50 protein-coding genes and 1 pseudogene (1 of these 51 cut by a window edge) are annotated in these 57,547 nt (G+C 61.5%); 15 read left to right on the forward strand and 36 right to left on the reverse strand.

Going from position 1 to position 57,547, the window contains the following annotated elements; translation table 11 throughout:
- Positions 1-503, reverse strand: the 5' portion of a protein-coding gene (locus tag IPK17_RS08070) for a class I SAM-dependent methyltransferase (RefSeq protein WP_343417175.1). Its footprint begins 322 nt before the window's first position; only the first 503 of its 825 coding nucleotides appear in the window; the start codon lies at positions 501-503; its stop codon lies off the left edge, out of view.
- 168 nt (positions 504-671) lie between these two features.
- On the opposite strand from IPK17_RS08070, the gene IPK17_RS08075 reads away from it, so the two are divergent.
- Positions 672-1,256, forward strand: a complete 585-nt coding sequence (locus IPK17_RS08075) for a hypothetical protein (RefSeq protein ID WP_343417176.1) — start codon at positions 672-674, stop codon at positions 1,254-1,256.
- A gap of 198 nt (positions 1,257-1,454) precedes the next feature.
- Here the strand turns inward: IPK17_RS08075 and IPK17_RS08080 are convergent, their stop codons facing one another.
- Positions 1,455-2,270: an NYN domain-containing protein gene (locus IPK17_RS08080; RefSeq protein WP_343417177.1), complete on the reverse strand. Its 816-nt coding sequence runs from the start codon at positions 2,268-2,270 to the stop codon at positions 1,455-1,457.
- 4 nt (positions 2,271-2,274) lie between these two features.
- Positions 2,275-2,628, reverse strand: a complete 354-nt coding sequence (locus IPK17_RS08085; RefSeq protein ID WP_343417178.1) for a hypothetical protein — start codon at positions 2,626-2,628, stop codon at positions 2,275-2,277.
- 281 nt (positions 2,629-2,909) lie between these two features.
- On the opposite strand from IPK17_RS08085, the gene IPK17_RS08090 reads away from it, so the two are divergent.
- Positions 2,910-4,055, forward strand: a complete 1,146-nt coding sequence (locus IPK17_RS08090; RefSeq protein ID WP_343417179.1) for a sensor histidine kinase — start codon at positions 2,910-2,912, stop codon at positions 4,053-4,055.
- Positions 4,056-4,067: 12 nt separating this feature from the next.
- A complete protein-coding gene (locus tag IPK17_RS08095; RefSeq protein WP_343417180.1) occupies positions 4,068-4,457 on the forward strand; it encodes a response regulator in 390 nt (129 codons plus the stop codon).
- Here IPK17_RS08095 and IPK17_RS08100 read toward each other — a convergent pair.
- From IPK17_RS08100 to IPK17_RS08120, 5 genes are all read right to left on the reverse strand, one after another.
- A complete protein-coding gene (locus IPK17_RS08100) occupies positions 4,439-4,852 on the reverse strand; it encodes a GNAT family N-acetyltransferase (protein WP_343417181.1) in 414 nt (137 codons plus the stop codon). The two genes, IPK17_RS08095 and IPK17_RS08100, sit on opposite strands and share 19 nt — an antisense overlap.
- 249 nt (positions 4,853-5,101) lie before the next feature.
- Positions 5,102-6,220, reverse strand: coding sequence for a hypothetical protein (locus IPK17_RS08105; RefSeq protein WP_343417182.1), 1,119 nt, complete (start codon positions 6,218-6,220; stop codon positions 5,102-5,104).
- A gap of 95 nt (positions 6,221-6,315) precedes the next feature.
- Complete coding sequence (locus IPK17_RS08110; RefSeq protein ID WP_343417183.1) at positions 6,316-7,764, reverse strand: CoA-acylating methylmalonate-semialdehyde dehydrogenase; 1,449 nt, start codon at positions 7,762-7,764, stop codon at positions 6,316-6,318.
- Positions 7,765-7,860: 96 nt separating this feature from the next.
- Positions 7,861-7,983, reverse strand: a complete 123-nt coding sequence (locus IPK17_RS08115; RefSeq protein WP_343417184.1) for a hypothetical protein — start codon at positions 7,981-7,983, stop codon at positions 7,861-7,863.
- Positions 7,980-8,273: a hypothetical protein gene (locus IPK17_RS08120; RefSeq protein ID WP_343417185.1), complete on the reverse strand. Its 294-nt coding sequence runs from the start codon at positions 8,271-8,273 to the stop codon at positions 7,980-7,982. The genes IPK17_RS08115 and IPK17_RS08120 overlap by 4 nt, the downstream gene beginning before the upstream one ends.
- A 702-nt stretch (positions 8,274-8,975) precedes the next feature.
- Here IPK17_RS08120 and clpB point away from each other — a divergent pair.
- Positions 8,976-11,585, forward strand: coding sequence for an ATP-dependent chaperone ClpB (gene clpB / locus IPK17_RS08125; protein WP_343417186.1), 2,610 nt, complete (start codon positions 8,976-8,978; stop codon positions 11,583-11,585).
- A 161-nt stretch (positions 11,586-11,746) separates the two neighbouring features.
- Here clpB and IPK17_RS08130 read toward each other — a convergent pair whose 3' ends face one another.
- Positions 11,747-12,637, reverse strand: a complete 891-nt coding sequence (locus IPK17_RS08130; RefSeq protein WP_343417187.1) for a PhzF family phenazine biosynthesis protein — start codon at positions 12,635-12,637, stop codon at positions 11,747-11,749.
- Positions 12,638-12,940: 303 nt separating this feature from the next.
- Here IPK17_RS08130 and cax point away from each other — a divergent pair, with 303 nt between their 5' ends.
- Positions 12,941-14,104: a calcium/proton exchanger gene (gene cax, locus IPK17_RS08135; RefSeq protein WP_502748532.1), complete on the forward strand. Its 1,164-nt coding sequence runs from the start codon at positions 12,941-12,943 to the stop codon at positions 14,102-14,104.
- A gap of 171 nt (positions 14,105-14,275) precedes the next feature.
- Here the strand turns inward: cax and IPK17_RS08140 are convergent, their stop codons facing one another.
- Complete coding sequence (locus tag IPK17_RS08140; protein WP_343417188.1) at positions 14,276-15,886, reverse strand: DUF4153 domain-containing protein; 1,611 nt, start codon at positions 15,884-15,886, stop codon at positions 14,276-14,278.
- A 641-nt stretch (positions 15,887-16,527) separates the two neighbouring features.
- On the opposite strand from IPK17_RS08140, the gene IPK17_RS08145 reads away from it, so the two are divergent.
- The 3 genes from IPK17_RS08145 (at position 16,528) to IPK17_RS08155 (ending at position 18,659) form a co-directional block, all read left to right on the forward strand.
- Entirely contained in the window at positions 16,528-16,884 is a 357-nt protein-coding gene (locus IPK17_RS08145) for a hypothetical protein (protein ID WP_343417189.1), read from the forward strand.
- A 6-nt stretch (positions 16,885-16,890) separates the two neighbouring features.
- Positions 16,891-17,904 carry an SMP-30/gluconolactonase/LRE family protein gene (locus tag IPK17_RS08150; protein ID WP_343417190.1) on the forward strand — a complete coding sequence of 338 codons (1,014 nt, stop codon included), beginning with the start codon at positions 16,891-16,893 and terminating at the stop codon, positions 17,902-17,904.
- 320 nt (positions 17,905-18,224) lie between these two features.
- Complete coding sequence (locus IPK17_RS08155) at positions 18,225-18,659, forward strand: DMT family transporter (RefSeq protein ID WP_343417191.1); 435 nt, start codon at positions 18,225-18,227, stop codon at positions 18,657-18,659.
- A gap of 7 nt (positions 18,660-18,666) precedes the next feature.
- Here the strand turns inward: IPK17_RS08155 and IPK17_RS08160 are convergent, their stop codons facing one another.
- The gene (locus IPK17_RS08160) at positions 18,667-20,046 is read right to left on the reverse strand and encodes a toll/interleukin-1 receptor domain-containing protein (RefSeq protein WP_343417192.1); all 1,380 of its coding nucleotides are present in this window, start codon (positions 20,044-20,046) and stop codon (positions 18,667-18,669) included.
- Between the two features lie 93 nt (positions 20,047-20,139).
- On the opposite strand from IPK17_RS08160, the gene IPK17_RS08165 reads away from it, so the two are divergent.
- Positions 20,140-20,826 carry an SDR family oxidoreductase gene (locus IPK17_RS08165; protein WP_343417193.1) on the forward strand — a complete coding sequence of 229 codons (687 nt, stop codon included), beginning with the start codon at positions 20,140-20,142 and terminating at the stop codon, positions 20,824-20,826.
- Positions 20,827-20,902: 76 nt separating this feature from the next.
- On the opposite strand, the gene IPK17_RS40990 is transcribed toward IPK17_RS08165, so the two are convergent.
- From IPK17_RS40990 to IPK17_RS08180, 4 genes and pseudogenes are all read right to left on the reverse strand, one after another.
- Positions 20,903-21,346: a SufE family protein gene (locus tag IPK17_RS40990; RefSeq protein WP_502748553.1), complete on the reverse strand. Its 444-nt coding sequence runs from the start codon at positions 21,344-21,346 to the stop codon at positions 20,903-20,905.
- Between the two features lie 102 nt (positions 21,347-21,448).
- Positions 21,449-22,312 (reverse strand): annotated as a pseudogene (locus IPK17_RS08170) (sulfurtransferase); the annotation flags it as partial.
- Between the two features lie 110 nt (positions 22,313-22,422).
- On the reverse strand, positions 22,423-22,836 hold the full coding sequence (locus tag IPK17_RS08175; protein WP_343417194.1) for a hypothetical protein: 414 nt from the start codon (positions 22,834-22,836) through the stop codon (positions 22,423-22,425).
- 360 nt (positions 22,837-23,196) lie between these two features.
- Positions 23,197-24,642, reverse strand: a complete 1,446-nt coding sequence (locus IPK17_RS08180; protein WP_343417195.1) for an acyl-CoA dehydrogenase family protein — start codon at positions 24,640-24,642, stop codon at positions 23,197-23,199.
- A gap of 506 nt (positions 24,643-25,148) precedes the next feature.
- Here IPK17_RS08180 and IPK17_RS08185 point away from each other — a divergent pair.
- Positions 25,149-26,009: an NAD-dependent epimerase/dehydratase family protein gene (locus IPK17_RS08185; protein WP_343417196.1), complete on the forward strand. Its 861-nt coding sequence runs from the start codon at positions 25,149-25,151 to the stop codon at positions 26,007-26,009.
- Here IPK17_RS08185 and IPK17_RS08190 read toward each other — a convergent pair.
- The 5 genes from IPK17_RS08190 to IPK17_RS08210 all read right to left on the reverse strand — a co-directional run bounded on the left by IPK17_RS08190 (position 25,999) and on the right by IPK17_RS08210 (position 31,225).
- Positions 25,999-26,448, reverse strand: a complete 450-nt coding sequence (locus IPK17_RS08190; protein WP_343417197.1) for a hypothetical protein — start codon at positions 26,446-26,448, stop codon at positions 25,999-26,001. The genes IPK17_RS08185 and IPK17_RS08190 overlap by 11 nt on opposite strands.
- A gap of 19 nt (positions 26,449-26,467) precedes the next feature.
- Positions 26,468-26,956, reverse strand: a complete 489-nt coding sequence (locus IPK17_RS08195) for an SRPBCC family protein (protein ID WP_343417198.1) — start codon at positions 26,954-26,956, stop codon at positions 26,468-26,470.
- Positions 26,957-27,571: 615 nt separating this feature from the next.
- Positions 27,572-28,759: an MFS transporter gene (locus IPK17_RS08200; RefSeq protein ID WP_343417199.1), complete on the reverse strand. Its 1,188-nt coding sequence runs from the start codon at positions 28,757-28,759 to the stop codon at positions 27,572-27,574.
- Between the two features lie 115 nt (positions 28,760-28,874).
- Complete coding sequence (locus IPK17_RS08205; RefSeq protein WP_343417200.1) at positions 28,875-29,711, reverse strand: methyltransferase domain-containing protein; 837 nt, start codon at positions 29,709-29,711, stop codon at positions 28,875-28,877.
- Complete coding sequence (locus tag IPK17_RS08210) at positions 29,708-31,225, reverse strand: SH3 domain-containing protein (protein ID WP_343417201.1); 1,518 nt, start codon at positions 31,223-31,225, stop codon at positions 29,708-29,710. Before IPK17_RS08210 ends, IPK17_RS08205 begins: the two co-directional genes overlap by 4 nt.
- Positions 31,226-31,841: 616 nt before the next feature.
- Between IPK17_RS08210 and IPK17_RS08215 the strand changes: the two genes are divergently transcribed.
- Together IPK17_RS08215 and IPK17_RS08220 are read left to right on the forward strand one after the other, a co-directional pair.
- Positions 31,842-32,951, forward strand: a complete 1,110-nt coding sequence (locus tag IPK17_RS08215; RefSeq protein WP_343417202.1) for an AI-2E family transporter — start codon at positions 31,842-31,844, stop codon at positions 32,949-32,951.
- 575 nt (positions 32,952-33,526) lie between these two features.
- The gene (locus IPK17_RS08220; protein WP_343417203.1) at positions 33,527-35,047 is read left to right on the forward strand and encodes a protein kinase domain-containing protein; all 1,521 of its coding nucleotides are present in this window, start codon (positions 33,527-33,529) and stop codon (positions 35,045-35,047) included.
- A 179-nt stretch (positions 35,048-35,226) separates the two neighbouring features.
- On the opposite strand, the gene IPK17_RS08225 is transcribed toward IPK17_RS08220, so the two are convergent.
- Complete coding sequence (locus IPK17_RS08225; protein ID WP_343417204.1) at positions 35,227-35,736, reverse strand: hypothetical protein; 510 nt, start codon at positions 35,734-35,736, stop codon at positions 35,227-35,229.
- Positions 35,737-35,946: 210 nt separating this feature from the next.
- Between IPK17_RS08225 and IPK17_RS08230 the strand changes: the two genes are divergently transcribed.
- Positions 35,947-41,739: a DNA translocase FtsK gene (locus tag IPK17_RS08230; RefSeq protein ID WP_343417205.1), complete on the forward strand. Its 5,793-nt coding sequence runs from the start codon at positions 35,947-35,949 to the stop codon at positions 41,737-41,739.
- Between the two features lie 81 nt (positions 41,740-41,820).
- Here the strand turns inward: IPK17_RS08230 and IPK17_RS08235 are convergent, their stop codons facing one another.
- The 13 genes from IPK17_RS08235 to IPK17_RS08295 all read right to left on the reverse strand — a co-directional run bounded on the left by IPK17_RS08235 (position 41,821) and on the right by IPK17_RS08295 (position 53,655).
- Complete coding sequence (locus tag IPK17_RS08235) at positions 41,821-42,222, reverse strand: hypothetical protein (RefSeq protein ID WP_343417206.1); 402 nt, start codon at positions 42,220-42,222, stop codon at positions 41,821-41,823.
- 114 nt (positions 42,223-42,336) lie between these two features.
- Positions 42,337-43,545 carry a glycosyltransferase family 2 protein gene (locus IPK17_RS08240; RefSeq protein WP_343417207.1) on the reverse strand — a complete coding sequence of 403 codons (1,209 nt, stop codon included), beginning with the start codon at positions 43,543-43,545 and terminating at the stop codon, positions 42,337-42,339.
- A gap of 168 nt (positions 43,546-43,713) precedes the next feature.
- Positions 43,714-44,334 carry a glycerol-3-phosphate acyltransferase gene (locus tag IPK17_RS08245; RefSeq protein WP_343417208.1) on the reverse strand — a complete coding sequence of 207 codons (621 nt, stop codon included), beginning with the start codon at positions 44,332-44,334 and terminating at the stop codon, positions 43,714-43,716.
- Complete coding sequence (locus IPK17_RS08250; RefSeq protein ID WP_343417209.1) at positions 44,324-45,136, reverse strand: carotenoid biosynthesis protein; 813 nt, start codon at positions 45,134-45,136, stop codon at positions 44,324-44,326. Before IPK17_RS08250 ends, IPK17_RS08245 begins: the two co-directional genes overlap by 11 nt.
- Positions 45,133-46,122, reverse strand: coding sequence for a tocopherol cyclase family protein (locus tag IPK17_RS08255; protein ID WP_343417210.1), 990 nt, complete (start codon positions 46,120-46,122; stop codon positions 45,133-45,135). The genes IPK17_RS08250 and IPK17_RS08255 overlap by 4 nt, the downstream gene beginning before the upstream one ends.
- Before the next feature lie 109 nt (positions 46,123-46,231).
- Positions 46,232-46,855, reverse strand: coding sequence for an NUDIX domain-containing protein (locus IPK17_RS08260; RefSeq protein ID WP_343417211.1), 624 nt, complete (start codon positions 46,853-46,855; stop codon positions 46,232-46,234).
- 128 nt (positions 46,856-46,983) lie between these two features.
- Positions 46,984-47,412 (reverse strand): DUF6992 family protein, encoded by a 429-nt coding sequence (locus IPK17_RS08265; RefSeq protein WP_343417212.1) that lies wholly within the window; start codon positions 47,410-47,412, stop codon positions 46,984-46,986.
- A 348-nt stretch (positions 47,413-47,760) separates the two neighbouring features.
- Positions 47,761-48,555, reverse strand: coding sequence for a lycopene cyclase domain-containing protein (locus tag IPK17_RS08270; RefSeq protein ID WP_343417213.1), 795 nt, complete (start codon positions 48,553-48,555; stop codon positions 47,761-47,763).
- Between the two features lie 114 nt (positions 48,556-48,669).
- The gene (locus IPK17_RS08275; RefSeq protein ID WP_343417214.1) at positions 48,670-49,047 is read right to left on the reverse strand and encodes a GxxExxY protein; all 378 of its coding nucleotides are present in this window, start codon (positions 49,045-49,047) and stop codon (positions 48,670-48,672) included.
- Positions 49,048-49,127: 80 nt separating this feature from the next.
- The gene (locus IPK17_RS08280) at positions 49,128-50,702 is read right to left on the reverse strand and encodes a phytoene desaturase family protein (RefSeq protein ID WP_343417215.1); all 1,575 of its coding nucleotides are present in this window, start codon (positions 50,700-50,702) and stop codon (positions 49,128-49,130) included.
- A gap of 7 nt (positions 50,703-50,709) precedes the next feature.
- Positions 50,710-51,396, reverse strand: a complete 687-nt coding sequence (locus tag IPK17_RS08285; RefSeq protein WP_343417216.1) for an SDR family oxidoreductase — start codon at positions 51,394-51,396, stop codon at positions 50,710-50,712.
- Positions 51,397-51,525: 129 nt separating this feature from the next.
- Complete coding sequence (locus IPK17_RS08290; protein WP_343417217.1) at positions 51,526-52,470, reverse strand: aldo/keto reductase; 945 nt, start codon at positions 52,468-52,470, stop codon at positions 51,526-51,528.
- 96 nt (positions 52,471-52,566) lie between these two features.
- Positions 52,567-53,655, reverse strand: coding sequence for an L-lactate dehydrogenase (locus tag IPK17_RS08295; protein WP_343417218.1), 1,089 nt, complete (start codon positions 53,653-53,655; stop codon positions 52,567-52,569).
- 241 nt (positions 53,656-53,896) lie between these two features.
- Between IPK17_RS08295 and IPK17_RS08300 the strand changes: the two genes are divergently transcribed.
- Positions 53,897-54,259, forward strand: coding sequence for a hypothetical protein (locus IPK17_RS08300; protein WP_343417219.1), 363 nt, complete (start codon positions 53,897-53,899; stop codon positions 54,257-54,259).
- On the opposite strand, the gene IPK17_RS08305 is transcribed toward IPK17_RS08300, so the two are convergent.
- Together IPK17_RS08305 and IPK17_RS08310 are read right to left on the reverse strand one after the other, a co-directional pair.
- On the reverse strand, positions 54,260-55,225 hold the full coding sequence (locus tag IPK17_RS08305) for a phytoene/squalene synthase family protein (RefSeq protein WP_343417220.1): 966 nt from the start codon (positions 55,223-55,225) through the stop codon (positions 54,260-54,262). It lies immediately after the preceding gene.
- The gene (locus IPK17_RS08310) at positions 55,226-56,749 is read right to left on the reverse strand and encodes a phytoene desaturase (protein WP_343417221.1); all 1,524 of its coding nucleotides are present in this window, start codon (positions 56,747-56,749) and stop codon (positions 55,226-55,228) included.
- A 424-nt stretch (positions 56,750-57,173) separates the two neighbouring features.
- Between IPK17_RS08310 and IPK17_RS08315 the strand changes: the two genes are divergently transcribed.
- Entirely contained in the window at positions 57,174-57,512 is a 339-nt protein-coding gene (locus IPK17_RS08315; protein ID WP_343417222.1) for a hypothetical protein, read from the forward strand.
- Positions 57,513-57,547 lie beyond the last annotated feature (35 nt).

Below are 57,547 nucleotides of genomic sequence, written 5' to 3' on the forward strand. Positions count from 1 at the left end.
AGTTCCAGCGCCCCGGCATTGAGCGCCACGACCGCGTCCCAGAAGTAGCGCATCAACTGCATCTGGTCGGCGTAATCCCACACATACACTGCAACCGTGCCACCGGGACGCACCGCCTGCGTCATTTCCTGCACCATCCGCAGGTGGTCCGGCACAAAATTCAGGCACAAACCGGAGACTGCCGCGTCATAGTGATCGCGCTCGACGGGCAGGCTCACGGCGTCACCAACCTGAAAGGTAACCCGGTCATCGCTCACCTGCTGCCGCGCATATGCGACGAACGCCGCCGATTTGTCGACACCCGAGACGGCAGCAGGCTCAGCCACGCGCAAAATTGACTGGCTGAGCGCGCCCGTTCCGCAGCCGACATCCAGCCAACGCCCACGCGGCGACACGCCGAGCCACGGCACAAATTCGGCGGCGACGAGGCGGCTCCAGCGCCCAACATACGACTCGTAAATCCCGCCCGCATCCCAGTTTTCCAGACGCTTGGGGGTGGTCATCCTGCCCTCTTTTCACACAGCACGGACTGTTGATTGTCAGTATAGTCCGTTTTAGCGGCGCTGAACGGTCAAATAGTAATGTCGGGCGAAATACTTTCGGCAGATGCAAAGTGAAGCTACCATATCTGAAGCTGACAATCACGACTCGGCTGCACGAGGAGAAGCCCGATGAGTTTCAACGACCGCGATGGCGTCTACACGATCCACTTTCAAGACGGCCGCATCAAACTGCTCGACTGCACGGGCGCGCAAGTCCAGCCGGGGACAGCCCGCACCATCGCGCGCATTCTCTTCGACCAGAACCAGATCGAAACGTGTGTCTATGTCGGCAAGACGAGCGACAAGCTCAAGATCGTGCGCGGCGAGGATGCCCTGCGCATGAAACCGGAACGCGACAACCTGACCGGGCAGGAGATCGAACTCCTCGTCAAAATCAAATGCCGGGGGCGCAGCGAAGCGACGCAGTTGGAAACGAGCATCCACAACTTTCTCACGCATCTGGGGCGACAGACCTTCCGGCGTGAATGGTACGTCTTCGTGCCCAGCGACGCCGACGTGCTGATCAACGTGCTGCAAACGCACGATCCCGTACACGCTCACGAATTCTTCGAGTTCGCGCTCAAGGAATACACCGAGCTGTATCAGATGAAGATGACCAGCACCGAACCCAGGCTGGAACTGCTGGAACGCATCACCAACATCAAGAACACGGCGCTGCGGCGGCACGCTTACGCCTACTTCAAGTTCACATAAGCGTCGTCCTAATTTCAAGAGATCAGGCTCTTTAAATAGGTTGCTGTTGGTGATAGCGATCAGCGGACGCGATTTATCGCGTCCCTACGAAAACCGTTTCGGCCTGGCGGATACTTGCTGACTCCCCCCCGAATTCGGGGAGGGGCCGGAGGTGGGTGGTTGACAAAAACGCGAGACAGGTCGTCTCGCGTTTTCGATTCAATCGCCGGAGGTGCCCGACTTTGCGGGTGGAGCGGCGCGGCCTTTCAAGCGCACGTAGATCGCGCTCGCGCCGCCCTTCGCCGGGCGGGACTTGCGCACCTCGAACATGTTCGGGTACGCCTGAATCAGCGACAGGAGCTGCCGGTGACCATACGTGCGCGGGTCGAACGCCGGGTCAAGCTGACGCAGCTTGTTGCCCATCGCGCCCAAGAACGCCCAGCCATCCTCCTGTACGGCGAGATCATACGCCATGCGGAACAGCACGCGCACATCGGCGGGCGGTTCGGCGGCCTCTTCGTCCGGTTTAGCGGGTGTGGCTTTGGTCGGCGTGGGCGGCTTGGTGACGATTTCGGGTGGCGCTTCGCTCTTGGCGAGGTTTTCGGTGTACACAAACAGATCGCAGGCGTTGACGAACGAGCGCGGCGTGAGCAGACGGCCAATCCCCATGACGAACAGATTCTTCTCGCGAATGCGAATGGCCAAGCGCGTGTAATCGCTGTCGCTGGAGACAAGGCAGAAGCCATCAACGCCGGACGTGTACAGGATATCCATCGCGTCAATGATCATGGCGCTGTCGGTCGCGTTCTTGCCGACCGTGTTGCGAAACTGCTGAATCGGCTGGAGGGCGTGGCTTTGCAGCGTCTCCTTCCAGCTCTTCATGTTCGACTCCGTCCAATCGCCGTAAATGCGGCGGATGGTGACGAGGCCGTACTTGCTCGTTTCCGCCAGCATCTCCCCGATGATCGCGGCGCTGGCGTTGTCACCATCGATCAGCATGGCGAGGCGGCGATTGGTATCGTTCGCGGACGCCACAGGACTAAGCCAGTTCTCGGTGCTGCTTCGCTGCGCGCTCGAGAGCCCGCTGCGCTTCACGGACATTGATTTTGGGCGCGACATCGGTGTAAAACTGCGCTGCGATTTCCTCAAGTGCGGTTTGCCCCGTTTCAGAATTATCGGTCAGGTTGAGGGCGTAATCCGCTTCGTGTAAGCCTTCAATCGGCTCTAGCTTGATTTCGGTGATGTTTTCGCGGCGGACGCGCTCGAAGTTCTGGCGACGCTTGTCCGCTTCGGCGGCGCGTCCCGCGTTGCCCGCCGCTTGATAGTAATCGCGCAGCCGGGCTTCCAAATCAATGGCAAAGGCGAGAATCGCCCCAAACGTGTTCAATGACATGCTGTCTTGTCCTGATTGGCAACCATAATTGCGGTCTATGATACTCGAAGAGCGGCGCATTCCCAACAGGCTGGCTGTGGGGGGCCCCGGAACGGATGTTAATAATCAAACAATACCGACCTTTAATATGTGACATTGATCATGGCTCATTACTGTCAAAAGACACTCCATTGACGATTCGTAAATATCTATATGACTCGCCAATTCTCTATTGCAGACTTCCGCCTATCATAGAAATGATGACCAGCGCCAAATATACGTACTCACTGAGGATTTGAGCAATGACCGACCACGAATTCACGCTGTTTGCTCCAGCGGAACGCATTGCGCCTGAACAGATCGCCATCGAAGCGCCCGCCGTGCAGGCCGCGCTCGAACTCCAGCCGCTGCTGGACGCGGTGCCCAATGTGCTGCTCGTCCTCAATCGCTATCGGCAGGTGATCTACTCGAATCAGGCGCTGCTGGATTTGCTGCAAATCGACGACCCAGCGCAGATCTACGGGCTGCGTCCCGGCGAAGTGCTGCAATGCGGTCACGCCTTTGAAAACCCGGGCGGCTGCGGCACGGCGGAAGCGTGCAGCACGTGCGGCGCAGTGCAGGCGATCCTGATCGGCCTGAGCGGCAAGGCGGCGGTCAAGGAATGCCGCATCACCACGCGTTCCGGCTCGGCGCTCGATCTGCGCGTGTGGGCGAAGCCGCTGCAGGTCAACGGCGAAATCTGCACCGTGTTCGCTATCGCCGACATCAGCGACGAGAAACGCCGCGACATTCTGGAACGCATTTTCCTGCACGATATGCACAATACTGCCGCGTTGGTCATGTCCTACACCGACTTGATGCAGGATCTGGAGACTTTCTCGCAGGTCGAACAAGCTCAGTTGAAGCAGCAGCTCCACCAGATTGCCTTCCACATGATCCGCGACATCGACACGCACCGTATCCTCATGGCAGCGGAGGCGAACCGCCTGCAGCTTGCCCCCGTCCTGACCGACGCCGCGGAAGTGCTGCGCGACGCGCAGGCCGAATATCACCAGTATGGACACGATCAGCACATCGAGATCGTGGTCGAGCCGACGCCGACGCCTGTGCGTTTCACGACGGATCGGTCGCTGGTCGATCGCGTGATCGGCAACATGGTCAAGAATGCGCTCGAAGCTTCGACCAGCGGCGATGCGATCACGCTGCGCGTCCTGCCGGATGCAGCGGGCGCCACCTTTGCCGTGCACAATCCGCTGCCCATGCCGCGCAAGGTGCAGTTACAGGTCTTCCAACGCTCGTATTCGACCAAAGGCGCGGGGCGCGGTCTGGGGACGTACAGCATCAAGCTGCTGAGCGAGAACTATCTGCAAGGCAAAGTGTGGTTTGAAAGTTCGGAGGACGCGGGCACGACCTTCTATACGTGGTATCCGCGCCAGATGACGACATAAAGCGAGCTAGGCATGCCTAAGTTGACAATTCTCTATGCGGATGACAACCCGCGCAATCATGATTTCGTGCGGCTGGCGCTGCGCAGCGAAGATGTCCGGTTGCTGGAAGCAGCCGATGGTCAGGCGGCCATCGACATGGCGCTGCGCGAACGCCCCGATCTCATCCTCATGGACATCAACATGCCGGAGGTCAATGGGCTGGAGGCGACGCGGCGGCTCAAAGCCATGCCAGATATGGCGCACATCCCGATCATCGCGCTGACGGCGAATTCCATGCCGGGTGATCGCGAAGAGTGCCTCGCCGCGGGCTGTGACGCCTACCTCATCAAGCCGATCATCCGGCACGAGCTGCTGCACACGATCCACCAGTTCACCACCCCGCCTCATACCTCACCGGATTGACGGTCGTAATTGCGATAGATCATGCCGGAGTAGGGGCGCAGCCCGAGCCGCTCGTAAAACGGCTGGACATCCGGGTCGCAGATCAGGTCAATCATGTACAGGTGGCGCAGTTGATCGAGCAGGTGCTTGACTAACGCGCTGCCGATCCCCTGCCCGCGGTACGCGGGCAGCACTTCCAGATGCGGAATATAGGCCGCGAGCACGCCATCGCTGATCGCCGTGATGTAGCCAACGACCGGGCCAGTTTCACCGTCGCGCGCCAGCACCACATGGCTGCTCCCATGCAGCACCTTGAGATGAGTCTCTGGCGTGGGCGGGTTCGGCCAGCCCGCGTAGAAACCACCGCGGAGATGGTCGGCGGTGATGCCCAAGAGTGAATCGCAGTAAACAATCATCCGTTTCAATCCCACCTTCCGAATAAGAGCGTGTCCAATCGCCTGTAGGGACGAGGCATGCGGGTGTTTATAAACCCCTCACCCCCAACCCCTCTCCCACGCAAGCGGGGAGAGGAGAGGTATTGCGAGCAATGTTGTCTCCCCTCCCTGAATTCGGGGAGGGGCGGGGGTGGGGTCGGAAGCTGACCTTTTTCAACGCCCTCATGCCTCGGCCTAATTTTTTAGACACCGTCTGAAGCCGCGCACGCCCTAATTCTGGAGTGCCGACCAGCGAACTTCCACTTCAATGGTGCTCCGGGTGAACTCCAGCGGGATCTGCACGAACACATAGGCGGCGGTATCCCCGCTGAACAGCACCTCGAGGCTTTGCTCGGACGGCCAGATCACGTCCCGGCCCCCGTTACCCAGCAGCACGCTCTCACCAATGGGATCACTCGCGCGCTGCACGGTCGCGACCGCTCCGCTGCCCGTCACCAGCCGAAAATCGACCTGCGCGGCTTGGGCCGAGTTCAGCGCCAGCGGAATGAGGACGATCGGCTGCTGGTAGGACGGCGCGGCGACCCGAGTTTCGCCCGCCGCCAGCGGCGCACCCGACAGGTAGATCGTGTGCAGTTGGTACGGGCTGGTCGTGTGGACGAGAATCCGGTACGTCTCCGCCCCCAGATAATAGAGCAGCATACGCTGTAGGCCGACGCGGTTGGCGTCCGCCAGCCCAAAGCTCGCCCAATCGATCAGCTCGGGCAGGTGCGCCACCGCGGAGCGCTCAAAGTCGAGCAGGCGGGAGGGCAGATGCGCCGTCCACAGGAAATCGCCGTCGGTCGTCAGGTCTTCGACCTGAACCGAGAACGGCACGAAATCGGCGACGCGCACACTGTAGGTTTGATAGGGCGCAACCAGCTCCTCCGGCGCATACACGCTGTCCAGATCGAGCTCTTGGGGCATTGTCTGATAGGCGGTCAGGCGATAGTCGACGCTCGTTTCGATGGGGCGCGCAAATGTGATGTCCGCCCATTCCTCGCGGTTCGGCGTGCTGGTCGACGAGACGAGATGCAGCAGCGTCACCGGGCCATCACCCGATGCGCCGTGCGGCTGGCACTCGCTCTCCGCCGCGCCATTCGCCGTCTGCCAGCCGCGGCAGATGGTCGCGGTCAACACGCCGGGCGCATTCAATTCAAAAACGACATCTGCGCCCGGCGGCAGCGCCACGCGATAGGTCACGGGCGCATCGTCCGCGCTCAAGCTCCCCGTGATCGGATCACCAGCCCGGAGCAGCGGCGGCTGCGGTGTCACGGATTGGAACGCCGCCACTGGCAGCAGCGCCCCGGTCAGCGCCCAAGCGACCACGAGCAGGAATGTGCTGAACTTCATCAAACGCCTTTCAAGCAAGTGGATAGAAATAACAGGGACGAGGTTAACCTCGTCCCGATGTGCCTTCATTTCAACTGACAACTGTCAACTTTGGGTTACAGCCAGCGTTCGATGACGATCTTGCGATCCATGAAGAAATCGACCGCGTCCGGGCCTTGACCGTGCAGGTCGCCGAAGAACGAGTCCTTCTTGCCGCCGAACGGGAACGAGGCGGTCGCCGCGGCGACGCCCACGTTGATGCCGATATTCCCGGCGTTGACGCGATACTTGAATTCACGGGCGTGCTTGCCGCTGGCGGTGAACAGGCTGGCGGCGTTGCCGTAGCGGCTGCTGTTGACCAGCTTGACCGCGTCGTCGAAGCTGTCGGCGCGCATGATCGCCAGCACCGGCCCAAAGATTTCATCCTTGGCGACGCTCATGTCGGCGGTGACGCCGTCGAGGATGGTCGGGCCGACGAACGAACCTTCAAAGCCTTCGACTTTCTTGTTGCGGCCATCCAGCGCGACCTGCGCGCCATCCGCCACACCCTGCGTGATCATCTTTTCGATGCGTTCGCGCGCCGATGCCGAGATGACCGTGCCCATCTGCGTGGTTTCGTCCAGGCCGTAGCCGACGCGCAGACCAGAGGCGCGGCGCACCAGTTCGTTGCGCAGCGGTTCGTAAGCGTCGCCGACCGCGACCACCACCGACCCGGCGAGGCAGCGCTGACCCGCGCAGCCATAGGCCGAGCCCATGATGTTGGCGACGCTGGCGCCCATATCGGCATCGGGCATGACGACGATGTAGTTCTTCGCGCCGCCCTGCGCCTGCACGCGCTTGCCGTGCTTGGCGCACGTCTCATAGACCAGCTTGGCGACCGGGCTGGAGCCGACGAACGACACGCCGACGATATCCGGATGTTCCATCACCGCCATCGACGCTTCTTTGCCGCCGTGCACGAGGTTGACCACGCCTTCCGGCAGGCCGAGTTCGTCCAGCAGTTCGTAGAGCAACTGCATGCTGATCGGCGTCTGGGGCGACGGCTTGACGATATAAGTGTTGCCGCAAGTGATCGCGGTGGGCAGGAACCACAGCGGCACCATCATCGGGAAGTTGAACGGCGTGATGGCCGCGAACACGCCGAGCGGCTGACGTTCCGCCGTCTCGTCGATGCCCGAGCTGACATCTTCGAGCGTGTAGCCGCGAATCAGCGAGGGGAGCTGGAGCGCGAAGTCCACGCTTTCGATACCACGGCGGACTTCACCGCGCGCTTCGTCGCGGGTCTTGCCGTTTTCTTCGACGACGATCCGGGTCAGGTCTTCGAAACGGTCTTCAAGCAGCGCCTTAAAGCGATACATGTACTGCGCGCGGCTGAGGACGGGCGTGCTGCGCCATTCGTCAAAGGCGGCCTGCGCGGCCTTGACGGCCTTGTCGACGTCTTCACGGGTGCCTTCGGGGACGGTAGCGAGCGTTTCACAGGTGGCCGGATTGATGACGGATGTGGTCGCGGGCGAAGTGGACTCAACCCACTCGCCGCCAATGTAGTGTTTAAGCTGCTGAACCATGTTGATCCCTGCTAAAGATTTTTACAAGCGATAGGTACGCGCAAGTGTACCACACCTAAAGCAGGTTACCGAAAGGGTGGGCGGTGCTGACCGACGTTAGCACATGTGCGAGGGGATCGACTCCAGCCACGCGCGGTATTGATCAAGGTCTACGCCGAGCAAATAGGCGTACCACGCCTGCACGTTGCGCGGCGCGAGTTCATCGTAGGCGGCGATCATCGTGTCGACTTCGATGCCGTCTTCGGTGACGATGGCGAGACGCCGGCTCGGGGGATATCGTCATGCAGCAGCAGCCGCGACAGTTCGTCGATGACGGTTTCCGTCGCCCACTCATGCAAATGCGCGTGGATCTCTTCGCCGTCTGCATCGGGTTCATACATAAAATCGGTGACGTTCTCAATCGCCGCGCGCAGGGCGGGCAGCACCGTCTCGATGATTTCCCGATGCGCTTTCATCAGCAAATCGAGTCGAACACCGGTTTCCGAGGTTTGAGAACTGAGATCGTGCATTGTAGAACCTCACATAGACACAGGGCGTGCGCATCTGCCAGCGGATTTTAGGAACACTGCCCTTAACCTGAGTATACAAAAAAGTTGAGATCTCAAGGCTTGTTTTTTGCGAAGGTATGATTTTTCAATCTATTCTCGAACGGCACCTTCGGGACGAGGCGGCTGCCCATCTTGTTTAACCTCACCCCTAAATCCCCTCTCCTCCTCTCAGGGGTAGGTTTTTCATACTGCCCCATGGAAAACGGATCTCCTGCGCCAAAAAACCTGTAGGGACGAGGCATGCCTCGTCCTATTTTCCCCTCTGGTTTAGCCCAAAAGCCTGTCATCCGTGCAAGCAAACAGAATGTTTTAGCCAAGAGGGTGACGGCTGGTTTGGCACAGGAGGACGAGGCATGCCTCGTCCCTACAATTTAAACCCTCCCTGACTCCCCTCAGGTACACCACAGTCGGAACGGCCGGGAGCTCGTGGGAATAGCTTGCACTTCGCCTGGGGAGAGCGGACGCAATTTATTGCGTCCCTACACAACACCGTCCCTCAAACGAATTCAGTGAGGGGAGACGGGTTGCCAACCATGCACTAGATTCAGGAATTAAGCACACAACTGCGGCGCGTTGACCCGATTCAGGTGTTTCTCCGATGCGATTCCTACGCTTTGCTCATAAACTATCTTTGAAACATTTTACTGTTATGGGGGATTCCGCATGGACTTTAACCAGTACACCAACAAAGCGCGCGAGGCACTGCTGCGCGCGCAGACCAATGCCAACGACCTTGGCCACAGCAGCGTCGAGCCGATTCACATCCTCGGCGCGTTAATCGGGCAGAAGGACGGCGTCGTGCCGCAGGTTGTCGCCAAGATCGGCGCGCGCCCGACGGCGCTCCTGAGCGAGATCGAAACGCTGCTCAAAGATCGCCCACGCGCGTATGGCAGCAACGTCAAGGCGACGCTCAACAAGCCCGCGCTCGACGTGCTCACGCAGGCCGAACGCGAAGCCGAAAAGATGAAAGACGAGTACGTCAGCACGGAGCATTTGCTGATCGCGCTGGCGGACGAACGCAGCGTGAGCGGGATGCTCAAGACGGCAGGCGTCACCCGCGATGCGATCTTCGACGCGCTGACGACCATTCGCGGCGGGCAGCGCATCACCTCGCAAGATCCCGAAAACACGTTCCAGAGTCTCGAAAAGTATGGGCGCGACCTGACCGCCTTAGCGCGGCGCGGCAAGCTCGATCCGGTGATCGGGCGCGAAGACGAAATCCGCCGCGTGATTCAGGTCATCAGCCGCCGCACGAAGAACAACCCGGTGCTGATCGGCGAGGCGGGCGTCGGCAAGACGGCCATCGTCGAAGGGCTGGCGCAGCGCATCGTCAACGGCGATGTGCCGGAAGGCCTACGCGATAAGCAGCTCGTCGCGCTGGATATGGGCGCGCTGGTCGCCGGGGCGAAGTTCCGCGGCGAATTTGAGGAACGCCTCAAGGCCGTGCTCAAAGAGGTGCAGGACAGCGAAGGCCGCGTGATTCTGTTCCTTGACGAACTGCATACGATTGTCGGAGCGGGCGCGGCGGAAGGCGCGATGGACGCCAGCAATATGCTCAAACCGCTGCTGGCGCGCGGCGAACTGCGCTGCGTCGGCGCGACGACGATTGACGAATACCGCGACTACATCGAGAAGGACGCGGCGCTCGAACGGCGCTTCCAGCCCGTCATGGTGGATGAGCCGAGCGTCGAAGACACGATCAGCATTTTGCGCGGGCTGAAGGAACGCTACGAGGTGCATCACGGCGTGCGCATTCAGGACAGCGCGGTGATCGCCGCGGCGACCCTCTCCGCGCGCTACCTGCCGGATCGCCAACTGCCCGACAAGGCCATCGACCTGATCGACGAGGCGGCGGCGCGGCTCAAGATGGAGATCGACTCCAAGCCGAGCGTGCTGGACGCAGTGGATCGCGGCATCATGCAGTTGGAGATCGAGCGCGAGGCGCTCAAGAAGGAGCGCGACAAGGCGTCGCAGGAACGTTTGGCCGCCATCGAGAGCGAGATCGCCAACCTGCGTGAACAGTCGAACGCGCTCAGCGCCCGCTGGCAGATGGAAAAGGGCGCGATTGAGAGCATTCGCGAGACGAAAGCCAAAATCGACGAGGCGAAGGTGCAGCTTGAGCAGGCCGAACGCCGCGCCGATCTCGAAGGGGCGGCGCGCCTGCGCTACGGCACGCTCCCCGAACTGGAGAAACAGTTAGCGGCGCGGGAAGCGCAGTCGACACAGCTCCGGCAGGACGGCGGCACGATGCTGCACGAAGAAGTTGACGCCGACACCATCGCTGATGTGGTTTCCAAGTGGACGGGCATCCCGGTCACGCGGCTGCTGGAAGGCGAAGTCGAAAAGCTGCTGCGCATGGAAGATCGGCTGCACGAACGCGTGATCGGGCAGGAAGATGCGGTGCACGCGGTCGCGGCGGCAGTGCGGCGGTCGCGCGCGGGTCTGCAAGACCCCAACCGTCCGATCGGCACGTTCCTGTTCCTCGGTCCGACGGGCGTCGGTAAAACCGAATTGGCGCGCTCGGTCGCGGATTTCCTGTTTGACGATGAAGACGCCATGATCCGCATCGACATGAGCGAGTACGGCGAACGGCACGCGGTCGCCCGCTTGATCGGCGCGCCGCCCGGCTATGTCGGCTACGAGGAAGGCGGTCAGCTCACCGAATCGGTGCGCCGCCGTCCGTACAGCGTCGTGCTGCTGGATGAAGTCGAAAAGGCGCATCCGGACGTGTTCAACGTGTTCCTGCAGGTGTTCGACGATGGCCGCCTGACCGATGGACAGGGGCGCACGGTCGATTTCACCAACGCGATCATCATCATGACGAGCAACGTGGGCAGCGACATGATCAAGCGGATGGGCGCAGACCCCGACAAGAAGGTGCTGCGCGAGGCGATCACGACGGAACTGGATAACTACTTCCGTCCGGAATTCCTCAACCGTCTGGACGATATCATCATCTTCACCAGCCTGACACAGGCCGACCTGACGCGCATCGTCAGCATTCAGCTCAAGCGGCTGGAACGCCTGCTGCGCGAACGCCGCCTGTCGCTGGAAGTGACCAACGACGCCAAGCTGTACCTCGCCGAGCGCGGCTTTGACCCGGTGTACGGGGCGCGTCCGCTCAAGCGGGCGATTCAGCGCGAACTGCAAGACCCGCTGGCGAACTTCATCCTCGAGGGGCACGTCCACGAAGGCGATCACGTGATTGCGGATATCAACGAATCGGCGGACGGCATGGAATTCACCACCGTGCCGCAAAGCGAAGCGGTGTAGGGCAAACCTCAAACCCCGGGGGGGGGGGGGGACGGGGTTTTGGCCAGCTCCGGGCATGCCTCGTCCCTACAGGTCTTTGAGGAGGGGAGCCTCACATCCTAGCCGCGTTTTTGCCCCTCGCCCTCTGGAGAGGGGCAGTTGAGCGCAGCGGGGGGGTGAGGTTAAACCTGTAACATCCCCGACCCCATGTAGACCGCCGTGCCGCCGACATCCACATCCACAATCTGATCGCCCGCCGTCTCGATACGAATCTGGATGATCGACGGGCGCTTCATCTCGACGCCCTGCTCGCTGACAATCGAGGCGACGCCATCGCGCGGTGTGACCAAGCCGTACTTGACCAGATACGAACCGAGTGCGCCCGACGCGATCCCGGTGGCCGGGTCTTCGACAATGCCGAGTTCCGGCGCGAACATGCGCGAATGCACCGTCGAACGGGGGAGTTCGGTCTCCAGCGTGAAGGCGAACATGCCAAACGGCGCGCCGGGGGCTTGTAAGTCGTCCCAGCGGTCAGCGCGTACGCGGATGCGGCCCATCGCGCTCAGCGTTTTGACCGGGATGAACAGGAACGGCACACCCGTCGCCACGACCTGCACGGGCTTATCCTCCATGAGATCGTCGGCGCTGAGGCCGAGCAGCCCCGCCGCCGCCGCGCGATCCTCGATGACCGCGCCAAACGTCGGGTTAGCCTGCTGCATGCTGATCAGCGTGAAGTCGCCCGTCTGCGAAATGGTCACGGGCACGACGCCGATATTCTCCTCAAGGCGCACGACGCCGGGCTGCACCAGGCCTTCGCGCAGCAGGGCGTAGGCCGTGCCGATGGTCGGATGCCCGGCGGTGGGCATCTCGGTCGTCGGCGTGAAGATGCGCACGCGGTAGTGGTTCTCCGGCTTCTCCGCCGGGGTCACAAACGTGATTTCGGCGAGGTTGAATTCGCGGGCAATGGCCTGCATCGTCTCGGTCGTCAGTTCGCCGGGATTGATGAAGACCGCCAGTTGATTGCCACCGAACGGCTGGTCGGTGAAAACGTCGTAGCGCTGGTAAGCGAGCATACTTTCTCCTTATACTTGGATATATGTGACGCTATCCTATACACACCAAGACAAGTTGTTCTTGCATTACCCCTCACCCCAACCCCTCTCCCACGCAAGCGGGGAGAGGAGAGGAACGACGAGGCTGTTGTCTCCCCTCCCTGAATTCGGGGAGGGGTTGGGGGTGGGGTCGTCGTTCACTTGGTCCGTGTGCTTCGCCTGTGGCGCCTGCGGCTAGTGCCAGTGCGGCGGGAGAGTTTGCAGGCACGATGGCGCGCAATATAATTTGTAGCATTATCCACATTTTCGTCCAGAGGTCGATCTATGCCCAAAATCCCTGTGCTGTACTATTTGGTCATCTTCGCGCCCATCGCGTTTATCGCCGATAACGCTGGCGTGGACCCGATCATCGTGTTCATCTTGTCGGCGCTCGGCCTCATCCCCCTCGCCAAGTTGATCGGCGATGCGACCGAAGAACTGGCGATCTACACGGGGCCGAAGCTCGGCGGTCTGCTCAATGCAACGCTCGGCAACGCCGCCGAACTCATCATCACCATCTTCGCGATTCAAGCGGGCCTGCTGGAACTGGTGCGCGCCTCACTCACCGGGTCAATCCTCGGCAATCTGCTGCTCGTGCTCGGCTTAAGCCTTGTACTGGGTGGCCGAAAGCACGGCACGCAGGTCTTCGATAAGCGCACGGCGGGCTTGAACGCGACGCTCCTGCTGCTGGCGGTTGTCGCGCTGGCGATTCCGTCGCTGTTTGACCGTGCGCTCGTCGAGACGCCCAATTCCGAACTGCTGTTCAGCGAAGGCGTGGCCGTCGTGCTGATCGTGCTGTATGCGCTGAGCGTGATCTACTCGTTCACCGCCAAGCCGGCGCATGATGCCGCGCAGGTCGGCGCGAAGAACGTGCCGCAGGAAGTGCCCGCCCCGGTCGCAGGACCCGCGCTCAGCGCCGTCACCGGTGAACACGCCGCCGCGCACACCGAACCCCACGGGCACCACGCCAAGTGGTCGCTGCGCACATCGATCATCATCCTCGTGCTGGCGACGATTGGGACGGCCGTCGTCAGCGAAACGCTGGTCGGCGCAGTCGAACCGGTCGTGCAGCAGTTGGGGCTGACCGAGTTCTTCCTCGGCATCATCATCATTCCGTTGGTCGGCAACATCGCCGAGCATCTGGTCGCCGTGCAGGTCGCGATGAAGAACAAGATGGAACTCAGCCTCGCCGTGTCGCTCGGCTCCAGCTTGCAGATTTCACTGTTCGTCGCGCCCGTGCTGGTGTTCATCAGCCTGTTGTTCGGTCAGCGCCTATTGCTCGTGTTCAACGACTTCGAGCTGATCGCCCTGTTCGGCGCAACGCTGATCGCCGCGTTCATCGCGCTCGACGGCGAGTCGAACTGGCTGGAAGGCGCAATTCTGCTCGGTATCTACCTGATCGTCGCGCTGGCGTTCTTCTTCCTCCCCGCAACGGTCGCGATTCACTAAATCGAGACTCAGCCTCACCCCAAGAACCTGACGATTCTTTGCCCCTCTCCTCTAGGAGAGGGGCGGTTGAGCGCAGCGAAACGGGGTGAGGCTAAACGGCCGCACTTCAATTCGGTTTTGAAGAATCTTCGTAGGGGCGCACGGCCGTATCCGTCCACAAACCTTTCTGCTTTACCGCGAAAAGTCCGCATACGTGTCGGAATACGGCAGGCTGTAGTTCGGGTCAAATTCCGGCAGTAGACCATCTGCTGCGCTGAGCAGCGCCCACGCCATGTCGCGCCCCGCGTGCGCTTCGCTCACCGAGAAATCACCGCGCTGACCATCGAGCACCATGTATTCGCGCCGCAGCCATTGACCGATCCCGTAGCGAATGGGCGCATCTTCCGGGAGTTCGAGGTAGAACGGCAGCAGCGCGGGGATCGCATCCTCCGACACATTGCGCAGGTAGCCGATGTCGAGCTCATGCCCGGCACGGTAGCGGTCGATGTTCTGGCGCATGATGGTGTAGTCGACGTTGATCAGGTTGAGCGACCCCAGGTAGCCGATCACGCAGATCACCACGCCGAGCGAAAACACGTTCGGGCGCACGCGGAACAGCATCAGCAGGAAGAAACCGTAGAGCACCGCCAGCCAGCCCATAAAGACGTGCGGATACAAGCGCAGATGCGTATAGCCGTAGACTTCTTCGTAGAGCGACAGGCGTAGGTGCGCTGACCACAGCATCACCCCGGTGAGCGCGACGATCCCAAGCGCCAGCCCACGGAATACCCGCTGCTGCATCCCCTGCTGGCGGATGGTCACGTAGTCGAGCCACAGCATCAGCGCCAGCGTGAGCATGGATACCGCGACCAGTTCAAAGAAGCCGCGCCGCGCGTACTCGGCGTAAGTGAAACCGTCCAGACTGATGTTGCTCTGTCCGCCGAAGAAGTAGGCGAACTGGATGAGCACGAAGACGCCGAACAAGCCCATGACCGAGCCGAGCACGATCCCCGCTTCGACCAGATTAAGCGTGAAGGCGCGCTTTTTGCCTTTGGGCGCAGCGGGCGCTTCTTCCTCGGCGGGCAGTTCCTGCGCGGCTTGGTCGCCGACCTGCACATAGCGCGCGGTCGGGCGTTTGAGCACGGCATAGGCCAGCCCACCGCACGCGAACCACGCGAAGAAACCCACGATCACCGACTGTTCGAACAGCGCCTCGACGCCCCGAAACTGAAACAGCGCTGTCACCTGGTTGATGTACTGCGCGAACACCTCATCGGCGGAGGCCAGCAGCAGACCGAAGACCACGACAATCGGCACGGCGAGCATGAGTCCGCGCACGACTGAACTCACGCCGCGTCCGTGCAGTGGGCGATTTTGCCGAATCCAGCGCCCGGATTGGATGATCTGATCGACGGGCATGAAGACAGTGGTGACGCCCGTCTCGATCAGCGCGATGAGGTGCGCTGCCAGCGGGTCGCGGTCGAAGGCGTTGGCCAGCGGGAAATAATGCGCGATAAGCATAGTCAGAGCCAGCACCGCGGCGAGATTCAAAAAGGTGATCGTCTCGTCGGCGCGCACGGCGACCATGACGGCGAAAAAGATCAGCGGGACGAACAGCCACAGGTTGCGGCGCAGCGTCGCCTGCCCGGTGATCTGCTTGAAGGCGAACAGCGCCGCGGTCAGCAGCAGCACGTAGAGCGGCAGGGACAGCCCGAGCATGCGATTGTAAAAGAGAACGTTCCCGATAATGCCGAGCGCCAGCCCGAAGACCACCGCCACGAGCGCATAAACGCGTCGATCCATGTGAGACTCCCTTGCGTTATCCATCTAGTTGTACAGGCCGACGGCGCGGTTTGCTCAACGCCCGCCCACTGCTTCGACGACTCTGAGAGTCCCCTGAGAGGTCAACCATCCGCTAATTTCCCCTCACCACGTCTCAGTTGGGATGCCATGGATGGCGTCCAATCAGGGTGTCCTCTGTAGGGACGAGGCATGTTGGTCAGTAACCTCACCTGCCTAACGTCCCTCTCCTGGAGAGGGGACGGCCTTGCCTGGAGGGGGGGGTTGAGCGGGTGAGGTTAGACAAAATACCAAATGACTTCATCCACGTCCCTGAAGCAGCAAGGGGGACAAGGATGGGGTGTTGAAAAGCATCCCCAAAATTTGTTTACGGACGCAATGTTGCAGTTCAGGAGAACGTAGGATTACGCCTCCTCCCAACCCCTCCGGGGGGGGAGAAACCCCCCTTGAATTCGGGGAGGGCAGGGTCGGTGCCTTCATAAGTTAAACTGCCTGGGGAGCCTACGAAAACCAGGCTTGGCGGGTGTTGTTGGCTCCCCTCCCCGAATTCGGAGGCGTGGGGTCGGGGTAGAATTCCAAACCGCGCCTTTATAAGAGACGTCAAGCACGCTATCATTGTTCCATCTTTCACAGAGATCAAACCTATGACGATTGATTGGCAGCGTGTGCTGCCCGTACTCTTCTCTATCTGCATCATCATCCTCATCGCCGTCCTGCGGAACTATTCCAAAACGCTGGCGGCCATCACCGCGACCATGCCGATCAATATGCCTTTGGCGATCTGGATTCTCTCCAGCGGGACGAACGTCTCGCAGGCGACCATGGTGCAGTTCATCGAAACGCTGATCGTCGGCTTGATTCCGACCTTCATCTTCCTGATTTTTGTGTATATCGCGGCGCGGGCGGGCTATGCCGTTGTGCCGATGCTCGGCCTCGGCTATGTGGGCTGGGCGCTTTCGTTGGGGATCTTACTGTTCATCCAAGCGCAGTTGGGGCGCTAAGTCACTATGAATCTGCTGGCAATGAACCTCGCCCAGAGGCGTTTCGTCTTCTTTGTGATCATGGCGGGCGGGCTGCTCGGCTTGATCGCCATCACCTGGTTTTTGATCAGCCTGACGCTCGGCACAGGCGAGCGCGTCAAAGCGGTGTCGCTCGTCGAAGGCTACACCGTGCGCGAATTCGCCGCGCTGCTCGATAACGACGCCTACCCGCCGACGGTCGCCGTCGCCGCCGATGGCACCGTCTACACGGGCAGCTTCGCCAGCGGCGCGATCTGGTCGATCAGCGCGGACGGCGCGACCATGACCGAACTGCCGAACACGCGCGAGGTCATCCGCTCCGTGAGTGCCATTGCGGTCGCGGGGGATGGCGCGCTGATCGTGGTCGATCAGCTCGATACCGACCCGCGCAGCGTCGGTGGTTCGCTGTGGCGCATCGCCGCCGATGGGGCAATCGCCCCGTTCGGCGAGATTGCCGATGGTTTCAGCGCGCCGAACGACCTCGCCATTGATGCGGCGGGGCGCGTGTATGTGAGCGACCCCGGTCGCAACGAGGTGTGGCGCTTAGAGGCGGATGGCAGCGGCGCGCAAATCTTCTGGGTTCCCCCGGCGTTGGAGACGGAAAATCGCCGCGCAGTTACGGGGTTGGCGTACGATGCGACGACCGACTCGCTCATCATCACCGATCCCGAAGTCAATGAGATTTACCGCGCCCCCATCGCCGGAGGTGTGGGCGAACTGCTCTATCAACACGGTCAACGCGCCGATGCGCCCGGTTTTGACGGCGTGACGGTCACGCCGGACGGCACGATCTATGTGGCGGCGCTCGGTCAGAACGGGGTGGCGCGCGTCGCCGATGGCGAACTCAACTATGTGGTCGGGCTGTTCCGCGGCGCGGCTGATGTTGAATATGGCGCGCCGAATCGCCTGTACGTCGCCAACTTCGATCAGGCGTCGCTCGTCATCCCGATTGTCGAGCCGCAGCTCCCCTTCGCGCTGGATGTGATCGACCTGCCGCAGTAACCTGTTTTCCGCCGCGGTGCGTTAATATGGTTGGGATCAGGCATGCGCGTGTTCAAAAAGCATCCTTAGAGTCTTTCCACTCACGAGCGGACGCGATTTATCGCGTCCCTACGAAAACAAATCAGGCTTAGCAAACGATGCTGTCTCCCCTCCCTGAATTCGGGGAGGGGCCGGGGGGTGGGGTCGGCATCTGGCATTTTTCAACACTGTCATGACTTGTCCCTCTTTGTTTGATGCGGAACCTGAGGAAGAGGCTTGCCTCATCCCTACAGAAGTGCCATTTCCAGTTCAATAACAGCCTTATTTAGGAGAACAACACTGTGCTTGAATCGATCCTCACCTACATCATCGGCTTGATCGGCGGGATTGGCGTGGGTATTCAAACGCCGTTAGGCGGGGTGATGAGCGGGCGCGTTGGCCCGGCGGCCAGCAGCCTGATCGTCCACTTGAGCGGCGCGGTGCTCTCACTGGCGCTGCTCGTAGCCCGGCGCGGCGAAAACATTGGCGATTGGCGCGCGCTGCCGCCGTACATGTTTCTGCTTGGGCTGTTCGGCGTGCTGATTATGGTCACGGTGAGTCACACGCTGCCGCGGGTCGGCGCTGGCGTCGCCGTCACGCTGATCATTCTCGGCCAGTTGATCGCCGGGATGATCATCGATCATTTCGGCTTCTTCAGCGCTGCCCGCCCGATTGACCTGACGCGCGTGATCGCTGCCGTGCTGCTCGTCATTGGCGGGTATCTGATGGTGAAGTAACGACCAACTACTCCGCGGGGCTCCACACGGTGATCGACCCATCGCGCGCGCCGGACGCCATGTATGAGCCATTCGGCGAAAAATCGAGCGCGAGCACGGGCTTCTGATGCCCGTAGATCGTCGAGAGCTCTTTGAGCGTGGACATACACCACAGCTTGATCGCGCCATTGATGCCACCCGTCGCCAGAATGTCGCCATCCGGCGCGAACTGGCAGCACCACACCGGCGCGCCCTGATTGAAGGCGATGGTTTGCTCCAAGGCATGCGTGTTCCATAGGCGCACCGACTGATCGGCGGAGACCGACGCGAGGTGTTTGCCATTGGGCGCAAACGCCACGTTATTGACCTGATCCGTATGTCCGGTCAGCGTGCCGATCAGCGCGTAGCTCTCCGCATCCCATAGTTTGATCGTTCCGTCCCACGAGCCCGTCGCCATGCGCGAACCATCGGCGGAGAACACGACTGACGACACGGACCCGGTATGCCCGGTCAGCGTGCCGACTTTCTGCTGGGTCGCCACATCCCAGACCGTCACCGTGTGATCCCAACAGGCACAGGCGATGCGCGTTCCATCGGGCGAATACACGATCTCAAACAAGCGCGTCCCGTGCGTACCGAACTGGGCAACCGACTGATTCGTCCCTACATCCCACAGCATCAAGGTGCTGGTGTTGCCAAATTTCGCACCGAGCGCCGCCGCGAGGACTTTGCCATCGGGCGAATATTCGAGGTCGTAGAGCGCGTCGCGGTTGGCGAGCGTGAGCACTTCATGCCGGGAGGCCATATCCCACACCTTGATCAAGCCATCCGACGACGCCGACGCCAACGACAGACTGTTGGGCGCGAACGTCAGGCTGCTGATCGGCTTGTCGTGCCCGCGCAGGCTGGCCTCCTGCCGCATGGTTGTCGCATTGTCCGAGGTGATCAGCTTGCGAATCAGCGTGTTGGGAATCGACGGCGGCGTGATGACCGCGGTCGGGCTGTCGTTCACGTTAATCGCCGGACGACCGAGCAGTTGAATCAGCGCGTCCATGTCATAGCCGATCCACTGGAGCGGGCGCAGTTCCGGCAGCAGTTTGGCTTCGCGGCAGATCACCGGGATAATCGGTTTGTTCTCGTCGAGAAAGTAGCGGTATTCGAGGCGCACATACTTTGATTCCAGCGCGTCCGGCGAGACGCACAGGATCATGCGGCCGCATTGATCGAGCGCGGCATTGATCTCGTCGCGCCAGTCCTGCCCGCCTTGCAGCAGATGTTGATCCACCCACACCGAAAAGCCCGCTTGGCGCAAACGGTCGACCAGGGGGCGCACATGCGACTCCCAGTCCCGGCGGCTGTAGGAGATGAAGATGCTTTCCGTTCCGGCGTTACTGCTGGTGGTGGTCATATCTGGCGACTCTCGTATAATCCACAGCGTTAATTATGAAACCCGTTAAATGAATAAGCAAGCACGGTACACGGCAGCGTAGGGAGGTAGTCCATGAGACGCATACTAATCACCGGGACGTCACGCGGCATTGGCTTGGAACTGGCGCGGCAGTACGCCGCCCGCGACGAGCGCGTCTTCGCGACCTACCGCACGCCCTCGGCAGCACTCAAAGCGCTGGAATCGGTGCGCGTGACGCTCATCCCGCTGGATGTGGCCGATCCGGCCAGCATCGAAGCCGCCTATCACGCGGTCAACGCGCAGACCGATTCACTCGACGTGCTGATCAACAACGCGGCGATCAGCAATGAAGGGGACGAACGCCTCGGCACGTTCGAACAGGCGTCAATGCTGAGCATGTTCCAGACGAACACCATCGCGCCCGTGCTGATCATGCAGCGCTTTTTGGAACTGCTCAAACGCGGGGCAACTGGCAAGATCGTCAACCTCGTGTCGGAACTCGCCTCGCTGGAACTGCGGGACGCGAGCTACGCCGCGACCTACTGCGCGACCAAAGCGGCGCTCAATATGTACACACGCTCGCTGGCGCATGACCTCAAGCCGCTTGGGCTGACGGCGTTTACGATTGATCCGGGTTGGGTACAAACGGATATGGGCGGCAGACATGCGCCGCTCACGCCGGAGCAATCGGTGAGCGGCATCCTGCGCGTCATCGACCAGGCAAACCGCGATGCGAACGGTCGCTTTTTCCGGCACGACGGCGCGGAAATGCCGTGGTGAAAGCCAACCTCACCCCCTAACCCCCTCTCCCTTGGGAGAGGGGGAAACGAGCGCAGCGAGTGGGGGTGAGGCTAGACTACTTCAGTCTCTTCTTCGCTTCGTACTGCACGAGCGAGACGATGCCGCTCAAGCCCGCGCCTTTGCCCATGCTGATCTCGCGCCCGAAGATTTGCGGCACGATGTCGGTGCTCACCTGCGCCACCTGCTCGACGGGCTGACCGTCGAGCGTCTCTTTGAGCAGCACGCTCATCGCCATCGCCGACAAACCCTGCGGGTTCAGCACGTCAAAATAGAAGTCCAGCGTGCCATCGGGACGATCCACCGCCCACACATAGGCGTCGGATTCGCAGGCGGGCGCTTTGTGTTCCGCCCCATACGGCTTGATCGCCACCGCTGCTGGCACTTTGGCCTCGTCAAAGCGATCCGCCATTTCGATCAGCAGATCGACACGTTCTTGCCGGTCGGTGATCGACTGCATGTCCGCGACGATCTCCGCCAGCCCTTCGGGATACTTCGCCATTGGTTTTACCGTTCTACCGGGCCCCCCCGGGGGGGGGGAGGGTCCGGGCCCCCCCCCCCCCCCCCCCCGCGGGGCGCCCGGCCCCCGTCCCCTTCCCCTTTGGCGTTCAATCGGCACGCCGACGAGATTGCCCCATTCCGTCCACGAGCCATCATAGTTGCGCACGTTCGGGTAGCCGAGCAGGTACTTGAGCACGAACCACGTATGCGACGAACGCTCGCCGATGCGGCAGTAGGTGACCACGTCCTTATCCGGCGAGAGTCCCTGTTCCTGCTCGTAGAGGGAGCGTAGTTCGTTCGCGGGGCGGAACGAACCGTCTTCCGGGTTCACCGCTTTGCTCCACGGCACATTCTTCGCGCCGGGGATGTGCCCGCCGCGCAGCGCGCCTTCGTTCGGGTAGTCGGGCATGTGCAGCCGTTCGCCTGTGTATTCGGCGACGCTGCGCACGTCGACCAGCGGTTTGCCCGCGTTCGAATGCTGCAAGACCTGATCGCGGAAAGCGCGGATCTGCGAGTCGTCGCGTTCCGGCGCGGTGTACTGGGTCGCGGCGTGGCTCGGCACTTCACGCGTCAGCGGACGGCCTTCGCGTTCCCACTTGGCGCGCCCACCATCCATCACCTTGGCATTGCTGTGACCGAACAACTGGAACACCCAGAAAGCATAGGTCGCCCACCAGTTATTCTTGTCGCCGTAGAAGATGACCAGCGTTTGCGGCGTCACGCCGATGCGCGACATGAGCGCCTCGAAGCCCGCTTTGTTCAGGTAGTCACGGCGCAGGGGGTCGTTGAGGTCCATCGTCCAGTCGACCTGCACCGCGCCGGGGATGTGACCGCTGGCATAGAGGAGCGGATCTTCGTTCGATTCGATAATCCGCAGATTCGCGTCTTTATGATGCTGGGCAACCCACTCCGTCGAGACGAGGACGTCGGGGCGGGCATAGCCACGCTGGGAAATGTCTTGCGCCATGTGTGTGCTGCTCCTCATGAATAAACAAGATGACTGTGATAGTAACTTGTCTGAGGAGAAAACAAAACCCTCAGGTCGGAGGGTTTTGGTTAAACGGTTGATGAGACGATCTACGTCACCTTGATCGTCCCGTCGCCGGGGAGTTCGACTGTGCCGGTGAGCGCGTCGAGGCTGAGGCGGCAGTCTCTGAGCTTGAGCACGATGTACGTGTCCGGCGGCACGTTCACCTGAAAGGCCGCCGACGCGACCGATCCCACCACCGGACGCCGCCGCGCGACCACATACACGCCCGCCTCATCCTGATCGGTCGCGATGCGCCACGCGAACGGCACTTGCAGATTGGCGATCACTTCGACCGCCGGGTCGGGGCGGCGCAGCACGCGGACTTCCGCGCTTTCAAGGTCCATATACAGCGTGATCGCGCCGCTCACGTTGAAGCGGTAGGTCTGCGACTGGCGCGCCATCTCCGCGACCGTCGACACGGCGCTGGCCAGTTCGTTGAGCGTGTTCAAATGCTGCTGCATGCGCTGCCTTTCTCAAAACTTGCCTATGCGGTCGTGCCATTTTCTCCCCTCTCCGAAAAGAAGAGCGAGGAGAGACGTTGCGAGTGCTGTTGTCTCCCCTCCCTGAATTCGGGGAGGGGCTGGGGGTGGGGTCGGAATCTGACCTTTTTCAACACCCTCATGCCTTGTCCCTATGTAAGCGATCTGATTTCCCCTCTCCTCTTTTCGGAGAGGGGGCGGGGGTGAGGTTGGTCGGTAACTGCGTAAAATCCCGTGATCGCCCGCCAAACCGCTCAGGACGAGGCATGCCTCGTCCCTACACAATGCCTCCGATCGGTCTCCCCTCCCTGAATTCGGGGAGGGGCCGGGGGTGGGGTTGGTCTACCCCACATACTTCTGTTTGAGCGCCTTGCCCGCCAGCGCCGCGACATCCCGGAACAGCTCTTCCGCGAACGTCTCTTTTTCTTCCTGTCCCAGCGTGAGGAACAGATCGACGCGGCTTTGCAGCGGTTCGCATTCGTCCTCATCATACGGCGCGAGGTGATCGAACAGCAGCTTGTGCGCGCCTTTGCGCTCCATCACTTCGATCCCGTCGAGAATCTGGCGGTGCGGCGGCCCTTCCCAGATGTTGAGGATCATCGCCTCGCGCAGCAGGCGTTCGACGCCGAACTCGGCCAGCGTGCCCATGCCGCCGTTGACCTCCATCGCCCACTTGGCGGTCTGCACGGCCTGTTCCGCCGTCCAGTACTTCGCCAGATGCGTGATCAGCCGGAACAAGTGGAAGCGATTGCTGTACTGCGGGGCGGGTTCGCGCCACACTTCCGCCGCCATGCACGCCGATTCCCATGCAAGACAGAATGCGATCCGCAGCGCTTCGACACGGTCTTCGATCTGCTTGCGCATGAGCGGCTGGTCAGCCAGCTTCTTGCCGAAAATCTCGCGCCCCTGGGCGAAGATCAGCGCTTCGGCCAGTGCGCGCTGCATCAGCGCGACGCTGCCCATATTGTTACACACCCGCGAGAGATTCAGCACTTCCATGATGTGATAAATGCCCTGTCCCGGTTCGCCGAGCAGGTAGGCTTCGCTGTCGCGCAGTTCGATTTCCCCGGTGGGGACGGAACGCGTGGCGATTTTATCTTTCAGGCGGCGCACATGGTAGTTGAGCGAACCATCAGCGCGCAGCCGGGGCACGACGAACAGCCCAAGCCCGCGCACACCCGCCGGAGCGCCTTCGGAACGCGCCGCGACGACGGCCACCTCCGCGCCCGCGTTCGAGCAGAAGTACTTGTCGCCCGTGAGCGTCCACGCCTCGCCATTTGGCCGCGCGACTGTTTCGACGGTTGCACCGAGATCTGATCCGCCGCGCGCCTCGGTCATCCACGTTGCACCCTGCCACACCGTGTCGTCGTGACGCAGCATAGGCGGCAAAAAGCGCTCGCGGATGTCGGGCGCGGCGTACTTGTCGATCACGGCGGCGGTGCTGAACGAGACTGTATATGGGCAGTAGAGGCCGGGATCGTAGTAGGAGGTCAGGTAGCCGATGAGGAACGATTCGGCGAATTTGTTCTCGTAGCCCCGCCAGATCGCGCCCGCTGTGTAGCCCCGCCGCAGCAGCCGCCAGTAATCCGGCGGGTAGTCGATCTGGTCGATGCGCTGGCCGAAGCGGTCAAACTGCTTGAGCCACGGCGTCCCCGCCTGATCGACAGCCGTTGAAATCGTGCGGCCTTCCGCCTCCCAGAAGGTTTCCAGCTCACGCAGATAGGGCAATTCCGTTTTGAGTCCGTGTTCGAGGAAATTGGTTGGGGAGAGGAGTACGTCTGCGCGCATGATCAGGACCTTTCTACGCCTCTGTGTTACCTCTATTGTAACGGGAATCACCCCCAAACCCTATGACTACGGCGAGGCGCGGCGGTAATGGACACAGGCTGTGCGCTGGAGCGTACCTGCTCGCTAAAACCGTTCGCTAGGCAAATTGCGGAATCACTCCCCTCACCCCCTAGCCCCCTCTCCCACGCAAGCGGGGAGAGGGGGAAATCGGTCTCCCCTCCCCGAATTCGGTTGAGGACAGGACACTTTTAACATGGGGAACCCTTAAGGAGCTCGTTTGAGGGAAAACGTGGTTTGTAGGGACGCGCAACGGCGCGTCCGTTGCGCCCCTATTCCGGCGGACGCCCCGTTGGGCGTCCCTACAATCCCCTCGATTGTTAAAACTGTCCCTCCGTCAACTGAATTCGGGGAGGGGATGGGGGTGGGGTCGGCACCGGTACCAATGACCCTCGCCAAGATCTTCGCTATCAATTACAATCGACATAAATCAGATGAGGGACTTGCCGATGAAAATTCTACTTGCGGGCGCGACCGGGGCGGTCGGGCGGCGGCTGCTGCCGCTGCTGGTGGCTGCCGGGCACGAAGTCACGGGGACGACACGGCACGCCGATAAGCTCGACTATATCGCCGTGACGGGCGCACGCCCCATCCTCATGAACGCGCTCGAACGCAGCAGCGTCTACAGCGCGCTGCAAACTGCCCAGCCCGACGTAGTCGCCCATCAACTGACGGACTTGGTGGCACGCGACTTTGCCGCCAATTCGCGCTTACGCGTTGAAGGCACGCGCAATCTGGTCGATGCGGCGCGCGCCTGCGGCGTGGAGCGGATGATCGCCCAGAGCATCGCGTGGGTGTGCGGCGCGGGCGAGCGTCCGTCCACCGAAGACGACCCGCTCGACCTCGACGCGCCGGAGCCCCGCTGCCGCACCGTGCTGGCGGTCAAGGCGCTGGAAGATGCCGTCACGGAGGTGCCGAACGGCGTGGTGCTGCGCTATGGTCTGCTGTATGGGCCGGGGACGTGGTACGCGCGGGATGGCTTGACGACCGAACAGGTGCGGAGTGGCGCGCTCACCGCCACCGATGCCATCGCGTCGTTTGTCCATGTCGAGGATGCGGTGCAGGCCGCGCTGGCGGCGCTGACATGGTCGCCGGGGGTGTACAACATCGTCGACGATGAGCCCGCCGCGGGCACCGATTGGCTGCCGTATTACGCCAGCCTGATCGGCGCGCCGCCGCCGCCGATTGAGCATCGGCGTGACGCGTGGGAACGCGGTGTCTCCAATGCGAAGGCGCACGCGGCCGGCTGGAACCCCACTTACCCATCATGGCGCGTGGGGTTCCAGCAGGAACTGGGCGCTACCGGGTGACGCGCTGCATGGTCGAGCCGTAGCCGCCGCCATCCGGGTAGATCCAGGCGCCGCTTGCGGTGTTCCCGTCCGCGCTGAACGTGCCGCGGTAGTAGGCGGGTGAACCACGCTCTCCGCCCCAGATCGTCAGCGTGTCGCCGAGCAGTTCATAGGTGTATTCGAAGGTGTTGCCCAGCGTGTCATAGATGCGTGACTTGATGTCTGCGCTGGGCTCGCCGCCGAAGGGCTGCTCGTGCCCGATGATCTCGATGCCCTGCACATGGTGACCACCGTGATCGAAGTCGAAGCGCTGCATGAGGAAGAAGCCGCCTTCCAGCCATTCAAAGCTCACCGTGCCCTGCACGCTGCCGGAAACTTCCCATGTGCCGACCAAGCGATCCAGCGATTGCAAATCGGGATTGGGTGTCGGCGTGGACTGCGCAGCGTATTGCTCGCTCATTCTGGTTTTCCCCTTGGGCTTAGGCGGCGGTCTTCATGGTGGCGAGATGTTCGTCGAGGCGGTCATACGTCTCGTTCATACCATATTCCATACCCGAGGCGATGACGGCATCCCGGTCGGCCTGCGACTCGTAGCGCACCTGCATGTGCATGGTCGTCTTGCCGTTGGCCTCGGTGAAAGTCGCCGTAACCAGACTGCCGTGCCCCGGCATCATTTCGAATTCTTCGGTATATGCCAGACGATCATAGGGGGACAGCTCGCGAACTTCGCCGGAGAAGCCGATGTCGACCCCATCCTCGCCCACCGTCACGAACCGCCACTGCCCCCCGACCCGCGCGTCGAACTCGCACACGGTCATGGTGTCGGCGCGCAGGCCGTACCAGTGGCGAATGTGCTCGGGCTGCGTCATCGCTTCAAAGACGAGGCGGCGCGGCGCGTTGAACACGCGGGTGATCTCGATATCGCGGTCGGTCGGGATCGTCAGCGTGGCTTTGTATGTCTGGCTCATGGTGCTCTCCTCAGGCAGATGTTCGAACAAAACTGGTCAGTTGTGACAGCGCAGCGTCAATCTAATATACCATATTGGTTATATAACTGTCAAGGTATATAGAAGACTTGTTCGAAAATTCGTTCGAAACAACGGACGAGCCTACGCTCGTCCGTTAGTGATTATTAGGGGTAGAAGCCATTTGACGAAGCTGCTTGTTTGTGTGTAGGGGCAAGGCACGCCGGTAAGTGCGTAGAACACCGTGAAAATCGGTTACGGGTCGGTTTTGGGATTTCGCGGACGCGATAAATCGCGTCCCTACGAGAAAATTGTCCTTGTGTAGGGACGCAATTATGCAGTTTAAGAAAACGATACGGATTACCCCTCACCCCCAACCCCTCTCCCACGCAAGCGGGGAGAGGGGAGAAAAGACGCTTTTGCTGGCTCCCCTCCCCGAATTCGGGGAGGGGCCGGGGGTGGGGTCGGATACACAGGGCAGTCACGCAAAATCATCGCCACTCGGCTGTTTTATCCCTAACTCACGTTACAAATAGAGGGGCTCTTCGTAGGGGCGCACGGCCGTGCGCCCCTACGAACAAGCCTCGCTTATCTGTGAATAGATGCCGGACGCAGCATTTAGCCTTCCACGGCGACCGGCTCGGCGTTGGCGACGTGCGCGCGCCGCGCCATACCGAACACATACAGCACGAGGAAGAGGGTGGCGCAGATGACGATGTACGGCGCGATGACGCCGATGCCGAAGTTATCCGCCAGCGCCCCGGCGATGCCCGGCAGCAGCGCGACGCCAACGCCCGCGCCTGCCACCTGAAAGCCGATGGCATTTGGCGCGTGCTGCGCGCCAACCATCTTCGGCGTGGTCGAAATCAGCAGCGGGAAGATTGGCGCTTGCGAGAAGCCGAGCAGAATCAGACCAGCATAACCGATTTCGGGAATGGGACTCCACCACAGCATGATCGCCCCGGTCAGCGCGCTCACAATGCAGCCAATGAACACGCGCGAAGAGAAGCCCTTGAGCAGCGTGCCGAAGATCATGCGGCCAATGGTGAAGCTGCCCCAGTACACGCTGACGAGATAGCCCGCCAGCGCCGCATCGACGCCGCGCGCTTCAGTGAACAGGTTGAACGACCACTGTCCCGGCGTCGTCTCCAGCCCGGCATAGAGCAGCAGCAGCAGCACGCCCAACCACACAATCGGGCGGCGCAGCGTCGCCAACATGCTCACCTGACGGCCATCCGCGCGGTGCGCGGCGGAGGTTTTCCACCAACCAGCGGAGAGCGTAAACCCGACCACGAGCAGGACTTCAAACACGGCGACCAGCCCGTAACCGACGCGCCATGACAGGTCATCCGCGAGGATCGCCGTCATGATGGCTGGGCTGATGGTGACGCCCACACCGAAGAAGGCGTGCAGCCAGTTCATGGCGCGCGCGCTGTGATGTTCGGCGATATACGAGTTCAAGCCGCCATCGATCAGGCCGTTGCCCAAGCCCGTGATCAAGCCGCTGAGCACGACGAGTTCCCACGCGGGGGCGAGCACGTAACCAGACAGGCCGAGCGCCATCACGCCCGCGCCGATGATGAGCATTTTGCCCGCGCCGATGCGCCCCATGACCTGCCCGCTGAAGAAGCTGGCGGTCAGATAGCCGATGGTGCTGGCGGTGAGGAGCTGCAGCAGCGTACCATCCAACGTAATGTTGAACTCCGCTTGCATGGGCGTCCACGCGACGTTGATCAAGCCCGTCACCAGCCCTAAGCCAATGAACGAAGCATAGGCCAACCCGATAGTGATGTACGTGCGATTCACAATAATTTCCCTTAGGTGCTGACGCTGCCTGCCGATTCATGACAAGGTCAGGACGAGGTATGCCCTCGTCCTGACGTTGATCTAGCCGATTTGTGTTTCCCGCGCCGAATTCAGGTTACTTGACCGCAACCACGCCAAACGCCTCATTGCGGCGCGTGACGCTGCGGAAGCCCGCTTTACCGAGGCGGTCGATGACGCCTTTGGCTACGCGCGCGCCGAACGGGCTTTCGAGGTCGCCGATGTAGTGGAACAAACGGCCATTCGGCTTCAGGATGCGATGCAGTTCGCGGTAAAACTCCCCGGAGTATAAATCACCTGCGAGCTGCATGGTAGGCGGATCATGAATGATGCGCGCGAAGGTTTCCGGCCGGAACGTGCTGACCTCGTCGAAGCTGTCGGCAATGCGCCGTTCGATCTTTGGGCTCGCGAACAGTTCGCGCGACCACGGGTTTTGTCGCGCGACTTCCATCACGGCGGGATCAAGCTCGATGGTGATGACTTTCTCGGCGGTGTGCGCCGCTTGAATCGCTGTGTAGCCCAACCCCATCGACGTGTCGAGCACGGCCCCGGTCGGGTTCGCCGCCTTGATCTTGGTCAGCGTGTCCTGAAACGGATTCGTCCCTTTGATGCGGTGCATCGGGAAGCCCGCGATCAGAATGGTCGGGGCGCTCTCGGTCGGCATGAGCGAACAATGGCGGTTCGTCACGTCGGAGAAGGCCTGAATTTTGCGGATCGTGTCGCCTTCCAGCGCGAAGCACGCGACTTCCTGCTCAGTGATCTCTTCAGCATCTTCCCACGAGAGGCTGGCGCCGTCCGCAAACGTGATGCGCTCACCTTGCACGGGGACTTGAATGCTCGTCAGGCCGAGATCCGGCGACGTGACCGCCGTCAGTTCGCCACGTTTGCGCGCGACCAGCAGCGGTTTGATCTGAAAATGGGACAACACAATCATGGCCGAACCAACTCCACCCAATATTCGCCGTTCATACCCTCAGCAGTATACCCCTGGACGCCCTCATAGTTCACGTACCACCAGGCGGTATTTTCGCTGCATTCCGGCCCGAAGATCACCTGGAAGGTCGCGCCACCGGGGATTTGCCCGACCACATCGCCGGAAGTCGAGGCGATGCTGCGCAGACGGTTGGCCGCGCCGGGCGTCACCCGCGCCTGCTGGCCGGGGAAAATCCGCGACGGCATGAAGCCGGGGCAGACGGGCTGCTTCGCGAGCATGATCGCTTCCAACTGCGCGAAGTTCGCCGCCACGGGCGTGAAGTTCGCCAGCACAGGCGCCGCGGTCGCGCCGAGATCCGGCGTGGCGAGGATGGACAGCCGCCCGCCAATCGCCAGCGAGCCCAGCACCTGATCCTGCATACCTGGCACGGTGAAGTGATGCACGATGATTTGATCCGCGTTGTCTTGCAGGGCGAGGAAGCCATCGGTCGTGCCGATCACTTCCGGCGGCTGGAACCCTAGATTAATCGGATTCATGCCGCCCGCACGATTAATGAGCATGCCCGACCCATTGTTGACGGCCAGCACATACTGCCCATCCGCCACCCATTCTGACTGGCCGACGCTGAGATCCACCACATTCGGGTCATTGAAGATCACCGGGGACATGGAGGTGATTTCGTGCTCCCCCGTCTGCCCCTCAAAGGTCGGCAGGAAGGCCGCCGACGGCTTGTAGACCAGAATGTTCTGGATGGGGAAGTAGGCGGTCGGCTCGGTGCTGAACGGGTAATCGGTCGAGTAAGCGCGGGAGACGATTTCACGCGTGACCGCGAGCTGTTCCGCGAAGATCGAGAAGATCACCCCGGTCACGGGCATGTAGGCGAACGTATCGGGACTCCACTGCGCGTATTCGCCCTCAAACGGCGGTTCGCAGGCGTAACAGCTCGGGTACATATAGATGCCGTTTGCATCCCAGTCGCCCAACTGATACCAACCGTTAATGCTGCTGGTGAGGCCGGTCATCACGATCTGCTCAGTGTAATCGGTGAATGTGCCCGTCGTTACATCGACCACACCAAAAATCCCGCGCCACGGATAGTCGGGGCCAACTGCGCCGACGACCGTCGACAGGGCAAAGCGCGTCCCGCTCGGATCAAACCCGCTCATGGTATAGGCGCCGGGTTGGTTGAAAGGCAGCGTCAGTTCGTAGAAGGTTCCAAGCTTCAAATCCGCGACGCGCGGCGGGTAGGACGTGCTGTAATCCGCCGAACTCTGCGTGACGACGGCATACCGCAAATCAGACGAGACCAGCATCTGCGTGAGATTGGAGGAAATGATCATCCCGGCGGGCAGCGGAATCGGCGCTTGCACCCCATCCGGAGTGATGCGGTAGATATTCCAGTTCGCGCCCAATTGAGCCGCAACCGTCACCTCCCACGCGCCCGCTTGCGCGCTGACGAGCGTGGGTGCAATCAACAAGACGAACAGGATGGGGAGAAACAGTCGGCGAATCATCAAAGCTTGCTCCTTAAGTTGGGGACGGGCGAAGACGTTTTTGGAGTTGAAGCAGGTGAAAACCACTGCTCTTAGTGTAGCGCCACTCTGACCATCGTAAACCATAACGCCTGTTTGCATCGGTTGATCGCAGGGCGCGAGTGGGGATAAGGCCTAAAGTGGTCTTTCGAAAGTCTTCGTGTAGGGGCAGACCTGTGTGTCTGCCCGGTTTCGGGCGCACACGCAGGTGCGCCCCTACATGCGTTCGTGGATTTGTTTCGAGAACCTACTTTAGTCTTACCCCTAAATCCCACCTAGCCTCGGAGAGAGGAGGTGCATGCGCTGACGGACCTTATTCCAAAACTGTCGGCGTCTAAACTGAATTTGGGGAGGGGTCGGAAGCAATGGATACGATCTAGAGAGTGTGGTAAAAACCCGTTTGGGACGCTCTCTTCATCGCGTGTGCAGACCGCGAACACCGACCGTTCTACCTGCTTCACCGTCGTCTGCACTTATCACAATGCCCGTGCGCACCCGTTTCACCCCTCACCATCTTCTCAGATGTTCATTATTGCCTTAATTAAGGAATACGCGTATCCTTAGAAAGGAGATTTGTTATATTTGCAATTGAGGCAGCATGACAACTCAGCAGGTGTTCCGCAACACGCTGGTGGTGATTTTGACCATTGCAGCGGCTTATGCCTTATTTCTCAGTATCCGCATTCTGATCGTGATGCTCGTCGCCATCATCATCGCCTCGGCCGTTCGCCCCGTGGTGCTCTGGTTATCTCACCGCCGCATCCCGCACGGCCTCGCGATTTTGTTGGTGTACGCCGCGCTCATGCTGACCCTCCTTGGGCTGCTGCTGGCGGTGCTGCCGCCCGCGGCGAATCGGCTCGCCGGGTACATCGAAAACGAGGATCGGCTCGCCAGCCGCATCATCGTCGCGCAGGATTGGCTCGAAAGGAACATCGAACAGCGCTTCAATAGCGACATCACGCTTCTGGACGAAGACGGCATTCGCGAGACGGTGACGAACATCGTCACCCAACTGCGCGAATCCATTCCGGCGCTGGCGGGCGAGTTCGGCGGTCTGGTCGGCGACTTTGTGCTCACCGTCGTGATGGGGGTGTACTGGCTGACCTCCCGCGACTCCGCGATCAATTTTCTCTCGTCGCTCTTCTCCATGGGGCGCCGCATGCGCATTCGCGAGATGTTCACCGAGATTGAAAGCACGCTCGGGTCGTATGTGCGCGGCGTCGGTCTCGTCGTGCTGTTCGTCGGCGTAGCGAATTTCATCCTGCTGACCCTCTTCGGCGTGCCGAACGCGGTCACACTTGGGTTCATCATCGGCGTGACGACGGCGCTGCCGATCATCGGCGGTTATATCGGCGCGGCCGCCGCGACTCTGCTCGCGCTGCTCAGTTCGCCACTCCATGCCGTGTTCGCGCTGGTCAGCTTCGTGCTCGTGCAGCAGGTCGAAAATCATTATCTGACGCCGCGTGTGATGGCGAACAGCGTCAACCTGAACCCGATTCTGGTGATCCTTGTGCTGTTCATTGGCTTCAGCGTCGGCGGCGTGATCGGCGGTCTGCTCTCGGTGCCGCTGGCGGGCACAGCCATGATTCTGCTGCGCCACCTGATCATCGAGCCGAAGCGGGAAGAGGTCGCGGCCTCGGTCCCGGTGAAGGGCGGCATTCTGCTCACCGCCCCCGACACCAAATTGGATGTGTCCCCGAGCGCGTAGGCTGAATCTGCACCATCAGCCGAATTCAGGGAGGGGAAACTGCGGGTTTTTCAAGTCCCCTCTCCGAGAAGCAGGACAGTTTTAACAATCGCGGGAATTGTAGGGACGCCCAACGGGGCGTCCGCCGGATGGGGGCGAAACGGACGCGCCGTTGCGCGTCCCTACGAAATACGGTTGCCCTCAGGCGCGAATCTTAATGGGGCCCAATATTAAAAGTGTCCTGTCCTCAACCGAAAAGAGGAGAGGAGAGGGACTTAGGGCTTGTCCGGTACTGATTTAAGGTTTTCTATACTTCTACAAGAGCTGCGTGCTCTTTTCTGTCTCCCCTCCCTGAATTCGGGGAGGGGCTGGGGGTGGGGTCAGACTTTTAGCGTCCGCTGTTTTCACACCGAACTTTCCCTCTTAATGTCCCAACGTGAAAACTATCCTGCCATGCGCCTAACGGTATACATCGCTTTCCCTTGACTCCGCCTAAAGACTGATTTCAATCGGACATAGGGCGGGTTTTCCGTGCAATCAGTTCACGGGGATGTTATTCTTGTGGCGCTTGCAGGGTCTATGAAGGTCAAGCGACGATGATTGGAAAGACGCTCCGCAACCGTTACGAAATCAAAGAACTTCTCGGCGAAGGCTCGACCGCGACCGTATACAAGGCGCTGGATCGCCGCTTGGGGCGCGAAGTCGCCCTAAAAGTGCTGCTGCCCCACGTGCGCGACACGGTGCGTAAGCGCTTCTTTCAGGAGGCGCATGCTGTCGCCTTGCTCAATCATCCCAATATCATGGCGATCTACGACATGGAAGAGGAGCACGAACAGCCGTTCCTCGTCGTGGAATATGTCGAAGGCGACTCGCTGGCGAAATATATCCCGTGTTCCGCGGAGATGGTCGTCGACCTCGGTCGGCAGATCGCCGGGGCGCTGCACTACGCCCACGAACGCCAGATCATTCACCGCGACATTAAGCCCGCCAACATCAAGGTGACATCGAGCGGCCACGTCAAGATCATGGACTTGGGGTTGGCGCTGCCCAAAGACGCCAAGCGTGTCACCACCGACGGTATGATCATCGGCACGCCCGCCTATCTCTCGCCGGAACAGGCGCAGGGCTTCTCGCTCGACTACCGCACGGACATCTATTCGCTCGGCGTGGTGCTCTACGAAATGGCGACGGGGCAGCTCCCGTTTTCGTCAGATGATATTCCCGTGCTGCTCATGCAGCATGTCAAGCAGCCCGTGCCACCGCCGCGTTTGGTCGTGCCAGATTTGCCCGTGGGGCTCGAAGGCGTGATCCTCAAGTCGCTGGAAAAGAACCCGGTGCGCCGTTTCCAATCCGCTGACGCGATGGCGCAGTCACTGGTCGCCGCGCTGCGCCCGGATGGCAATGACCTGCCGACACAGCCCTCGCGCGTGGTGCGCCCGGAAACGACCGCCACCGCGCCGGATACACAGCGCCCGATCCGCGTGTTCGTGGCGGATGATCACACCATGCTGCGCAAAACGCTGATCAACTTCCTGTCGCAGCACGACGAGATCCTCATCATCGGCGAAGCGGGCGATGGCGAAACTGCCTACCAGCAAGCGCTCGCCTTGCAGCCAGATGTGCTGCTGCTCGACCTCAACATGCCGATCAAAGGCGGGCTGGAAGTGCTGCCGGATGTGCGCAAGCAAGCGCCTAACGTCAAAGTGCTCATCCTGACCGGGCGTGACGAGGACTGGTACATCACGCAGGCGCTGCGCTCCGGCGCACATGGCTATCTGCTCAAGTCCTCCAGCGAAGACGACCTGCTCGACGGCATCCGCAAGGTGGTCGGCGGGACGCTCGTGCTCGGTCGCGGCGTCGCGGAACGGGTTGTCACCGGGATGCTCGGGCAAACGGATGGCTCGAAGCTCACCGAAGAGGAACGCCGCGTGCTGCTGTTCGTGGCGGGCGGCTATGATAACGAGGCGATTGCCGAACGCATGCGCCTCACGATGCCCGGCGTGATCGAGATTTTGGCGCGCGCTATCGACAAGATGAAGGCGAAAGATCGCCACGCAGCGGCGCTCAACGCGCTGCGGCAGGGCTTCATCCTGCTGGATGAGCTGCAGGCGCTGTAGCGAAATGCCTACCACATCCACGTAAACCAAATTGAGTCTTTCGTCGGGGCGCACCGCAGTGCGCCCTTTTTATTGGATGGGGCGTCCGCTGCCCCGATTACCTATTTGGGATAACTTGGGATAAGACTCGAGTCGCTCACTCATGGGGCGGACTCGCTTGGGATATATTTGGGATATGTCTACGTGGGCGCGCCGAGCGTTTCGACGTAATTGTTGAAGTCAAGCAGTTGATACAGGGCGAGGCGGGTCTTGTCCCATAGGTCGCCATTGGCAGGGACGGTGGTCAGGCCGGGGTGCGGGCGGGGGATGGTTTCGAGCGCCTGATACAGATCAATCAGGTAGCGCTCATGCTGCGACCGCATCCGGACGAACGTGCCCAGCGCCTCCTGAATAGCGGCATCGGTCTGCACCATGCGTTTCGAGTCGGGGTGTTCGTAAAAGTAGGCGTAGCGCCAATCCCGGTGCTCGCCTTTAAGCGCGTCAAGATGCGCCAGCGTATAGTGCAAGGCCGCGCCGAGCTGCTCATCCTGCCCGTCGCGTTCGTCCACGAGCTGTTCGAGCAGCGCGAAATACGTATGCGCTTTCGCAAGCCGATTGGAATATTCGTGGTTCAGCCGCCACAGAGTATCGGCGGAGACGATCATGCTGGGCTCCGGCGCTTGCTGACTGCTATCTACACTGCGCAGCATTCTATCATAAACTTGGCTTGGGTCGCATCAGCCTGCTTAAGCCTTCCTCCGCTTTTCCCCGTGACCGCCGCTCTCTAACAGAACTTTTGTGCTAAACTAATGCGAAAAAAATAAAAACTGTGCTATCCTATCGGTGATGCAACTTTTCATAGGGTCGCGCGTATTCCCTGTGAGGGTTTTCCGTCCTCTTAAGTGATGTGGATATGGCCTATGAGTAAGTACGATAACGACTACGACGATCCCGAGGACGACGATTACGAAGACGAACAAGACGATGACGGCGAGATTCGCCGCTCAACGAATAACCCATTCTCTAGCGGCGGCGCGAGCGTGCGCGGCGCTGGTCTACCCCAACGCCCCAATCCCGGCGCGCCGACTCCCGGTGGTTCCCCGGGCAGTGGTGGCGGCATCAACACACCAAGTCCCGTCCGATCGCCGGGGGCGATGGGCGGCAATCAGGGTGGCGGCAGCGGTTTCCCGCGCCCGAATACGCCCGGCAGCGGTGGATCCGGTGGGGGCGCTGGTGGCAGTTCTGGCGGATCATCCGGTGGTGGCAGCGGCGTGCAGCCGTTTCGACCCAGCGGCGGCAACTATCTCGGCGGCAGCGGTGGTGGTGGCTCGTCGGGTGGCGGTGGGACGCCTCCGCCCGGTGGTGTAGCGCGCCCCGGCGCGAACCCGCCCGCGAAAGACGACCCCCTGAGCCGGGTGGGCAACGCGCTCGGCGGACTGTCCAACAAACCTGACGACAAGAAAGACGATAAAAAGGACGAGAAGCCCGCGGGGGCATTCGGCAATCTCGGCAACCTCGGCAATCGCTTCGGCGGCGCTCCCGAGAAAAAAGACGATACCAAGAAGGATGACAAAGGCGGCGGTTTCGGCGGGCTCGGCAACCGTTTTGGCGGCGGGGGCGACAAGAAAGACGATAAGCCCGAAGCCAAAAAGGACGACAAAGCGGGCGGTGGTCTGGGCGGCGCGCTCGGCGGGCTCGGCAATCGCTTTGGCGGCGGCGGTGACAAGCCGGATGCCAAAAAAGACGATAAACCCGCGGGCGGTGGCCTCGGTGGCACACTCGGGGGGTTAGGCAACCGCTTTGGCGGTGGTGGCGACAAGAAAGACGATAAACCCGCCGCGAAGAAGGACGATAAACCCGCGGGCGGCGGCCTCGGTGGCGCGCTCGGCGGGTTAGGCAGCAAACTTCCTTTCGGCGGCGGTGACAAAAAAGATGATAAGCCCGCCGCGAAGAAGGATGACAAGCCCGCGGGCGGTGGGTTCGGCGGCTTAGGTAATCGCTTTGGCGGCGGTGACAAGAATGACAAGCCCGCCGACGCGAAGACCTCGCCGTTTACGACGGGCGGCGCGAAACCCGGAGCGCCGACCAGCAGCAGCGCGCCTGCCAGTTCCGGCGGCGGCGGCATCCTCGGCGGCAAACTTCCGTTCGGCGGCGGTGGGGCGAAACCCAACGCGCCCGCGACGCCAGCCGGGGGCAAAGCGCCCGCCGGGAAAGCCGGGGCGAAGGGCGCTCCGGTCAGTTTTTCCGACCGTCTGCGCGCGTTGAATCCCTTTAAAGCGGATAACGACGCCAAGAAAGCCCGCGCCAGCAAAGCGCCCAAAGTCGATGCAACCGGGCTGACGCTCGACAATAAACTCGATATCCTCGGCGTGTCGATGGTGCTCGGCTCGCTGATTTTGCTGTTAAGCAGCCTCTCCCCGGTGAAGGGCGCGCTCACCTCCGAGATCAACCGCGTGCTCTCCGAAGGCTTCGGCTGGGGCGCGATTGGCGTGGTGCTGGTGATCTTCGCCATCGGCGTGGTGCTGATTCTGCGCCACTTCGGTGACGACGCGCCTGTCATCCCGCGCATGCGCTTGATCGGCGCGACGCTGCTGTTCGTCGGCATGCTGGTGGCGATGCAGTTCGTCCACTCCATGCGCTATGAAGTCGGCGCGGGGCAGGATTACCTGTGGACGGTCAAGAATGTTTTCCTCACGATTTCGTGGCAGTTGGGGCAAGGCGGCGGTCGCATCGGCGGGGAGATCTACTTCCTGCTGATCAGCAACCTGTCGGAGATCGGCGGCTTCCTCGCGCTCGTGCTCTGGGTGACTATCGGCCTGATGCTGTCCCTGAATATGAGCGCGTCGGATCTGGCGATCATCGTGATCAGCCTCTTCCGCAGCCTCGGCGACTCGGTGCGCCGCCGCCAGCAGCGCGCCGCCGCCATCCGCGCGGAGAAAGCCGCGGTCGCTGCCGCTGCCGCGGCGGCTCTGCCACAGATCAGCGTGAGCAAACCCGAAAGCGGTCAGGAAGCCCTGCCTGCAGGGGCGACCGCAGCTCTGCCCGCGCCGATTCCCGCGCCGGTGGTGCAAGCACCGCTGCCCGCGCCGGACTCCGAGCGCAGCATCCCGATCACGATGGGCGGACGCACGTTCACCGCGCCGATGCGCGGCGGCGAACCTGTGCCGCTTGAACCCGCGAAATCAGCCAACCGCCCCAGCCCAACCGAGTTGATCGCGGCCTCGCTGGCGGGCGCGGCGGCGACGGTGGTGTCATCATCGTCCACACCTGATCCCGAAACCACGCCGCGCACGGCGGAAGCGCCCAAACCGGACGCGGACAAAGGTGGCGGTCGCTTTGGTGGGTTGGGCAGTCGGCTGCCGTTTGGCGCGAAGCCCGATGACACGAAGAAAGATGACAAATCGACGACGGTCGAGAAGCCCGCTGCGGCGCTCACTGGCGCGCAGCCTGCGGCGTCCACCGCGGTCGCTGACCCGGTCAAGCCGGAGGCGGACAAGAGCGGCGGGATCGGCGGACGCTTGGGTGGCCTGAGCGGTCGCCTGCCGTTCGGCGCGAAGCCGGATGACACCAGGAAAGATGACAAGACGAGCACGGTCGAAAAGCCAGCGGCGTCAATGGCTGCGCCGCCCACTGCCAACACGACCAAGCCTGAACCCGAAAAGACGGGCGGGATTGGCGGTCGCTTGGGTGGCCTGAGTGGTCGGCTGCCGTTCGGCGCGAAGCCGGAGGATGCCCGGAAAGACGAGAAACCCGTCGATAAGCCTGCTGCTGCCTCGGTGACAGCCCCGGACAAGCCTACCGTCGAGAAACCCGCGGCGGAGCGCATGCCCGGCCCGGCGACCACCTCGTCCGCGGCTCCGACGCCCGGCGAACGCCCGGCGGGCGGCATGTCGCGCCGCGACCAGTTGATCGCGCAGTACAGCAAGCAGGAGACCGCGGCCAAGCCCGCCGATCCGACGCCTGCGCCGACGGCTGATCCAGCAGTGCCCGCCGCCAAACCCGTTGAGCCGACGAGCCCGTTCGCGAAACCTGCGGCGGCCTCGACCGAGTCGCCGTTCAAGCCCGCGTCACCCGTAAGCCCGGCGGCGAAACCCGCCGATCCGACCACTCCCTTCGCCAAACCCGCGGCGCCGAGCAGTTCGTTTGCGCAGCCCGCGGCGGCCTCGACTGAGTCGCCGTTCAAGCCCGCGCAGCCGACCAGCCCCTTCGCCAAACCCGCGGACGCTGTTAGCCCGGCGGCGAAACCCGCCGAGCCGATCAAACCTGCGGCCAGCCAGTTCAGCAGCGACGACGAGGACGATGATGCGCCTCCCGCGCGCCTCGGCGATCTGCTCAAGCCGCGTCCGTTCGAACGTAAACCGATCGGGCAGACCGAACCCGCCAAGGCGGAAACACCGACCGAAGAGGTCAAAGCCGCCGCGGAGAGCGTTAAACCTGCCGACCCGCCCGCGCGTGACGACAAGCCGCTGGAAGTGCGCAAGGCAGCGACCGGCTTGATCATCGACGACGAAGAGGAAGACGAGACCGGCAAGTGGGCGAGTCTGCCCCCGGCCAAGCCAAAATCGGCGACGACCGAAACGCCGAAAACCGAGCTCCCGAGCTGGCAGTCGCGTATGAACACGCTGTCCGGTCGCCCGGAAGGCGAGAAGCCCGAAGCGACGGCCAAGCCCCCGCAGCCGCTCGAAAAACGCGACCCGTTCAAGGCGGACGACCCGCCGTTCAAGGTGGACAAACCCGCGGCCTCGGTCACGCCTGATCGGCACGATGATCCGCCGTTCAAAGTGGATAAGCCTGCCGCCGTGCCGCCGCCGCTCGAAAAGCGCGACCCGCTGACGCCCGCGGCTTCGCTCACGCCGGAGAAGCGCGATCCGTTCAAGGCTGATGACCCGCCGTTCAAGGTGGATAAACCCGCTGTGCCGCTGACGCCCGCGGCCTCGGTCGCGCCGCCGGAGAAGGCGCACATCTACGCCCGACCGGAAGACAATCCGCCCGTCAAGGCGGATAAACCCGTCGAAAAGGCCTCGACCGCGTTCGGCAAACCAGCTGACGACCTGCCGTACATCGCGACCAGCCGCCCGACGGCGCCGCCGCCCTCCGCGCGGGGCATTCTCGGCGGCGTGGACGAAGTCGGCGAACTGGAAGGCGGCGGCAAGATCGTCCGCTCCAAGCCGCCGAAAGACTGGAAGATGCCCAGCTACGACGATCTGATCATCTCCGGGCAGGATCAGGAGATCGACCATAATCTGCTGCTGGAACGCGCGCGCACCATTCAGGAGACGCTCGAAAGTTTCGGCGCGCCCGGGCGCGTGGTCGAAGTCCGCACCGGCCCCGTGATCACGCAGTTTGGCGTCGAGCCGGATTATGTGCCCGTGCGCGGCGGCAAGAAGATGCGCGTGAAGGTCAGCTCGATTGCCGCGCTCGACAAGGACATTCAGCTTGCGCTCGGCGCGCGCTCCATCCGTGTGGAAGCGCCCGTGCCCGGTAAGGGCTACGTCGGCATTGAAGTGCCGAACGATAAATCGGCGATTGTGCGCCTGCGCGATGTGCTGGAGTCGAAAGAGTTCAAGAAGATCAATTCGCCGCTGGCCATCGCGCTCGGTCAAGGCGTGGACGGCACGCCCGTCGCCGCCGACCTCGCGTCGATGCCGCACCTGCTGATCGCCGGGACGACGGGTTCCGGTAAGTCGGTGTGCGTCAATGCGATCATTGCCAGTCTGCTGCTCAAAAACCAGCCGTCGACCGTCAAGTTCATCATGGTCGACCCCAAGCGCGTCGAATTGACGGGCTACAACGGCATTCCGCATCTGGTCGCGCCCGTCGTGACCGAGCTAGAACGCATCGTCAGCGTGTTGAAGTGGGTCACGCGTGAGATGGACGAACGCTACCGCCGCTTCAGCACCGCGGGCGCGCGTAACATCGAAGACTTCAACAAGCACCTGCCGCAGGGCACCGACCCGCTGCCGTACATCGTCGTGATCATCGACGAATTAGCCGACTTGATGATGCTCGCGCCGGACGAAACCGAACGCGTGATCACCCGTATCGCCGCGCTCGCCCGCGCGACTGGCATCCACCTCGTGATCGCCACGCAGCGCCCCTCGGTCGATGTCGTCACCGGCTTGATCAAGGCGAACTTCCCGGCGCGTATCGCGTTCGCTGTGGCCTCCGGTACGGACAGCCGCGTCATCCTCGACCAGCCCGGCGCGGATCGCCTGCTCGGTCGCGGTGACATGCTCTACATGAGCGGCGACTCGCCCGCCCCGGTGCGTATGCAGGGCGTGTATGTGTCGGACAGCGAACTCGGCAACATCACGCATTTCTGGCGCGGCCAGATGACGCAGGAAGAGATGATCGCCGCGTCCAAGCCGCTCATCAGCGCGATTGTCGACGAAGAGGGCAAGAGCCCCATCCCGCTCAAGTCAGATGGGAAGCGCGGCCAGCAGTCCAGCTTCCTGTCACGGCAGGAAGCAGACGACGATTACGGGGATGACGACGAGGACGACGAGGATGTGGACGACGCGCTGTACAATCAGGCCGTCGACCTCGTGCGGCGGCAGAACCGCGCGTCCGTGTCGCTGCTCCAGCGCAAGCTGCGCATCGGCTACACCCGCGCCGCCCGCCTCATCGATTTGATGGAGGAGCGCGGCATCGTCGGGCCAGCGGTCGAAGGCGCAAAACCGCGCGAAGTGCTGCTCCCGCCGCCGCCGAAGTAAGACGGTTGGCGTAACCGAGATGTTAAACGGACGAGGCACGCCTCGTCCGTTTTCGATTCTGGGGCAAAACCGGTTGGTGTTCTACGTCGTGGGCGTAGAGCTGCTCTCCGTCGCGATGCGGTAGCGCACCGATTCGAGCGCCGTCTCCATGTCTTCAAAGGCCGGCATCAACACGCCGCGCTTGGCAAACGTATCGCGCAAGAACTTGATCCACGTGGTGGTGCCGACATACGTCACCTGAATATGACTGTCGATGGAGGACCCGGCCGTGGCCTGACTGGCGGCCTGCACGAGTTTGAGCATCGCGGCAAAATCTGAGGTCGCGCCGCGGGTGTCACTGATGCGGTGAAACACGCGGGGATCGTCGCCGATCAGTTCGGCGCTGGTGTGGTACATGTCGAGAACTTCTTCGAGCGTGATGTGACCCGTGTAAACGGCGATCAGAATGGGTTCGTCGGCTAGACGTTCAACGAAGATGGGCATGCGGAGGTGACCTTTGAGCTGCGCAACTAAATTCACTTATTAAGTGTAGGGGAACCGTTCACGGAATGATACTTAAGATCTACGGGCTTATAATACGCTAATTCTAAAATTAATCTACTCCACCAGCACTTTCGGCTCTTCCGGCTTGATGACGCGCCCCTTCCACAACACACCCCCGTAACGCACCTGCCAGTAGAGCGCTTGCGCGGCGATCACGGTCATGAGCAGCGCGGAGAGCGGCATAAACAGCGCATCCTGCACCCGTTGGCGGGTCGCCAGCGCTGTGCTGGCGCGGATAGCGAGGCCGAGCAGCGTCAGCACCAGCGGCACGACCGGATAGAGCGTGTCCAGCGGCCACAGCCAGCCTGTGAGCAGCCACAGCGGCGGCACGAGGAAGATCAGCCAGTGAAAGACGGTCGCCAGCAGCAGGAAGATCACATGGCCGCCGTAGCCCGCGATGATGTTCTTGGCGAACCCGTCCCGCACGCCGCGCCAGTTGCGATACATGCGGCATACGACCAGTCCCGCGCCGTCGGCCATGCGCAAGCGCAGCCCCTTCGCCTTGATCACGCGGGCGAAGGTGATGTCCTCGACGATGCGGTCGCGCACGCTGATGTGCCCGCCGATCGCCGTGTAAGCTTTACGCCGAAACGCGAGGCACTGCCCATTCGCGGCGGCAAACGCTGGAAATGGCGTCATATGGACGAGGAAGGCGGGCAGATAGCCGAGGATGACCAGCGCGATCAGCGGCACGATCAGCCGTTCGCTCCATGTGACCGTCGTCTGCGTCGACCACACCGTGAGCAGATCCGCTTTCGTGCGCGTCATGTGGCGGATGAGCGCTTCGAGCGCGCCGGGCTGCCACTGCACATCGGCGTCGGTGAACAGCAGAATGTCGCCGCGCGCCGCGTTCGCCAACTGCTGACACGCCCAGTTCTTTCCCAACCAGCCCGGCAGCAGCGGCTGCCCCTTGATGATCGTGAGCCGCTGATCGCCATTGGACGCCGCCAGCGCGATCTCGCCTGTGCCATCCGTCGATTGGTCGTCGAGCAGAATCACTTCGAAAGCGGGGTATGGCTGCGAGAGCAGCGCCTTGACCGTGTAGGCGATGGTGTCAGCCTCATTGCGCGCCGGGATCAGCACGGAAACATACGGCAGTGGGAGCGGGCGCGTCAGGTCGAGGTTCACCTGTTGGCCGGGGCGCGGCGGCTTGGGTTTGGGCGCGCGGCGCAGCCGCGGAAACGTCACCGCGTTGAGCAGGGCGGTGAACAGGATGACGAGCAGCGGGGGCGCGATGAGCGCGGTCAGGATGATGGTGAGCATGGCTTTTGCGTATCGTAACGTCAGCTAGGGATCCGACTCATTGGCGTTTCCCCTCTCCCCCCAAGCGAGGAGAGGGGCGGCAAACAATGCTTTTGCTGTCTCCCCTCCCTGAATTCGGGGAGGGGCCGGGGGTGGGGTCAGAGACGTATGATCAACTATAGCGCGTCTCTAGCGATTCGGTAAGCGTTGCAGAATCCACGGGCGGAACCCGGGCGCGTGGCGGAAGTCGGCGCGGTACTTCCACACCAGCAGCAGCGCGTTGATCGCCAGCACCACCAGCATGACCGGATCGCGCCACGTGATGAGATAGTACCCGATCAGGCACAGCAGCGTGAGCAGCACCGCCCACCCTGACCGCGCCACCACTGAAAACCACACGCCGAGCAGGATACCGCCGAAGGTCGGCGCTTCCCAGATGGTGAGCGCCGTCCACACGCCAAAACTCACGGCGACCGCTTTGCCGCCGCGCCCGCGCAGGAAGGGCGAATACGCGTGCCCGAAGATCGGCGCGAGCGCCACAATGATCAGCGGGACGCCCGTCAGTCCGATCACGTATTTGGCGATGCTCACGGGGATCGCGCCTTTGAATGCGTCGAGCAGCATGGCGATCAGGCCGACTTTCGTTCCGCCCGCCTTCATGACGTTCGCCGCGCCGGGGTTGCCATCGCCGATGCTGCGCGCGTCGGTTTTGGTCACGGCCCGCCCGAACCAGTAGGCCAGCATCAGCGACCCGCTGATGAAGCTGATGATCGTCCACACCAGCGTTTGGGTTAGCGTGTTAACGTCCACGCGATCGCCTCCAGGCCCACAACAGCATGCCGCCCATCGCCACGAACCCCACCAGCGCCGGACCGGGCAGCCCCCAGAAGAGCGCCAATCCGCCCGTCTCCAGCAGCCACGTGATGATGTAGATGATCACGAGTGGGCGCGTGGGTAAGGTGTGGATCGGCGCGATCCGGGAGGCGGCGAACGTTATCAGCGCGGAGGCGAGCAGCCACCCGGCGAAATTCACCAGCGGAATGCCGAAATACGCGCCGGGGACTTCCCAGCGCCACAAGTCCCACGCCACCATCTGCGGGTCGAGGAACAAATCCCACGCGGTGAACGCCAGCGCCGTCACGACGATGAAGCGCAGCCTCACCCCCCATGTTTGTCTCCCCCTCTCCCCTCGGAGAGGGGGCTGGGGGGTGAGGTTAATCACACTCGCCATCGCCCACGCGGGCGGGAGCATCATCAGCCAGGCCAGCGGGATGAGCAGCGGCACGCCGCCGACCTGCGGCTGCAAGCGCGGCGTATAGTCGTAACTGCCGAAGGGAAAGCCCGTGGTGTGACCGATGAACTCGGTCAGCCAGGCCAGCGCGACGATCACGCCGATGGTGGTGAGCGCGCGCCGCACGCCCCACGCGCTGATCAACACGACGCACACGGCGATCACCTGCATGAGCACGCCGAGGCTGACCGCGGTGGGCAGCGCTGCATCGCCGAGCGTCCAGCGCACAATCGGCACGCTGATCATCGTCAGAATCCACACGACGACCATGCCGTAAACGAGGCGTTCCTGGGAGGAAAGGCGCGGCAGTGTGCGGATCATAGCGCCTTCAGCAGCTTGTCGAGATCGCCCGCGACTTCGAGGCCCGCGCAGGTGCCTGTGCCTTCGAAGATGAGGCCGCCGTCTGCCCGCGTCAGCGCAATGCTGATCACGGCCTTGAGCGTTTCCGGCACGCGCACGCCCATATCATGGCGGCTCGGCCCCGGCAGAATCGACGCTTCGGCGCGGCGGGCGTTGATTTCGAGGCGCTTCTGTTTGTCCGAGACCACCCAATCGACCGTGTGTTCGGTCACTTCCAGCTTGTCGATTTTGGCGTAGCTGTAGCTGGCGAAGCGGTGCAGTTCACCCTGATGCCACACGCCCGCCAGAAAGCCGGGGAACCACCCGCGCAGCAGCGGCGTGATGGCGCACGCCCCGGTGAACGACGTGCCCTCGGACTCGGCGAAGTGGTTGGTCTGCATCCACACCCAGCCGCCGGGGAACGATTTGCCCCAGTCTTTTTCGATGTAGCCGTGCCCGCCTGTGAAATCGACCGTGCGCCCGTCCACGGTCAGCGCGCCTTCCAGCTTGTGATCGAACGAGAGCACGCCGTGATAGCATTCGAGGAAGGGCAGATAGCCGAGCCAGCCCATCACGCCCGGTTCGAGCGTATTGACGCGCCACGGCGTCGCCGCGCCGAAGCGAAGCGTACCGCTCACCGAGCGCAAGTCATCATGGATGTCGAGCGTGAGTTGATCCATGCGGAACTGGTTCGCGCCGAGGCTGACCGCGAACGGATCATCAACCGCGCGGAACTGCTCGGCGGGGAAGCGGTGATAGCTGACCGCGCCGCTCACGCCGTCAAAGACCTGGACGAAGGCGTGCTGCACGGTGGGATCGTCGCTCAGAAAAATGCCGGGGATGATGGCGAACCGCTCACGGCGGTCGGCGCTGACCAGCTTGAAGTACCAGCCTTCGAAGAAGGGCGGGCGTTTGCCCGTCCCGTGATAACGTTCCGGGTGCAGGGTCTTGCGTATGTGATCCAGCACGAGTAACCTCGAGTTCACAGTCGATAGTTGACAGTTTACAGTTAAAACATCAGTGCCAGGCTGAAACAGGCTTTTACTGTTCACTGTCAACTGTGAACTGAAAACTGCTTTACTGTTTCAGCTTTTCGCGCACCAGTTGATACCAGTAAGCCTGCGCCGGGATCAAGCCGGGGTCTTGCGTCAGCGGCACCCAGAACAGCGAAAACTGGTGCTCGTCGGCCTGCTGCAGCCAGTGATGTTCGGTCGGCGCGGTGACCGTCAGATGAAAGAAGTGCCGCTGCACGTCCGCGGTGAGATGCTTGGCGGGCACCCAACCCTTGCGCCCTGACACCTGAATCAGTTCGCGCTCATGCACCTGATATTCCGGCACAATCACCTGATCATAGTTGTCTTCGCTGCCGATCACGCGCACGCCGGTGCCGCGGCGCAGCAGCACCGCTTTGACGAGCGTGCCCTCGTCGCCGGGGGAGGCCTGCAAAATCGTGTCAACCACGATGATGCGTTCGCCCGGTTCGAGCGGCTGCGCGATGCTGCCTAGCTCGTTGACCAGCGCCACCGCGGTCAAGCCCGTCTCTTCGCGTGTTTCCCGCAGCACGGCGTCTTCCACACTTTCACCCGCTTCGACGGTCCCTGCGGGCAGTTGAATCCCGGCTGTCGGGTGCTGGAACACGAGCAGTTCGCGGCCATCGGGGCCATCACGGGTGATGAAAGCGGTCACTTTATCGAGTGTCATACGATCCTCTACCCGGCGGCGGTCTAGTCAATGGGTGTTGCGCTCAAACGGGAGCACCATCCGCAAGGGTTTATGCCTTCATCATACAACCTGAAATGCCTATCGAAACTTTACGCCTGATCCCGACGTTAGTCCTGTTCAACGGGCGTATCGGTCGCGTGCAGCAGGTCGAAGACGAACAGCGCCAGCCCTTGCAGGAAGATGCCAACGCCCATCCCGCGCCGGAATGCGCCGCCTTTGCCCGTGAGCCACTGCCCGCCGCGCATATAAAACAGGTCGAGCAGCGCGTTGATCCACAGCAGGCGCTGGAGGTTGACGCCCTCCTTGCGCAGCACGTCTTTGGCGTAGGGATCGGGCAGCGTCTGGATGCGCTGATCCGCCATACGCCCGCCGAAGTAGGCGATGGCGATGTTGACCACGCCCCACCCGACGAACTGCGAGCCGACGCCGCGCCAGAATTTCGTCCCCAGCGACAGAAGCGCGCCGATGCCGATGCTCGCCAGCGCCCACTGAATCAAGCGGACGGACAGCAGTCGTTGAAACCGCCAGATATCCATCGAACCTCCTTACCCCACCACCGCTCACCAAACCGAATTGGTTTTCGTAGGGACGCGATTTGGCGGGTGTCTGATAAGCCCCTCAACCCCCGACCCCTTCTCCCACGCAAGCGGGGAGAAGGGGAGAAAACCGCTGTTGTCCCTCTCCCCGTTTACGTGGGAGAGGGACGGCTTGCGCAGCAAGCAGGGTGAGGGGTGTGATTAAACGCCTTTTTAGACACCTTCTTTATCGCGTCCGCTTTTCCCACCCTGATCGTATCACTTGTAGGGGCAGACCTATGTGTCTGCCCGTTTTGGGCGCCCACCTAGGTGCTCCCTCGCCCCGCTGGCGTGGGTGATGGACACCCTCTACTCCCGAATGCGCAGCCACTGCCGCAGTTTGGGCGGAATGCGCTTCGGGCTTTCCTTCGAGAGCATGAGCGTCATGCCCACGCTGATCAGCACGTTGGTCAGCAGGAAGAACACGCCTTCTTCCAGCGGCAGCTTGCCGCCGATGTGCAGATCGACCGTCTTTTCCGGGTTGATCGACCATGTGCCGGAGTCAATGGCCAGCGAGTCGGATACGCCGAGGTAGAGCGTCGGCAGCACAATGCCGAGCGCGACCAGCTTGCGATGCTGCACGAGAATATCCCCGCCGAACGCCGTCTGGAACATGAATGGGAGCAGTCCCCACGCCAGCGTCAGGCTCAAATAGGTCAGCTTCTTGCGCCCGGTGATCAGGTTGTAGACCGACCACGCCCAGACCGCGCCCAAAGCCAGCGTCAGGCCGACTCGGTAGCGCCAGCCATTCTTAGGCGGCGCATCGTCGGACGGGGTGTAGCGCGCCATCGTCAGCAGGAACATGCCCGTCAGCGCTGTCTGCAGCACGAAGAACGTGTATTCCTCAATCGGCACATAGCCGAGCACCAGCCCCGTGACCAGCTTCTTGTCGTACCACCACACGCGCGTTTTGACGAGGTAGTTGTCCCACGGCGTCGTGTAGGCGACCGCCAAGCCGACATGTGCGCCGAGAATCGCCGCCGGGGGCAGCGCGCTGAGCTTGTTCGGCAGCTTCTTGCCGCGCTTCGCATCAAACCAGGTGAAAATGCTCAATGCCGCCAGCGGCAGGATCACGAACCGCGCCAGAAATCCAAAATACTTCATCAACGAGTCCTATGAAGAGACGATAAAAGCCAGAAAAGGTTAACCGCAGAGAACGCAAAGAACGCAGAGTAAAAGATGAGAATTCGAAAAGAATGTTATTGATTGCGAAAACGATCAGAGATTGAGTGCGATGCGTTTGACTCCATACTTGATCCTGAGCGCGTTGAAGTTGATGAGTAAGCCGAGTTTGCAGCCCGTCAATTTCAAATAGGTCATGAGCTGTGCATGATGGACTGGCGTCAACTCTTCGACGGCTTTGAGTTCGACGACCACTAGGTCGCTAACAATAAAATCGAGTCGGAAACCGCATTCCACCTGAACACCTTTGTAGATCACGGGAAGCGGCTTCTGGCGCTCGAAACTCATTCCGCGCAGATTCATTTCATGAGCGAGACATTCCTCATAGGCAGATTCAAGCAGTCCCGGCCCCAGTTCCCGATGTACCTCGATGGCTGCACCAATCACTTTCTCGGAAACCTCGTTCTCTGTCATCTCTGTCGTCCTCTGCGGTTGTTGATTTCTCTCTGCGTTCTTTGCGTTCTCTGCGGTTAACTTCTTTTCTTTTCTCGCCCTTAATCTCTTCTCTTTTTGCCGAGATCATGCAAGATCGTCGCTGCGGCGTTGCGACCCGCCGCGCCCATGATCCCACCGCCGGGGTGCGTGCTCGCGCCCGTCAGGTACAGCCCTTTGACCGGGGCGCGATACGTGCTCATGCTCAACGCCGGGCGCAGCAGGAACATCTGATCGATGGACATCTCCAGATGCATCACGTTGCCGCGATACAGGCCGAGTTCGCGTTCCAGATAGAGCGGCGTCTCCACCAGCCAGCCGATCACCTTGTCTTTGGTCATGTTGGGCGCATAGCGGCGCAGAATGCCGAGGACTTTATCCGCTTCCCGCTCGCCGATGTCGTCCCACGACTCGCCGTTGGCCAGTTCATAGGGGAAGTACTGCGACCACAGGAACAGCACGTGCTTGCCTTCCGGCGCGAGCGTCGGATCGGAGGCGCTCCACGTCATGGCGATGATCGCGGGTTCGCTCGACGGTCGCCCCCCCAGATAATCGCCGTAGGCGCGTTCGAGGTAGCCCATGTCCGGGCACATGAACTGCATGCCGATGTGATGATCGGCGAACGGCTTGCCCGCCGGGGTGGGCGACGCCGTGTAGTTCGGCAGTTCATCGACCGCGGCGCGGATCACCATGCCGAAGCCGTTGCCAATGCGCGACCGCTCGATCAGCGTGCGCTTATTGCTCGGCAGATCATCGCCCAGCAGCTTCATCGTCGTGTGGATGTGCGCGCCGCTGACGACCGCGCGAGACGCCGTGAAGCGTTCGCCGCTGGCGGTTTCCGCGCCGACTACCCGCCCGTTCTCGCTGAGCAGCCGCGTCACCGGCTGGTTGAGCAGCACCTGACCACCGTGCGCCTCGATCATCTTTTGCAGCGCCTGTGTCAACTGCCCCGATCCGCCGCGTGGACGGCGCACGCCGCTCTCGTGATACATGGGATGCCAGAGCGCGAAGGGCGCGGAGAACGGTTCGGTCGGCGGCGGGCCGGACTGCGCCGCCATCCACGCGATCAACGCGGGGACGCGCGGGTCGCTGAACGACTGCTTGAGCACCTGCCCGTAGCCGCGAATGATGTCGTTGAGCTGATCCAGCCCGTTGCGGTTGAAGCCCTGCCCGAAGATCATGTAGCGCCCGAGGTTGAGCGGCGTCGGCGCGTGCATGAACGCGCCGACCATGCCTTCCGCCATCGGCTTCCACTTGTTGATGAACTTGCGGTAATTCTCGGCATCGACGGGCGACATCTGCGCGATGCTCTCGATGGTCTTGTCCACGTCGCGCCACATGGTGAAGTGCGATCCATCGGGGAAGGGCGCGAAGAACAGCGGGTCGAGGTCGATGTAGTCCAGCCCGTATTTTTCGAGTTCGAGGTCGCGCACAATCGGCGTGTGGTTGATGAGGATGTGCGCCGATCCGCCGAGATCGAACTTGAACCCCGGCACGATCTCCTCGGTGACGACCGCACCGCCTGCTTTATGCCGCCGTTCGATGACGAGAACTTTGTACCCGGCTTGCGCCAGATACCCCGCACAGACCAGCGCGTTGTGTCCCGCGCCGACGACTAGAATGTCACAGTCTGCCATGAAATGCTCAATCTGGTTTGAGTGCCGCGAAGAGACTTTGCCAGTACTCCGACCGATCCAGCGGATGCGGATCGCCGGGCGTATTGACGATTTCGAAGGTGGTGTGGTACGTGGTGATGTTGTCCAGCGCGTGCCTGACGGCCGCCGCCACATCGTTGCGGCTGATGATCCCGCTGATTTTGTCGCCCTGATCGATGCGCATGCCCGCCATTCCGCCCGGTTGATCGGTCAGCCCGCCGGGGCGGATGATCGTATACGCGAGGCCGCTGGCGCGTAGGGCGTTTTCACCTTTGAGCTTCCAGTCGAGCACGCGCCCGAAGTTGTTGAGCGGGTGTTCGCTGTGCGTCACCATCGCCGACGAGATCAGGATGAAGCGGTTCACGCCCGCTGATCGCGCCGCCGCCGCGAGATTGCTCACGCCTTCATAGTCGACGCGCTCCGGGCGATCATCGCCGACCGGATTGCGGGTCCCGGTTGCGCACACGACCGCCTGTACGCCAGTCACCGCTGGCGTCAGCGTCGCCGGGTCGAGCGTGCTGCCAACCGCATACTCCACCGAATCGCCAAATAGATCGCGCGCTTTCGCCGCATCCCGCACGAGCACACGCACCGCATATCCCGCAGATTTCAGCTTGCCGACAATCTGCTGCCCGGTGCCGCCCGTCGCCCCGGCAACCAGTATCATGTTCGCCATATCATCCTCCTGTATTTAGGACTGAGGACTGAGGTGAAAGGACTGAGTCAAGGTAGTTCCAACGGTGATTTGTCTTTCTTACCTCAGTCCTCAGTCCTGCTTTGACTCAGTCCTTTTTTACCTCATTCCTCAGTCCTTGATCCGGTCGCTCATCTCATCCAGCGCGGCGACTTCGTCAGCCGTCAGCCGCCAGCCGACCGCGCCCGCGTTCGCTTCCGCCTGCCGCCGATTCTTCGCGCCGGGGATCGGCAGCGTGCCCTTGCAGATCGTCCAGTTGAGCGCCACCTGTGCGGGGGTTTTACCGCCGTGCGCCGCGCCGATCTGGTTGAGCAGGTCGATCAACGGCGGGAGTTTGGGCAGCAGCGAGCGATACTGCATGTTGCGCGTCCCCGGCGGCGGGTTGGCGACCGTGTATTTCCCGGTCAGCAAGCCCATGCCGAGCGGGCTGTAGGCGATGATCTTGATCCCGCGTTCATCACACGCCTGTTTGACGCCGTTCCGCTCGATCTTGCGTTCGAGCAGGCTGTATTCCATCTGATTTGAAGCCAGTGGATAGCCGCGCTGTTCCAGCGTGTGGTGTGCGCGGATCGTCTGTTCCCGGTTGTAGTTCGACACGCCCGCCGCCCGGATCAAGCCCTGATCGAGCGCATCCGCCAGCGCCCCCGCCCAGTGTTCGACGGGCATCGGCGGCACCGGGAAGTGAATCTGATACAGATCGACCGCGTCCATGCCGAGTCGCCGCAGACTGCCCTTGAGCGCGGACATGAACTGCCCTTTGGTCAGGCGGATCGGGATCGGGAAGAATTTCGTCGCCACATACACGCGCTTGTTCGTCGCCTTGATGAATTCGCCCACATACCGTTCCGACTTGCCGAAGCCGTACATCTCCGCCGTATCGACGAAGGTGATGCCCGCGTCCAACGTCGCGTTGAAGGCGTCGTGCACATCGGTTTCGCTGTAACCCTTGCCGAAACCCCACACCAACGAATCGCCCCACGCCCACGCCCCGACGCCGAGTTCATGCTCCGCGGGAATGTGATATTTCGTGTCGGCTTTCTCGATTACACTTGCCATTGTTCAACCCTTCAAATACGGTTCACCGAACAGAGTAGAGTACGAACTTCACCAGACAGAAACGGTCAGACTTGAATTGGCTGGCACGGACGCGATTTAGAGGGTGTCTAACCAGCTTCCTTGAAGCCTTTCCACTTGCCAGCGGATGCAATTCATTGCGTCCCTACGAAACGTCTGGGCTTGGGGGCTGGGCGCCTTTGCCTCTTTTGCGCCTTGTGCGTGGTGCCCGTGGTTCAATCCCTGTTTTACCCCCAAGCTGCTGATCGCCTCTTTGACGATCCCGGCGCTGTCCGCCAGTTTGCGCCGCTCCGGCGCGCTGATCGGCAGCGGCAGCCGTTCGACCACGCCCTCGCCGCTCACCAGATACGGCAGCGCGACCGTCACATCCGTGACGCCCGCGACCTCATCCGCTGGGGCGCACACCGTCAGAATGGCGCTTTGATCGCGCAGAATCACGTCGGTGATGCGGGCGAGGGCGCTGCCGATCCCGTAATAGGTCGCCTTTTTGCCTTCGATGATGTGGTAGGCGGCGCGGCGCACATTCTGATCAATTTCGGCACGGTGCGCGGCGCTCAGTTCGATGTGCCGCTGCTGAATAAAGTCGTCGAGGGGGATGCCGCCGATGCTCACCAGCGACCAAGTCAGCACTTCCGAATCGCCGTGTTCGCCGACGACATAGGCGTGCACATGCTGCGAATCGATGCCGATGTGCCGCCCCAACAGCGAACGGAACCGCGCGGTGTCGAGCGTGGTGCCGCTGCCGAGCACGCGGCTTTTGTGCCACCCATGCCCCGCGGCGATCCGCGCGGTGAGATGCGTCATCACATCGACCGGATTGGTCGCCACGACGATCACCGCGTCGGGCGCGTTGGCGATGATCTGCGGGATCACCTCGTTGAAGACGGCCGCGTTGCGTTCCAGCAGCTGTAAGCGCGTTTCGCCGGGCTTCTGGTTGACGCCCGCCGCCATGATCACGACGCGGCTGCCGTGCAGTGCCTCATACCCGCCCGCGTACACCTGCATCGGGTGGGCAAACGGAATCGCGTGCAGAATGTCGTCGGCTTCCGCCCGCGCTCGCTTTTCGTCCCGGTCGACGAGCACGATCTCGCGCCCGACGCCGCGCATCACCATCGCATAGGCGGCCGTAGCTCCGACGAATCCGCTGCCGACCACGCCAATTTTCATAACGACATTCTCCGATTCAGCCTGTTATATACTTATTTAACGCCGGTGGGGGGGAAAAAAAACCCCCCCTTTTCTCCCCCCGGGGGGGCGCTGTTTCCCCCGCCCCCCCCCCGGCCCCCCCCCCCCCGGGGGGGGGGGGAGGTTCCCCCCCCCCCCCGGCGGGGGGGGGTGGGGAGGGGGGGGGGGGGTCGAAACGCAGCACGAACACCCTAACTCACGTTACTTAAATTTGGGGGTACGCATGATAACGAGTGAACAGGGCTTTCTCTCCATGTTTTTCTTCCTAAACGGCATTTGGGAAGAATCGAAAGACAGCTTTAAGGATGATTTTCTCGATCTATTGAGTGGTATCGCTTTTGTGCATGATCATTGGCAATCGGGCGATTATGCTTACTGGCACGAATGGCAAAAGTACACATCCTTCAGAGCGCATATCACAGAGGATGATGCATACCAAGCGATGATGCACACGCTCGAAGCGTACCTCAAAATTGGGGAGAGCGAAACTCATGAAATTTCCAATGTAATCGAGCGTCTGCAAAACTTTCCCACAGAGACTCAAATACATTGGAAGCAAGCGATACGACAAGCCTTATCAAGTTAGTTAATCCAGCGTCACCGTGCGGCTGCGCCACCAGATTTTCGGCAGGCGCGCGACCTTGCCTTTGGTCGAAATATGCGCGCGGCGCGAGAACACGTCGTAATCGTTGGCTTCAATGTCCGTCAGAATGGCGCGGTACAGTTCGGCGGCGGCGGCGATGGCGAACCGACCTTCGCTCTGCAGCGCGGCGATCCCCGGCAGCGCTTCGGCGTACAGACGGCGGTTGCGCTCGATCTGGAAGCGCATGAACGCGCGCCAGCGCTGATCGACGCGCCCATGCTGCAGATCCGCGTCGGTCAGGTCAAAGTGTTCGAGTTCTTCGGCGGGCAGATACACGCGCCCGGCGCGGTAGTCTTCGGCGACATCGCGCAGGATGTTGGTCACCTGCAGCGCCACGCCCAGCTTGACGGCGTAGGGCAGCGCCTGTTCGCCCCCATAGCCGATGATGTGCATCGCCATCAGGCCGACCGTCGAGGCGACGCCGTAGGAATACGCCGCCAGTTCGTCGAAGGTGCGATACCGCTTGATCGTCAGATCCCGCGCCACGCCGTCGATCAACTGCTCGGCGTAGCCGACCGGGATGCCGTACCGCGCGCGCGCATCGGCCCACGCCAGCGCCACCGGTTGATCGGCGGGCGGGTGCGGGTCGAGCGCCCGTTCACGCCACGCGTCCAGTTCCGCGAGCGTCTCGGCCTGCGACCCCGCCGCGCGATCCACCAGATCGTCGGTCACGCGGCAGAACGCGTACAGCGCCCGCGCCGCCCGCCGTTTTTCGGGCGGGAGCAGCGCGGAGGCGAGAAAGAACGTGCGGCTGTGAATGTTGGTGATGGCTTCGCAGTGATGGTAAGCAGCCTCAAGCATGTCGCTGTCCGCGCGGACGCGTTCGGAAGGCACGTGCGATGCACGGGCGTGATGCGCCCAATCGAGCAAGGTAGTTTCCCAGGCGTACTGCTGAAGCTGAACCGTCATTTATACGACCTCTGCCATAGGAAGCACCGGGACTTCGCGGTGCACGTCTCCACAAATGAGTTCTTCCGCGATGATGGACGACGATAACACGCCCGGCAGCCCTGCGCCCGGATGCGTCCCCGCGCCGACAAAATACAGGTTGCTGAATTCTTCCGACTGGTTGTGCGGGCGGAACCACGCCGACTGCGTCAGCACCGGCTGCACGGAGAACGCCGAGCCCATGTGGCTGTTCAGCGTGTTCTGGAAGTGCAGTGGGTCGATGTAGTGTTCGGCGACGATGTTCTCTTGCAGATCGGGCAGGTAGTTCTGCTCCAGGAAGTTCATGATCTTGTCGCGGTACGGCTTGGCGGCTTTCGTCCAATCCGTGCCCGAACCGAGGTGCGGCACCGGCGACAGCACATAGAACAGCTCGTGACCTTCCGGCGCGATGCTGGGATCGGTCAGCGTGGGCATATGCAGATACAGCGAGAAGTCGTCGGCGACGATCTGCTTGTTGAAGATGTCGTTCAGCAGTTCCTTGTAGCGTTCGCCAAGGATGATGTTGTGATGCGCCAGCCCTTGATCGCGATACTGCCGCTTGGTGCCGAAGTAGATGACGAACAGCGACATGCTCTGCTTGAGCGCGTCGACCTTGCGGTTCGTCCAGTGGCGGCGGTAGCGTTCGGGGATCATGTTGCGGTAAGTGAACGAGACATCGGCGTTCGAGACGACGTGATCGGCGGTGTAGATCGTGCCGTTCTTCAGGCGGATGCCCGTGGCGCGGCGCGCGGCGTCATCGATCAGAATTTCGTCGACATCGGCGTTGAGGTGAATCTTGCCGCCGAGTTCTTCAAACACCTTACCCAGCGCCGCGACGAGCGCGCCCGTGCCGCCCTTCACCCAGTGAATGCCCCATTCGCGTTCCAGATAGTGGATCATCGCGTAGATCGACGGCGCGTCGAACGGGTTGCCGCCGATGAGCAGCGGGTGGAACGAGAAGCAGCGGCGCAGGAATTCGTCTTTGACGAACTGCGCGGCGTAGCTGTACACGCTCATATACGACTGCATCTTGATGAGATCCGGCGCGACTTTCATCATGTCGGTGAAATGCAGGAAAGGCTTATCCGCCAGTTCCACAAAGCCCTTCTGGAAGATGGCTTTGGTGGTTTTCATGAAGCGCTGGTAGCCTTCGGCATCGTCCGGGTTCCACTTGCGAATCTGGTCGAGGATGAACGACTCGTCGTTGTTGTAGTCGAAGGCGCGGCCTTCGTGATTCCAGATGCGGTAGAACGGATCGCACGGAACCAGATCGATGTAATCTTCACGGCGGCGGCCAGCAGCGGCGAACAAATCGTCGAGCATGAACGGGGCGGTGATGACGGTGGGGCCGGCGTCAAACTTGAAGCCGTTGATTTCGTAGACGTATGCGCGTCCGCCCAATTTATCGCGTTTTTCAAACAGCTCGACTTCGTGTCCGCGGGCTGCGAGTCGAATGGCGGCGCCCAGTCCTCCGAAGCCGCTGCCAATGACGATGATCCTTGCCATGATGTTTCCTTTTTTGGTGAAAATTGCTGTAGCCACTTAGGGCCGTTCAGACATACGATAGGTATATCCATGTCAAATGAGCGTTAGGTGAGGTGGGCATCAAGCTTTAATTAAGCGTAGAAAGTAAGGTCTAAAATGAGAAATTTAGCACTCGAAATCGTTAGGACTTAAAAGTATTTTCTAGATCACGATCAGAGAAAATGGTGCTACAATCGCGCCAGTGCAGTGAATCCGGCTGGAAACGAAGGGGGTATTTAGCGAAATTGTATCAGGAAACTTAAGTGCTTGTGCGGTTCTGCCAAAAACTGGCGGCGCGCGCGCGGTCGGTTCGAAGATTATTAGCGGTTTTTGATTGTGATTTGATGCACTTTTAACAATTTTGGCCTATACTGAAAGTATCATGTTTGGACAGGAGCAGAGTTTTATGGAAATCGAAAGCGCCAATTTCCACGCCGACTACCCCGACATCAAGCGGTATTGGAGCAGCATTTCTCAGCGGTTCGCTGGAGGCGATAACCTGCTCACTGCACTCCAACGCAATTGGCAGATTATCGGCGATATTTATGAAGAACAGTTCTGGCACGGCGGTTCGCGGTTGGTGACGGTCTACCACATCGAACTGAGCAAGAACGGCATCACCGTGTTCATGCCCGTGATCACCACACCGTTTGTCCGCAAGGTCGTCCGCAGCATGGGCAAGAAGCCGCTGCCCATCGAAGACCGGCCGTCGCAGCCGCAGTCGCGTTACGCGGGCAAACACTAAGACAATTTCTGTGCAGACTTCAGGACGGACGCCCG

The sequence above is a fragment of the Candidatus Flexifilum breve genome (assembly GCF_016713355.1).

Excerpts from the sequence above, each read along its gene's own strand:
- IPK17_RS08295 (WP_343417218.1), bottom strand. The coding sequence starts at position 53,655 with ATGAAAATTGGCGTGGTCGGCAGCGGATTCGTCGGAGCTACGGCCGCC.
- IPK17_RS08100 (WP_343417181.1), bottom strand. The coding sequence starts at position 4,852 with ATGATTGTTTACTGCGATTCACTCTTGGGCATCACCGCCGACCATCTC.
- IPK17_RS08235 (WP_343417206.1), bottom strand. The coding sequence starts at position 42,222 with ATGCCCATCTTCGTTGAACGTCTAGCCGACGAACCCATTCTGATCGCC.
- IPK17_RS08280 (WP_343417215.1), bottom strand. The coding sequence starts at position 50,702 with ATGGCAGACTGTGACATTCTAGTCGTCGGCGCGGGACACAACGCGCTG.
- IPK17_RS08220 (WP_343417203.1), top strand. The coding sequence starts at position 33,527 with ATGATTGGAAAGACGCTCCGCAACCGTTACGAAATCAAAGAACTTCTC.
- IPK17_RS08115 (WP_343417184.1), bottom strand. The coding sequence starts at position 7,983 with ATGATCGCCGCCTACGATGAACTCGCGCCGCGCAACGTGCAGGCGTGG.
- IPK17_RS08285 (WP_343417216.1), bottom strand. The coding sequence starts at position 51,396 with ATGGCGAACATGATACTGGTTGCCGGGGCGACGGGCGGCACCGGGCAG.
- IPK17_RS08260 (WP_343417211.1), bottom strand. The coding sequence starts at position 46,855 with ATGACACTCGATAAAGTGACCGCTTTCATCACCCGTGATGGCCCCGAT.
- IPK17_RS08250 (WP_343417209.1), bottom strand. The coding sequence starts at position 45,136 with ATGATCCGCACACTGCCGCGCCTTTCCTCCCAGGAACGCCTCGTTTAC.
- IPK17_RS08270 (WP_343417213.1), bottom strand. The coding sequence starts at position 48,555 with ATGAAGTATTTTGGATTTCTGGCGCGGTTCGTGATCCTGCCGCTGGCG.
- IPK17_RS08225 (WP_343417204.1), bottom strand. The coding sequence starts at position 35,736 with ATGCTGCGCAGTGTAGATAGCAGTCAGCAAGCGCCGGAGCCCAGCATG.
- IPK17_RS08120 (WP_343417185.1), bottom strand. The coding sequence starts at position 8,273 with ATGCACGATCTCAGTTCTCAAACCTCGGAAACCGGTGTTCGACTCGAT.
- IPK17_RS08190 (WP_343417197.1), bottom strand. The coding sequence starts at position 26,448 with ATGAGCGAGCAATACGCTGCGCAGTCCACGCCGACACCCAATCCCGAT.
- IPK17_RS08290 (WP_343417217.1), bottom strand. The coding sequence starts at position 52,470 with ATGGCAAGTGTAATCGAGAAAGCCGACACGAAATATCACATTCCCGCG.
- IPK17_RS08090 (WP_343417179.1), top strand. The coding sequence starts at position 2,910 with ATGACCGACCACGAATTCACGCTGTTTGCTCCAGCGGAACGCATTGCG.
- cax (WP_502748532.1), top strand. The coding sequence starts at position 12,941 with ATGCCCAAAATCCCTGTGCTGTACTATTTGGTCATCTTCGCGCCCATC.
- IPK17_RS40990 (WP_502748553.1), bottom strand. The coding sequence starts at position 21,346 with ATGGCGAAGTATCCCGAAGGGCTGGCGGAGATCGTCGCGGACATGCAG.
- IPK17_RS08160 (WP_343417192.1), bottom strand. The coding sequence starts at position 20,046 with ATGACCACCACCAGCAGTAACGCCGGAACGGAAAGCATCTTCATCTCC.
- IPK17_RS08310 (WP_343417221.1), bottom strand. The coding sequence starts at position 56,749 with ATGGCAAGGATCATCGTCATTGGCAGCGGCTTCGGAGGACTGGGCGCC.
- IPK17_RS08195 (WP_343417198.1), bottom strand. The coding sequence starts at position 26,956 with ATGAGCCAGACATACAAAGCCACGCTGACGATCCCGACCGACCGCGAT.
- IPK17_RS08215 (WP_343417202.1), top strand. The coding sequence starts at position 31,842 with ATGACAACTCAGCAGGTGTTCCGCAACACGCTGGTGGTGATTTTGACC.
- IPK17_RS08085 (WP_343417178.1), bottom strand. The coding sequence starts at position 2,628 with ATGTCATTGAACACGTTTGGGGCGATTCTCGCCTTTGCCATTGATTTG.
- IPK17_RS08205 (WP_343417200.1), bottom strand. The coding sequence starts at position 29,711 with ATGATTGTGTTGTCCCATTTTCAGATCAAACCGCTGCTGGTCGCGCGC.
- IPK17_RS08240 (WP_343417207.1), bottom strand. The coding sequence starts at position 43,545 with ATGCTCACCATCATCCTGACCGCGCTCATCGCGCCCCCGCTGCTCGTC.
- IPK17_RS08315 (WP_343417222.1), top strand. The coding sequence starts at position 57,174 with ATGGAAATCGAAAGCGCCAATTTCCACGCCGACTACCCCGACATCAAG.
- IPK17_RS08300 (WP_343417219.1), top strand. The coding sequence starts at position 53,897 with ATGATAACGAGTGAACAGGGCTTTCTCTCCATGTTTTTCTTCCTAAAC.
- IPK17_RS08230 (WP_343417205.1), top strand. The coding sequence starts at position 35,947 with ATGAGTAAGTACGATAACGACTACGACGATCCCGAGGACGACGATTAC.
- IPK17_RS08095 (WP_343417180.1), top strand. The coding sequence starts at position 4,068 with ATGCCTAAGTTGACAATTCTCTATGCGGATGACAACCCGCGCAATCAT.
- IPK17_RS08180 (WP_343417195.1), bottom strand. The coding sequence starts at position 24,642 with ATGCGCGCAGACGTACTCCTCTCCCCAACCAATTTCCTCGAACACGGA.
- IPK17_RS08110 (WP_343417183.1), bottom strand. The coding sequence starts at position 7,764 with ATGGTTCAGCAGCTTAAACACTACATTGGCGGCGAGTGGGTTGAGTCC.
- IPK17_RS08175 (WP_343417194.1), bottom strand. The coding sequence starts at position 22,836 with ATGCAGCAGCATTTGAACACGCTCAACGAACTGGCCAGCGCCGTGTCG.
- IPK17_RS08150 (WP_343417190.1), top strand. The coding sequence starts at position 16,891 with ATGAATCTGCTGGCAATGAACCTCGCCCAGAGGCGTTTCGTCTTCTTT.
- IPK17_RS08265 (WP_343417212.1), bottom strand. The coding sequence starts at position 47,412 with ATGGATATCTGGCGGTTTCAACGACTGCTGTCCGTCCGCTTGATTCAG.
- IPK17_RS08075 (WP_343417176.1), top strand. The coding sequence starts at position 672 with ATGAGTTTCAACGACCGCGATGGCGTCTACACGATCCACTTTCAAGAC.
- IPK17_RS08185 (WP_343417196.1), top strand. The coding sequence starts at position 25,149 with ATGAAAATTCTACTTGCGGGCGCGACCGGGGCGGTCGGGCGGCGGCTG.
- IPK17_RS08105 (WP_343417182.1), bottom strand. The coding sequence starts at position 6,220 with ATGAAGTTCAGCACATTCCTGCTCGTGGTCGCTTGGGCGCTGACCGGG.
- IPK17_RS08165 (WP_343417193.1), top strand. The coding sequence starts at position 20,140 with ATGAGACGCATACTAATCACCGGGACGTCACGCGGCATTGGCTTGGAA.
- IPK17_RS08275 (WP_343417214.1), bottom strand. The coding sequence starts at position 49,047 with ATGACAGAGAACGAGGTTTCCGAGAAAGTGATTGGTGCAGCCATCGAG.
- IPK17_RS08305 (WP_343417220.1), bottom strand. The coding sequence starts at position 55,225 with ATGACGGTTCAGCTTCAGCAGTACGCCTGGGAAACTACCTTGCTCGAT.
- IPK17_RS08210 (WP_343417201.1), bottom strand. The coding sequence starts at position 31,225 with ATGATTCGCCGACTGTTTCTCCCCATCCTGTTCGTCTTGTTGATTGCA.
- IPK17_RS08145 (WP_343417189.1), top strand. The coding sequence starts at position 16,528 with ATGACGATTGATTGGCAGCGTGTGCTGCCCGTACTCTTCTCTATCTGC.
- IPK17_RS08130 (WP_343417187.1), bottom strand. The coding sequence starts at position 12,637 with ATGCTCGCTTACCAGCGCTACGACGTTTTCACCGACCAGCCGTTCGGT.
- clpB (WP_343417186.1), top strand. The coding sequence starts at position 8,976 with ATGGACTTTAACCAGTACACCAACAAAGCGCGCGAGGCACTGCTGCGC.
- IPK17_RS08140 (WP_343417188.1), bottom strand. The coding sequence starts at position 15,886 with ATGGATCGACGCGTTTATGCGCTCGTGGCGGTGGTCTTCGGGCTGGCG.